Raw genomic sequence first — 51,166 nt, 5'->3', positions numbered from 1 at the left:
TCGTATCAACTTTCAAGCCTGTACAAGCCTGTTATAGTAGCGATAGATATTCCTAAATAGTTAATGAAGTTCCCCCCAAGAAATATCGGGTGAGCCGTCGTATTTGATAAGAAAAGGTTTACTTGTAAGAAAAATAGAGCCTCATCCTTTCAGTCTATACTGGTCGGATGAGGCTCTTCATTTAACATTCAGAAAATATTGTTTAGGCGAATAAGCGGGAGAGGAAAAGATACAATAAAAGCGTGGGAACTGTCATCTATCCAAGCAAGAGGTATCGCCAAACACCTATCCAGCAGATAGACAACAGCCCACGCTTAATGTTTATATATTTGTATATATACAAAAAACGTGAGGCAATTGTTGTCTACTGTCCTTGCTGGATGAAAAATTGGCGATTTTCTTGCTTAAGGACAATATGATAACGCTTTTGTTTTTATTAATATGTTATTGCAACGCCTTGCAATAATGTTCGTGACAAAGATAATGTATAAATGATATGATTTATATACTTTGTATCTCTTTTTATTAGTTGTAATGGTATCTAATGCCGGATTTGTTAGCCAGACTCTGTCTGTACAATTGTAAACCGCCGGGATGAAGCCATGAGCGTCATTGATATGCTCTTCATCCGTTGAGATAAGCAAGGCTTTATGTCTTAAGCAGTTTGCTTTTATGGGCATTCATAATTGAGTCCCGCGATATGTCTCTTGAAAAATGATTCAAAAAAGGTTATACTTTTACAACCTTTTTGTGTACTTTTCGCTATCTTTGTATTGTTTGTTGATAAAATAAATCCGTATGAAGTATCTTAATATAAAGAAGGCGCTGGCTGCATGGCAGAATTTGCAGCCGCTGTCAGAGAAAGATAGGGAAAGGCTTAGCCGCCGCTTTACTGTGGACTTCAACTACAACAGTAACCATATTGAGGGTAATACATTAACTTATGGACAGACGGAGATCTTGCTACTTTTCGGCAAGGTGATTGGAGAGGCGGATGTGCGTGATGTACAAGAAATGGCGGCAAGTAACGTAGGTCTACGGATGATGACAGAAGAAGCTACAGTGAAAGGAATACCGTTGACGCAGAATTTTATCCGGACATTGCATAAGACCATACTGCGAGAGGATTACACTGTATACCGTAATTTACCTGGTGGTATACAGACAAGTTATGTGATTCATGCCGGACAGTATAAGACACGTCCTAATAGTGTTATTACACGATATGGGGACAGATTCGAATATGCCTCACCAGAGGAAACTCCTGGACTGATGGGTGACTTGATAGACTGGTATAATGCTGCAGAACAAGGGGGGAAACTCTCACCGGTAGAATTGGCTGCACTGTTTCACTACCGTTATATACGCATTCATCCTTTCGAGGACGGCAACGGTCGTATTGCCCGGCTAATGGTGAACTACATCCTAACTCGCCACGACTATCCGATGATTGTGGTCCGTAGTCGCAAAAAGAGTGAATATTTGGAAGCTTTGCATCAGGCTGATCTCGAAGTAGGTCCTATACCTTGTGATGGTGCCCATGCAGATATCAAGGATATCCGTCCTTTTTTGAAATATTTCAATGACTTAGTGGCAACAGAAGTATATAATGATGTGTTGTTTGTGAGCGAGAGGAATGATAATGTGTGGTGGTATGATGGGGAACGGATTGCATTCCGAACGCCTAATTATACGAAGATACTGAACGCTATGCGAACACAGCCAACTTTGACGCTCGCGGACATGAAAGAGGAAACGGGCATCAGTGTGACGGCTATTCAGAAATTATTGGATCAGCTGGTTTCCAAGAAGTATGTAGAACGCGGAGAGAAGGATGGAAGCTGGAGAGTGTTTGTGACACAATAAAACGGATGCGTATTACATGTAAAACATCATTACTGTCCCATTAAAATCTAAATTCGTTATCAGAGCAAAGAAGATTCTTCAATGCAAATTTATTTTCGTATCGAATCCTTAAATTTAAGGAGCATTAAAACCGGATTATCTTCTTCTTTCATTGTGGAAGCAATTTTCTTCAGTTTTTCATCTGTGATTTCATTATTCTGATAAGCTTCGACTAAATCCATCGCGTTTAATGTAACCATGCCGTAGCCATAAGCAACGGAAGTCAGATTTATATATATGGGATTCGTGTTGCGGGTGGTTATAGCTCGGTTATGGTAGACTGGTGTGAACCATTCCTGGGTTTCCCGGTCATACATATAAAGCTTTTCTCTTTTCTCTCTTCCGGCACTCATATCGCTCATTTTAACTGTTACATGCCGGGGCATACGGCTTATCCAAGCATATCTGTCGTTTATTCCGAGGAAATATAGAAGGGGAGCCTCTGGATCTTTTGTCGGAGCGGCGAGTGGGATCATTACAGGAGTGAGCGTCAAATCCGGATGTAATTGATAAATGGTATCTAATGCCGGATTTGTCAGCCAGACTCTGTCTGTACAATTGTAAACCGCAGGGATGAAGCCGTGAGCGTCATTGGTATGCCCGTCATCCCATAATATCTTCCGATTGCTTGCAATAAAAAAGGGGATTTCTATAGATAGAGTGTCTGCTTTTCCTCCAATTTTGGGTAATATGAAATAAGGATGATAGGAGGATTTTGCATCTTCGCGGTCTTTATTGCATAAAAGATAATCGTCATTCAGATTGAGAATATTCATCTTCATGATATCTTCTTCGATTAACGTACGAAGATAGTTTCCGGAAAAATCATATACTTTCAGACTCGTATAGTCGGCAATAAAGACCTCTTTCCGCTTCCAGTCAACGATATTAAAGATGATCGCATTGTACTCTTCCGGACCTTGTCCTCTTCTACAAATACGGCCTTGAAGTTCTTGTCCCTTGGCATCGAAAAGGAGGATTTCACCAACTTTGCCGCCTCTTGTTACGATTCCTTTATCAGAGACAATAGAAGGGGATGAGTTGACAAGTATGGAATCGGATGTAGCCAAAGGTATATATTCCACATCGGCAATATCTTGTAAGTAGATTTCTTTCTGTGGATAATCTTTGGCTACATCGACTACTATCAGTTTTGTGGTATCATCGTTTGCTTTTTTGCAGGAACAAACGGCAAATAGGATTAAAATGCAGGTTATATATATCATGTGATTATAAGAGTAAGTTTAATGTGCTTCCAGCCAGTTTGTGCCTTCGCCGCAGTCAGCGATCAGGGGAACCTGAAGTTTGATAGCGCCTTCCATTTCTTCGAGTACGATTTGTTTCACTTTTTCCAGTTCGTCTTTATGGACATTGAAGTTTAATTCGTCGTGTACCTGGAGAATCATTTTGCTTTTCAGACCTTCGGCTTCGAAGCGGTTGAAGATACGGATCATAGCCACTTTGATGATATCGGCGGCGCTTCCCTGTATAGGCGCATTGATGGCGTTTCGTTCTGCATAACCTCTCACAATGGCATTATGGGAGTTGATATCCGGCAGGAAACGCTTCCGCTTGTAGATTGTCTCCACGTACCCTTTTTCTTTTGCTATCAGAATGCTGTCGTCCATATAGGCACGGACGTCCGGGTATGTCTTGAAATAGCCTTCGATCAACTCTTTGGCTTCTGCACGGGGGATGTTCAGGCGCTCGGCAAGTCCGAATACGGAGATACCATAGATAATGCCGAAATTGGCCGTTTTGGCTTTCCTGCGCATATCGGAGGTGACTTCTTCAACCGGGATACCGTATATTTTTGCTGCTGTAGCTGCGTGGATATCGGCTCCGCTGCGGAAAGCTTCGATCATATGTGTATCGTTGCTCAAGTGGGCCATGATGCGGAGTTCGATCTGCGAATAGTCCGCAGAGAAGAATATACAGTTGTCATTCTCGGCTGTAAAGGCTTTGCGGATCTCGCGTCCCAGTTCGTCACGCACCGGAATGTTCTGCAGGTTCGGATTGGTGGAGCTGAGGCGTCCGGTCGAGGTGACGGCCTGGTTATAGGAAGTGTGTATCTTGCCGGTCTTCGGGTTGATCAGTTCGGGCAAGGCATCTATATAAGTGCTGAGTAACTTTTTCAGTCCGCGATATTCCAGCAGTTTTCCTACGACAGGATGTTTGGAGCGCATTTTCTCTAATATATCTTCACTTGTGCTGTAGCTGCCTGTCCGGGTCTTTTTTGCTTTCTCTTCTAACTTGAGATGGACAAAAAGGATCTCGCCAACTTGTCGGGCGGAGTTGATGTTGAATTTCTTGCCTGCCAGTTCATATATTTCTTTTTCCAGCTTTTTCAGCGTGGCAGTCAGTTCTTCGGATGATTGTTTCAGGGCAACCGTATCTACGGTAACACCTGTATATTCCATTTCTGCCAATACATATATTAATGGCATTTCAATATCGTAGAACAGCGATTCCAGTCCTTCTTTTTCTAAGTAGGGGGCAAAATAGTTTTTCAGTTTGAGTGTCACATCGGCATCCTCGGCTGCGTATTCGGCAACCTGGGCGACAGGAACGTCGCGCATGGAAAGTTGTTTCTTTCCTCTCGGACCGATCAGTTCCTCGATGTGCACTGTTTTATATTTGAGGTACGTTTCGGCAAGGTAGTCCATGCCGTGACGCAATTCCGGATTCAGCAGGTAGTGGGCGATCATCGTATCGAATAACGGGCCGGCTATCCGGATTCCGTATTTGCGGACAACCAGAATGTCGAATTTTATATTTTGTCCGATCTTGAGCGATTTCGGATTTTGGAGGGCAGGAGCGAAGTGGGCGAGTATTTTGTCCGCCTCTTCGCGTTCAGCCGGAACAGGGACGTACCAAGCTTCATTTTCCTTTACGGCGAACGACATTCCGACTAATCCGGCCTTCAATGGGTCGATGCTGTCTGTTTCCGTGTCAAAAGCAAAAAAATCCTGTTCGTTCAAAAAACGGCCTAAATCGGCTCTTTTTTCCTCTGTATCAACGAGATGATAGGTGTGGAGTGTCGTTCTTAAGCTCGCGAGAGTCGAATATTTTGGAGCAGCCGTAGGTTCGGTCGCAAATTCTTCAAAGAGCGAGCCTTGAATCGGGCCGTTTTCGGCCACTTTTTTCTTTTTGCTACTTTTGGCAGGGGTAGCGGTTGTTGTTGAGGTGGACTTGAACTCTGTTTTGACTTTTTCCGGTTCTCCGGATAGCTTGTTAATAAATGTTCTAAATTCTAATTCTGTGTAAATCTCAATCAGACGCTCTTCGTTCATCTTCTCGCGGATGCATTTGGCGGCATCGAACTGGATGGGAACATCCGTCTTGATCGTTGCTAAGAATTTGGAGAAACGAATCTGCTCCATATTCTCGATGACCTTTTTTTGGAGGGAACCTTTCAGCTTGTCGGTGTTCTCTAAGAGGTTCTCGATAGTTCCGAATTCTGTCAGTAGTTTTTGAGCGGTCTTTTCACCGACACCCGGGCAGCCGGGGATGTTGTCCGAACTGTCGCCCATCAGTCCCAAGAGGTCGATCACCTGGTCGACGGAAGTAAGTCCGTATTTGGCCAAGACCTGGGGGACACCCATAATCTCGTAATCTCCGCCGAAACGGGGACGGTACATAAATATATGCTCGGACACCAATTGACCGTAATCTTTGTCGGGCGTCATCATGTAAACCTCGAATCCTTCTTTTTCGGCTTGCTTGGCTACCGTGCCGATTACGTCGTCAGCCTCATAGCGCGGTACTTCCAAAATCGGGATATTATAGGCTTCTATGATGTCCTTAATGTAAGGGACCGATTTGCGGATATCTTCCGGAGTTTCTTCCCGTTGCGCCTTGTACTGTTCGTAGGCTTCGTGGCGGAAGGTCGGGCCTTTCGGATCGAAGCCAACAGCTATATGAGTTGGGTTTTCACGTCTCAGGACTTCTTCCAGACTATTGATGAAACCAAAGATGGCCGAAGTGTTCATGCCTTTGGAGTTGATACGCGGATTCTTGATAAAGGCGTAATAGGACCGATAAATCAATGCATAAGCATCTATGAGGAATAACTTCATCGCTTTTAACACGTTTTAGTGTGACAATTGTCGGTAAATGTACGAAAAAACTCGCTTACTCGATACTTTTTGTTACTTTTGCGCATCTTAGGATCGATTATGAAGGATAGAAGTAAAATAGAGAAACCGGTTGCCGCAGAATTTAAACGTTTCAATGATGAGTTTGCCGCTTCGCTGCGAAGCGAGACGAATCGTCTGCAATCGGCTATTGATCAGATACTGAATGCGAGTGGAAAACATGTCCGCCCTTTATTGGTGCTGCTGGCTGCGAAAACATGCGGGCAGGTGACGGATCATACGATTAATTCGGCTGTTTTACTCGAATTGCTTCATACTGCCACGCTTATCCATGATGATGTTGTTGACGAGACTAAGCAGCGTCGCGGCGTTCCTTCCCTGAATGCTATATTTGATAACCGCATTTCTGTCCTGGTAGGGGATTATGTCCTTTCCACCGCTTTGATCCGTTCCATTCAGACGGGTAATCTGCAAATAATAGGAATTGTTTCGAACTTGGGGCGTGATCTGTCGGAAGGGGAGATCAAACAACTCGAGACTGCCGAAGAAAGCATTATTGATGAATCCTGCTATATGCAGGTGATACGGAAAAAGACGGCGATGTTACTTTCCGCTTGTGCTGAAATAGGGGCTATTTCTGCCAATGCTTCCGATGAAATGGTGAAAAAATGCCGTGAGTTCGGGGAATATTTGGGCTATTGCTTCCAGATTAAAGACGATATATTCGACTATTTTAAAGAAACTAATATCGGGAAACCGACCGGTAATGATATCCGGGAAGGAAAGGTAACGCTTCCTTTGCTGCATGCTTTGCAAACAGGCCCGAAAGAGGAGGTGGACAATTGTCTGCGTATTATTAATGAAAAGGATTTCTCTGCAAAGAATATCGACCTGCTGATCGATTTTGCTAAAGCAAACGGAGGAATCGAATATGCCGGACAGCGGATGCAGGCGTATCATGATAAAGCAGTCGAAGTTCTCCTGACTTTACCCGAGTCGGAGGCCCGTGACGGATTATTGCTACTTGCCGATTATATTGTAGAGCGTCAGAAATAGAATAAAAGAAAGGGGATGCAGACTATTCTGCATCCCCTTTCTTATTATTTCGCTACTTCATATACTTTATATGAGTGGGGCATCAAAGTAATGAGATACCTGTTTGCATGATCCCGCTGGTTTTCGGGTAGCTTTTCAACCAGAGTGCCTTTCAGCATATCTTTCACCGCTTCTATCTTTTTATTGGTTACAAGACGGATTGTAACAGGTTCGTCGCGGAACGATTCTACGATGAAAGTGCCGTTGTCATAAAGGAAAAGGCTTACTTTCGCAGGACCTTCTATATACATGTCCAAATCCTGGCTCAACACACGGCGGTAAGCATTCAACACGCCTTCGGGCAGGTCATACAGGTTTCCGTAATCATCCGGAATAGTCATCACATACAGATTTCCTTTGGAGTAGGGGGCCCGCAGCAGCATCGGGTAACCGCTTACACCTTTCTGCAAGGGGCGTCCGGCGCTCAATATATCCCATGCGTCATTGGTCTGGTAGCGCACTTGCGTGATCAGGATGTCTTTGTCGGCAGTGCCGGCACGTCCGAAGTCATTGACCAGGGCTTTAAGGTCTGAGGCACGCAGTTCGGCTATATCTGCTATTTTCTCGGGAATGGCTGCCAGTAATCCGCTGGTGATGACAACATCGCCGCCTTTTTGCAACTGTTTTTTCATCTTTGAGATAATATCGGCATCGTATTTAGCCTGTTCCGTCAGAAGGATCACCTTCTGGTCTGTCGGGAATTGGGAATACATATCCATCGGAAGGCCGATCATTCCGAGATAGTTCTGCAAAAAGTCATCTCCCAATGAATGGAAAGGCTTGTAGTTCTTGATGCCGATCGGTTTCCCTAATTTGTAGACAAAAGCGTCGATTTGTTCGAGCGATACGCCGGCTACGCGTGCGATCGTCGTCGGAAGAGTCGTGCTGCCGTTCGGCAAACGGATAGGCTTCATCATTTCGTCGTAGTTGAAGCTGGTTCCCATTCCCTGCCAGGGCGTACGGTGGATTTCAGGACGCAGCTTGGTCCCTAACAGTTCGTGATAGGCAAAAAGTGCAATTTCAGGTGCTTTGGCAAACATACTGAGCCAGAGTTGTTCCGCATAGCGGTCCATACCCATATTGGAACCGCCCGAATCCACCCAGCCACCGAAGTTATGTCCCGGGCGCAGGTTGTCGAAATAACGGATGATATTGTAGCTTAGGTAGTTTTGCAGATGCTGGGCGGAGGAGGGATCGCGTGTCTCCGTGCCGCTCCAGATTCCGTCGAATATCTGCGGACCGGTGGCGAGGTTGAATCCCAATCCCTGGAAATGGTCGTACCAGTTCGGATATTTGATGATGATCTTCACATTCGGATTCACCTTCTTTGCCGGATTGATGACCAGGTTCTGTCCGGCTTCCGTCATCAGCTCGGTGCGATATTGGGTCCAGCTCTTGTCACCTTTTGCCTTGATGTCGATATCGGACTTGCTGCTGGTGAAGAAGAAGTCGTCGAGGATGAAATTGTCAAAGTGCTTGGCTGTGTGTTCGGCTATTTCCTGTACCTTCTTCCGATGTTCGGGGTTGGAATAGGAGAAGGTCTCGAAGCTGTTCGACTCGTCGATCGTGTAGGTGATACCGCCTCCGACTTCTACGCCTCTGTCCTGGAAGAACTTCTTTGCCTGTTCCAGTGTTTTGTCCGGAACAATCAGCAGGTCGCGGTGTGTTTCCAGATAAATCTTGTCTACTTTTACCTGGCTGGAGATAATGGTCCAGGTAGAATCCAACCAATGCAGGTCTTTCATTTTTTCTACTTCGTAAGCCCGCGTATAGACGGATACTTTAAAGCTCTTGTAATTGCCGGCATGCCCCACTAAGGAGATGCCCATGCTCATAATAAGCGCAAGAATTAAGAATCGTTTCATGGTGGTAATTATTTAATTTTCTGTTTTTATTTATCCGATAGGAGCTGCTGTGCCGCTAATACCAGGAACATATAATGCGATGAGCCTCCGCCTAACACATATTCGACCTGCTGCCAAAGGTAAGGGAAGACCAGCAGTTCGGGGAAATCCGGACGAATCAGAGCTGTTCCCGAAACCACACCGCCCGGGATATACGACCAATCGGCGCGGTTAAGGCCATAACCGACTGTTGCCGACACTGCACCCACTCCGGATGCAAATGATGCCGTATTTGTGCCCGGATGGCATCCTAAGACGAAATTCAGCGCATTGTACACATATTCCGGTCCGAAGATATCCGGATAAGCCGTGTGCAGGAAGTAATGGCGGTAGCCGAACGACTGTATGTCCCAACCGGCTCCCCAAATATGCGGACGATAGGGGATGCCATAAGGTGTTTCAGCCCCTTGCTTATCCAACTCTGTCCGGAAACCGGCTAACGCGTTCCGGACAGCCTTACTGAAGTCGGCATCGTTCATTTTCTTTTCAGCCCGGCCGATGAACCAACCTACACGGCCGATGTTCTGGGCAATAAAGTCTTTCTCTTTCAGCAGATAGTTCTTGTATTGCTGGTCGCCGGTAGTCAGATAGAGTTCGGTTGCGGCGTGTACCTTTGAGGCCTTTGTCTGTGCGGATTCTTTCGTCACGTCGAAGAGGGTACGGGCGCAATCTAATGCTTGTACGCTCAGGGTATCGTTGAATCCTTTCAAGACGCGTGAAGCGGCAGCCATTTGGGCGGCAGTCGTCAGTTCGCGGTTCGGATTGTCCTCGGTGAAGACCCAGCGATCGTCTTCGTTTCCGGCTACATTGTCGGTCATCGCGGAAGCATCTCCGAGCAGCACATACTGGCGGAGGCCGTTACAGATAATACCTCTGTACAGGCGTCCCAAGGCACGGTAACCGCCGATAACGGTCAGGGCGCCGTTTTCCACCTGTTGCAGCATATCCGGTTTCCCGTCGGGTTGATGAATCTCTGTGATCCGGCTGTGCTGGTCGATGGCGGTAGCGTCGTAGTCCACATGGAAGGCTTCATAGGCGAGGGCCAGGATATAGGCTTCTCCGGCCTGCGATTCCACCCGGAGGTCGAAGTCGCCTGCATCATGCCAGCCGCCGATGTTCAGGCCGGGGACTACATCGCCCGGATTGTACTTCGTCAGTGTGGAAGGCCCTTGCGCATAGCCGTCGATATGGTTGAAGTTGACAGGCGCCATACGGGCATCGTCCATATGGCAGAAATCATGCCATACGCGGTATTTCTCGTTTACCCGCATGTGGCACATTTGTACCGGGAGGAAGTATTCCAGGACCGGTTGCCAGGTGCCACGATCATACACATCTTTCGCAATCCGGAAGATGGAAGAGACGGCATCTCCGTAATGTACCTGGTATAAGCCTTCCTCTTTGATAGACGAGAAGTCGAATTTCAGGTAGTTGTAACGGAGGAATTGTCCCCATTTCTGTCCGGCGGCGGCAAGCACTTCTTTTTCTCCGTCGGGGGTAATCTTGTAGAGTTTCGGTTGCTGAAGTCTTGTATCTCTTTTATCCAGCTCGATAACAGCGACTTTGGGCTGGTTGGGATGATAGCCTAATTGGGACGTTTGGACAACCGGCGTATAGATCCAATCCTTTACAACGTTGGGTGTGATGACCCACCGGATCGCTTCTTTGGTCTTTCCGGCCGGCACTTCGCTCCGCACGACAAACCAGCCGTTGTTGTGGTTCATCCGGCCGTCATACAGTTTTAGGTCGGAGCCTTTTGTCTCGATCGTGTACCGGCTGTAAGGATCGTCCGGGCGGACGGTGAAACGTTTTCCGACAGCATAAGGTTCCGACACGATGTCGTCAGCCACAATCGGGCTGTAGCCTTTGCCGGCCAACATCTCCGCAGAGGCTTTCCCTTCCGGATTGAAGTTACCGGTATGCGAGTGGTTGGCCGGTTCGTAGCGCGTAGGTCCGTTCGCCTGCTGTGGGAAAATACCCGTCTGCGTGTCCATAATCCAAGGCTTTCCGAAGAGAGCGCCGGGGAAAAGTTCGAGGTTGAATCCGACCTTTCCGATAAATTCCTGTGGTATGGGACGATCCAGGTCGACTGTGACGACAACCGAACCGCCTTCTCCCTTAATCGTTACGGTGTAGTCGAATGCTAAATCTGGGTAAATCATTGGGTTGAATCCCGTCAAATGCCGCGAAGAATCAGGGAAACTCAAACGGGCCGTGATGGTGTTGGCTACGGGATCAAGATCCCGTTTTCTCTGTTTCGGGACCGGTTGCCATTGGCCGGGTGTCGGTTCGAGGCGAATATCTCCATTAGTGGCTACACGGTGTCCATGCATGATCAGGGAAACACCACCCTGATGGCCCTCCGGATAAATGTCGTCGAAGCCCATTACATTCACACCCTGGTTTTGGAAATAACCTTCCGGTCCTAATTTAAACTCTTGTGCCGTTGCAGGGAGTATACTCATCATTCCTCCCAGGCATAAAATACTCATTAGTCTTTTCATGTGTAAATCATATTATTATTAGTGATAACCGGTCATCCGGTCGCTGTTCCTTCTGATCGGTCTTGTGATTTTTCAAAGGATTTCCTGGCTTTTTACTTACAGTTAACGCATGAGCATAAAGCTCCCGACTGAATTGAGAAATATTAAAAGGTCCAAAGAAACACTGTCACTTATCTATCTAAGTGGCTATAAAGATATGATTTATATTGTAATAAAATCTTTTCTTCCTGATTTTTATTGTGGTGATAATCAATGATTGTTCCTAACGGGTGAAATATGTGTTGAGAAGTTCGGTTTGCTATTATATAATGGGTACATTTGTAGAATATTATTATAAAAACAGTGACTATGACAAAAAAAGAAGCAATCAAGCTCTTTGAAGAGCGTAAAGTTCGTACCGTTTGGGACGATGAACAGGAAAAATGGTACTTTTCTATCGTAGATGTGATGGGCGTGTTAACTGAAAGCCCTGATCCTACGGCTTATTGGCGTAAATTAAAACAACGATTGAAGCAGGAAGGGAATGAAACCGTGACAAGTTGTCACGGTTTGAAAATGCGAGCAGTTGATGGTAAGATGCGGCTTACCGATGTGGCCGATACCGAACAGCTTTTCCGTCTGATCCAGTCTGTCCCTTCTCCTAAAGCTGAACCCTTTAAATTGTGGATGGCACAGATTGCAAGTGAAAGAATCGATGAATTGCAAGATCCGGAACTGACGATTGACCGCGCTATGTGGGAATATAAGCGTTTGGGATATTCCGACAGTTGGATTAACCAACGCCTGAAAAGTATTGAAATCCGTAAGAACTTAACGGATGAATGGAAACGTTGTGGCATGGAGGAAGGTGTGCAGTTTGCTTCTCTGACCGACATCATCACAAAAACATGGTCTGATAAGACAACGAAGGAATATAAGGCCTTTAAAGGATTGAAAAAAGAAAATCTGAGGGATAATATGACCAATACCGAATTGGTTTTGAATATGCTTGCAGAAGCTTCTACAACTGAACTTTCGCAAGCTAAAGATCCGCAGACATTCGATGAAAACGCTTCTGTTGCGATGGAAGGAGGGAAGGTTGCCAAGGTTGCACGGCAGCAATTGGAAAGTCAGTTAGGGCGTTCTGTTGTCTCTCCTTTAAATGCGCATAACTCTTTAGGGAAACTTCCTGAGGATACGGGTAAATGAATTGAATATGATATATTAAGTTAAAAGAGTCTCCCAGGCGTAAGAATTTTGCTTGGGAGACTCTTTTTGTTTCATCACGATGAAACTTTTGTTCCCTTGTGGTGAAACTTTAGTTTCATGCCGGAGAAACTAAAGTTTCAGACTTGGGGAACAGGTGAAACTTTTTAAGAAATTTTTACTGTTGCGCTTACTTTCCTAAACGTTGCTCAATGTCTTCCACCAAGCTGCTTGCACCGATACGGAACAGGTCTTTATTCAGCCAGTCGTTGCCTAAGACCTCTTTCACGAGCGTGTAGTAGCGGACAGCATCTTCTGCTGTGCGGACACCGCCTGATACTTTAATGCCGACACGTTTTCCTGTGATGGAATGGTACTTTTTCAACACTTGGCACATCGTATAAACGGCTTCCGGGGTTGCGCCGGGATAACCTTTACCTGTTGATGTTTTGATGAAATCGGCACCGGAATAGAGGGCGAGGATTGATGCCTTCCGAATGCTTTCCGGAGCTACGAGGGCACCGGTTTCGAGGATTACTTTCAGCTTGGCGTCGCGGCAGCTTTCTTTTATTTCCTGGATTTCTTCCGCAATCTCCTCGTAGTTCTCTTCCATGAAATAGCCTAAATTCATCACTACGTCAATTTCATCGGCTCCCTGCATGACTGCCATGGCGGTCTCGGCAATCTTTATTTCCATAAATGTCTGGGAGGAGGGGAAGCCTCCGGCAACGGATGCAATCTTCACGTCCTGGGCAGCAAGTGCCTGCTTGACTGTTTCCACAAATAGGGGATAAGTACAGATGGCAGCTACGTTGGGAACGTCCGGGCGAGTGCCTTCAAAGTCGTTTACCTTGTCCACCAGTTTCCAGATGCTTTCTTTCGTGTCGATGCTGGTGAGGGAAGTCAGGTCGATGAAACTGTGAATTTGTTTCAGTACGTCCGGTGTGAAGTTCTCTTTTCCGTGCTTTTCAAGCAGTGTTTTTACCCGTTCGGCAACCTCTTCGGGCGAGCCGGCTGGTTCAAACTTGGCAAAGGCCTGCTGATATTTGTCGGTGTGGAGATGTTCGGTATCTTCATCGTGGTGATGATGTCCGCATCCACATTCATGATCGTGTTCGTGTGCCATATCTTATAGTTTTTTATTGTTTATATGTCGTTCTTTATCGCGGTCGGTCTTCTTCTGCAGGTTCTTTTCGAAAGCGGCAGTCAGATCGACACCTGTCTGGTTGGCAAGGCAGAGCAATACCCATAAAACATCCGCCATTTCATCGCCTAAATCGCGGTGTTTGTCGCTTTCCTTAAAGGACTGTTCGCCGTAAGTGCGGGCCATGATGCGCGCCAGTTCTCCGACCTCTTCCGTCAGGATAGTCATATTCGTCAGTTCGTTGAAGTAGCGGACGCCATACGTTTTGATCCAGCTGTCCACCTGCTCCTGTGCCTGTTTAAGCGTAACTTCTGCCATATTATTCTTTATTTTGTGAGTCGATCCAAATCGTAACAGGGCCGTCGTTGAGCAGCTCCACTTTCATATCGGCGCCGAATGTGCCCGTTTGTACCTCTTTGCCGATTTGCAGGCCCATTTCCGCGCAGAAGGCTTCGTACATCGGAATCGCTATGTCCGGCTTGGAAGCGTGGATGTAAGAAGGACGGTTTCCCTTCTTGGTGGAGGCATGCAGCGTGAATTGGCTGACCACCATTACTTCGCCTTCCGTTTCGATTACGGAACGGTTCATAACGCCGTTTTCATCGTCAAAAATACGCAGGTTGGCAACCTTCTTGCACAACCATTCGATGTCTTCCCGGGTGTCGCGGTCTTCAACGCCGACCAGCACGAGCAGCCCTTTTCCTATTTTAGACTTCAATTGCCCGTCAATGGTGACCGAGGCGTGCTGTACCCGTTGTATCAATGTTCTCATATCTTTATTTTAAACCATTTATTAAAGCATTTGTTTTGGCTTCTCCGATTACTGCCTTCAGTTCGTCGAAGCTGGCTTCGCGTATTCGCTTTACGCTCTTAAAGTGGCGTAAAAGTAATACTTTTGTCTTTTCTCCGATCCCTTTTATGGCGTCTAATTCCGATTTTGTCTGGTTCTTGCTTCGCTTGTCCTTGTGGAAAGTGATGGCGAAACGGTGTACTTCGTCCTGCATCTGGGTGAAGAACTTGAACATGAAACTTTGTATCGGCATACCGATTGTTTCGGGAGGGAAGCCGAAAAGCAGTTCCGACGTCCGGTGCTTGCCGTCTTTTGCAAGGCCGGCAATCGGAATGTCGAGGTGGAGTTCATCTTGGAGAACTTCGCGTACTACTTCCATTTGCCCCTTTCCACCGTCCGTAATGATCAGGTCGGGCAGGGGAGATTTCTCGTCTATGGCGCGCTGGTAGCGGCGGCGTACGACCTCTTTCATGGAGGCATAATCGTCCGGACCGACAACTGTCTTGATATTGTATTTCCGGTAATCTTTCTTCGATGGTTTCGCCATTTTGAAGACAACACACGCAGCCACCGCATCGCTTCCCTGTATGTTCGAATTGTCGAAACACTCAATATGTGCGGGTAGTTTAGGCAGATGCAAGGTGTCTTGAATTTCTTTCAGAAGGCGCGTGCTGCGTTGTTCCGGATTCAGCTTTTCCGCCTGTTTCAGTTTGTCTACTTTGTATTGCTTTACGTTCATCTCGGAAAGCTCGACCAGTTTTTTCTTGTCTCCGCGTTGGGGCACTGTGATCGTCACGTTTTCCAGCTCTATATCCAGCGGAAAAGGAATAATGATTTCGCGTGCCGTACTTTTAAAGCGGTTGCGCATTTCGATAATGCCCAGACTAAGGAGGTCTTCTTTCGATTCATCCAAACGCTTTTTATATTCAAAGGTATAGGCCTGGACGATGGCCCCATTTCCTATATGCATGTAGTTGATATAAGCGGAGTTCTCGTTTTCGGCCAGCGAGAAGACGTCTATATTGTGAAGCATCGGTGTGACGACCGTCGATTTGGCGCGGTAATTCTCGATGACTTCGTACTTTTCTTTAATCTTTTGCGCTTCCTCGAACCGTAATTCTCCGGCAAGGGTTTGCATCTGTTCGTAGAGATGCTTGCTTATCTGTGAAATGTTTCCGCGCAGGATCTCTTTTATTTCAGAGATGTTTTGCTGGTATTCTTCCAGTGTCTGCAATCCTTCGCATGGCCCTTTACACCGTTTGATGTGATATTCCAAGCAAACTTTATAGCGTCCTTCGGCGATGGATTCGGGGGTAAGAGGATATTTGCAGGTTCGTAACGGATATAAATCTTTCAGCATTTGCAGCATGACTTTTGCTGTGTACACGGAAGGATAGGGACCGTAATAGCGCGAGCCGTCCCGTACAATATTCCTTGTTTGGAATACGCGCGGGAAATATTCGTTCTTGACAACAATGGACGGATATGTCTTGTCGTCTTTCAACAGCACGTTATACCGGGGACGATATTGTTTGATCAGATTGTTCTCTAAAAGGAGAGCGTCTTCTTCGGAATCGACAACGATGTATTTAATGTCCCGTATCTGCTTGACAAGAACGCGCGTCTTGTTGCTGTCGTGTTCCTTGTTGAAATAGGAGGAGACACGGCGCTTCAGGTTCTTTGCCTTGCCTACATAAATGATCGTCCCTTTATCGTCGAAATACTGGTAGCACCCCGGCGATTCAGGTATGATGGAAAGTATTGTTTTTATATGTTCCTCGGTTACGCTCATTCTATTTTATGTATGTTTCTGTCCTATTCTTAGTGTTTTACGCTGTTCTTGTTAAAGTAAATGTTTCACGTGGAACATTCTGCCTTTAGCGGCCAAGCATTACCAATAGGATGTTTATGTCGCTTGGCGAGATGCCCGGAATACGGCTTGCCTGGGCAATGGTGTCCGGGTCTATCCGCGTCAGCTTCTGGCGGGCTTCCGTCGATAAAGACTGGATAGAATTATAATCGAATTTACCTTTGATATGGATATTCTCCAGGCGGCTGATCTTGTCAGCGATGATCTGCTCGCGACGGATATAGCCGCTATACTTGATCAGTATTTCTGCCGCTTCGATAATCTCTTCTTTGCGTGAAACCGGAACTTTGTCCAAAACCTCGCGGAAGGCAGGAACAAGTTCTGCCATATTTTCCAGCGTGACTTGCGGACGCGGAATTAATTCGATCAGCTTGCAGCCGTGTGAAAGGGGAGTTGTGCCTAATGCCTCCAATCCGCTGTTTATGTATTGCGGTTTGATGGAATAGTTTTCGGCAAAAGAGATGATCGCATCCCGGCTTGCTCTTTTCTCTGTGAGCAGGTCGTAACGGTCTTGTTTTGCCAAACCGATCTTGTATGCTTTTTCCGTCAGGCGCATATCCGCATCGTCCTGGCGGAGCAAGATGCGGTATTCGGCGCGGGAGGTAAACATACGGTAAGGCTCGTCTACGCCTTTTGTGACGAGGTCGTCTATCAATACGCCGATGTAGGCTTCGTCGCGGCCTAATATGAACGGTTCGCCACCATGGCAATTGATGTGCGCGTTGATGCCGGCGATCAGGCCTTGTCCGCCTGCTTCCTCATATCCCGTCGTTCCGTTGATCTGTCCGGCGAAGAACAGGTTATGGATTTGTTTTGTTTCCAGGTTATGCTGTAGCTGTGTCGGATCGAAGAAATCATATTCGATGGCATATCCCGGACGGTAAATCTGTATGTCGCGGAATGCCGGTATTTGTTGCAGGGCACGCAACTGGATATCGAGGGGCAGGGAAGAGGAGAAGCCGTTCAGATAATATTCCTGCGTCGTTTCGCCTTCCGGCTCCAGGAAAAGCTGATGCTGGGGTTTGTCTGCAAACGTAACGATCTTTGTCTCGATGCTGGGGCAATAGCGCGGGCCGATGCTTTGGATCTGTCCGTTGTAGAGCGGAGAGTCGGGGAGACCCTGGCGCAAAACCTCATGACAGGCCTCATTTGTGAATGTCGTCCAGCAACTGAGCTGTTTCAAAACACGGTGCGAAGTGTCCATATAGGAGAACTTGTGGAAGTCGTTTTCCCCCGGCTGTTCCGCCATTTCATCGAAGTGGACGCTCCGTGCATCGATGCGCACAGGTGTCCCGGTCTTCATCCGTTCAGATTTGATGCCTAACGAAACCAATTGCTCGGTCAGCCCGGTTGCTGCCGGTTCGGCTATACGGCCGCCGCGCAACTGTGTACGTCCGATATGAAGCAGGCCGTTCAGGAAAGTCCCGTTTGTAAGCACTACGCTTTTGGCACGGAACTCGACGTCCATATAGGTTTTTACACCGCATACCGTGTCTCCATCGAGCAAAAGCTCGCGCACGGTATCCTGCCAGATATAAAGGTTCGGAAGGTTCTCGAGTATTCCCCGCCAGCATTCGATAAAGCGGGCGCGGTCGCTTTGCGAGCGCGGGCTCCACATAGCCGGCCCTTTGCTCTTATTCAGCATACGGAACTGGATGGCTGTATGATCCGTCACAATTCCCATATAACCGCCTAAAGCGTCGATTTCACGGACGATCTGCCCCTTGGCTATACCACCAACCGCCGGATTGCAGCTCATCTGCGCAATCTTGTTCATATCCATTGTTATGAGAAGTGTCTTCGAACCTAAGTTGGCTGCAGCCGCTGCGGCTTCACAGCCTGCGTGTCCGGCGCCTACCACGATCACATCGTAATTGAAAGTCATTGTCCTAATTATCTTTGTTTTTGCAAAGATAGTGCAAATCGAATGCATTTTGTATGGGTTTTTGGTTATATTTGTAAATCTTGGAATATCTAAGTAATACCTAAAGAATGACATTATGGAAGCCCGGATCTCTTCTTCAACGATGGATAGTACCAATAAGATAAAAACATCTGTCACGCTTTTTATCTTGTATGGCGTTTGCTTATTCCCGGCCTACTATGGAGAACTGTATGCATTGCTTGGCATGTTTGCTTTTAGCACCCTCCTTTCTGTTACAACTCGGGGCTTTATGCCGAAACGCTTTATCGTGGATGGGGAAAAGCTGACAATCGACACACCCTTCCGGAAATATTATATCCGCATTGAAGAGATCATTTCGGCACGAGAAGTAGATCAAACGGATTTAGGAGTTGGGATCCGTTCGTTCGGTTCCAGCTGGTTGTTTGGTTATCTTGGATATTTCTCTTTTACCACTATCGGACATGTGAAGATCTTTGCCCGTCGTTCCAATAACTGCATTCTGATTACGACAGCCGGTCGTGGAAACTTTATCATCGCCCCCGACGATCCGGAATTTATCAATTACCTGAATCGGGCAATACTATGGAGATAAGGATAGGGTCGGAGAATTAAGGCTTCGGGTGCAGCGTTTGATCTGTCTTAAGCATCATAATAATATAACTTTAAGTAGATTGTTATGAAAAAGTATGTGCTTTTATTAGGGCTGTTGATCCAAACGCTGTCGTTGTTTGCACAGGAGGCATCCATTGGAAAGTCGATATTCTCTGTCCATGCAGGTCCTTCCTGGTATTTGGGAGAAATGATCGGGATCACTAACAACTCAGAAACCTATCGCAATGATTTGAGAAATGGGGTTGCCTGGGATGTTAACTACTACTATTTGGAAGATAAATATATCTTCAATTCATTTAAGCTGGCTCCAGGTATCGTCTATCAGGGCGAACGATATAAAAACACGCATGACGAAGGCTCCGATAAAATCTTAATGCACTATATCGCACCGCAGATCGCCCTTTTCTACGTAAAGCAGAAATACAATCTGTCTTTGTCAACAGGCGTGGGGTATCAATCATACAAAGATAAAAGCTTCGTGTACGATAAACCCCGTAATGTCTCGATGAACAAGTTGGCATATAACCTGTCGGCAGGTGGCGAATATCTTTTCTTTCCGCATGTGGGATTATCGGCAAAGCTCAATTGGATCGTGACTTCTTCGGAAAACTATTCAGTCAGATATCATGGTCAGAAATGGCAGGTCGAATCTCCTGAATTAAGTGGCGGTGGCGGATGCTTTTCCCAATTATCGTTGTTGTTCGGTATGAATTTTCACTTTTAATCAGATGCAGTTATGAGACATATATTATTCCTTTGCTTGATGTTTTTCTGTATAGCATGTGAAGAAAATGAATCGGTCGACCCGACTATTATGCCGGAAGCTACTACAGTTGGTGCGAATACATTCGGTTGCCTGGTAGATGGCTGGGTGTACGTAAGTGGACGCTGGGGATTACCGGCAGCAGAATATACACAGTTGGAAGATAGCACCGGCATGACGGTTTCGGCACAAGTCGGTTTCGGTTCATATCTCCGTTTTACTATTGCTAACCCTAAACAGGGCGAAACGCTCCCTTATACAGATGTATCTTTTGATAATCAAAATATGGGAGATGGAAAGGTCCATATAACCCGTATGTCCGACGGGATATTCAGCGGTACTTTTGAAGGTGACCGTATTACGAAAGGACGTTTTGACCTGAAGTATAAAGAGTAAACGGGAATCCGGGCAGTTAATGGTTTATAACTGCTTTAGAACTTCCAGCACATAGTTGCGCCGTTGCCGGGAGATACTGACGGTCGAACCGTCTTTCATCCGGATATAGCCGCCGTCCGTTTTGATGAAACTTCTGATTTCATCCAGATTGATCAGATGTGACTGGTGGACGCGGAGGAAATTGTAGGGCGTTAGTAATTCGTCAAACTCCTTGAGTGTTTTGGAAACGATCAGCTTTTCTCCGGACTTCAGGTAGAAGGTCGTATAATTACTTTCTGATTCGCAGCGGATGATAGAACCGATCTCCACAAACTCTATTTTGTCGGCTACGGACAAAGCTATTTTCTTCTGCTTGTCCAGTGCCCGGACGTTCTGTAGCAGGTTTTGCATTCGCTTATTTTCCTGTTTCCTGAGAATAACCTGTACCGCTTTATCGACCGCATGTACCAGCTCTTCCGGGTCGATCGGTTTCAGCAGGTAATCGAGCGCGCTGAAACGGATGGCCTGGATTGCATAGCTGTCGTAGGCTGTGGTGAAGATCACTTCAAACGAAATATCCGGGAGACTTTCCAACAGGCTAAAACCGGTATCATCCCCCAGCCGGATATCCAGAAAAAGGATATCCGGTTTTGTTTCGGGGAGGATGCTACGGGCTTCGGTCACGGAACTGCAGATCGCCGAAATCCTGATTTGCGGACAATAGGTTTCAACCATACGGAGCAGGTTTTCCCTATTTCCCTGTTCGTCTTCAACGATTGCTGCAGTTATTTTCGTTTCCATATATTCGTTTTGTTATAAAGGAATGGATAATCGGACATGGCAACCGGAAACAGATTCTTTCTCCTGTCTGTTTTCAATTGTAATACTGATTTCCGTATTATATAAAGTCTTTAATATCTCGAATTGGCTGCTGATGGCACGGATGCCGAAGCCTCCGTCTGTGTCTGTCGCTATTCCGGGACCGTCGTCTGTAATATCGATTACCAGCACTTGCTTCTGCAAAGATAATCGAATTATGATTTCTCCTTCTCCCCATGGAGCGATTCCGTGCTTTACGGCGTTTTCAACGAACGGCTGTATCAGCATTCCCGGTATTTCGATCAGTTCCGGTTTGATGTTTTCATCAATAGCGAACGAGTAGGAGAAGGGGAAACGAAGCTGCTCGAGTTTCAAATATAACTGTAATTGTTCGAGCTCATCGGAAAGAGGCACTAACTTCTTTTCGGAAGTCGCCAATACTTTCCGCAGCAAACGCGAGAAGTCGATCAGGTATTTGTTCGCTTCCTGATTGGCCGAACGGTTAATCAGATTCTGGATCGAACTTAATGCATTAAAGATGAAATGCGGATTCATCTGGGAACGGATCGCGCGGAGTTCAAGCTCGGAGATATGCCGCCGGTTGCGTTCCTCTTTCCGCTTACTTCTGGTCCGGAAATAGTAAACGAGACCGATGATTACAATGACTAAGAGCGAACCTAAAACACCTTCTTTGAATCCTTTTTTGAAATCACTCATCGACTCGTCTACTCTGTTCAGGTCCTTTTGTAGTACTTGGAGGAGTGGCTTTTGAGGATCAAATAACCAATTGCCAAATTTGCGATAGAGGATGGTCCCGTCTTCACGCATCAGGATCGTCATGGTGCTGAACCCTTTACGTTTTAATTCCTCGATTTGCTGGTCGGGGATCGCTTTGTAAGGCTTTACCCGATTGGCATTATGATCGGAGAATTTGGCGTATAGTTCGAGCCGTACGGCGGATGATATCCCATCTGATTCAAGGCGTTTCTGAAAATCAAGCGCGTTTTGGAGTCCCGATGCGGGAAGGCCTCCCTGTGTCGATAAAAATAGCAGGATATATTTCCGGTCGCTTCCTTTCTTCAGCTTCAGATTGTCGACTATCATAAGGCCACTCTCCCGGATGTTTCTTCCGGCTTCGAAAGGTAAGAACTTATTGTATGCGGAGGTCAATATATTTGTCAGGCTGGTATCTGGGCAGGAGCTGATAAAATCATTATAGTCTTCTTCTATTTCAGATAACATACTGTCGTACATGATACTCCCTAAAGTCGCCTCGTTTACCACATATTGGGGGAAACCGGAGAAAATCTGTTTGTTCAGAAGATAGTTCTCCTGTGGGGTTAATTCTTTCTCCTTATTCAGGCATAGGTTATCCGATTTGAGCTCCTGTTTCTTATAGAGTGAATATCCGTACAGGAAAGAATAGTAACATGTGGCAAACGGTTTTTTCGTACTGTATGCAAAGTCGATGAGTGGATTGACCGATGCGAAATGAGGCGCTTGCCAGTCGAGCAGGCCGCTTTTATGCCAGGCCTCTTTGTCGGTCGCTTTCATATAGCGCATAAGGACAAGCATTCCTTCAAAGTATTGCTCCGAACGTTCGAATACCTTTTTCCAATAGGGGTCCATATTCTTAAAGTCATCGTTCTCTAACGCAGCTTGAAAAAGGGCGTTGCGGGACTGGAAGTCTTTTTTCATCTGGTCGGGAGAGTCGAAGTCAAGGTTACGTATGTCAGATTCGTATATGTTGGCAAACCGTACGAAACTGTATTGAAAGTTGTTTTGCTCGCTTCCTCGTCCCATATAACGCATATTGTGTGTCTTTTCATATAATTCTTTGTCCTGAATAATGGAATCTCCGGGAGTAAGCAGCAGTGTCATTCGTTCTCCGACTTTATAATCAGTCGGGTAGGCAATAAATATTTTTTTATGGACAGTCGAATCTTTGGATGCCTCGAAACTGAAGTTGCTTACGGTAAATTCCGTATTCGGAGGAAGTTCAAATGATGCATCGACAATCCGTGCATCCGGAGTTAACCGGATCGTGCCGTCTTTTTCCCATTTGGCCGGGAAATTATCAAATAAGAAGGTCGAGAACCTGTCGAATTTTATGTCGTCTGCTCCTATATCTGTGGAGTTGGCAGGCATCCCTGTCCCTCTTACTCCGAAAGGAATATAGGCCATTGTGTACGTATATAGATAATCTTCTTTCTTGAAAGTTTTTGTTTTTCCGCTTTTTCGGTCGTATGTGAAACGCGCAATCAGCTTGCCTGCCTCATTCTCTTCGACAACAAGATCCTGCATATAGCGGCTGTCAAAATAGGAAAAACCGGGCTTCTCTTTATCATTCCGGCAGTCATAAACGTTTTCAAGTGTATAGTCGATCGTGATCGTTTCCGCTTTTACGTCTGTTACGGTTCCCCGGATGGTAATTCTCCGGATGTTTTCCGCCCGCCAGGGTACTTCCTCTTTGAGACCTGGAGCGATGTAAGGATAATAGTTGACAGACTCAATTACCACCCAATCGCCTTTTTTCAAGGAGTCGGGTGTATAGGGCTTGAACGTCTCGGCCGAACCGATTTGTGCCAGAAAGACAAGAAGGAATAGGAGTACTGTTTTCATGACTGTAAAAATAAGATGAATAATTTAATTACAGTCCAAATGTATTCAGCAAAGACCAGTATCCGTCCGGCAAATGAGCAGATGACGGGTTTGGATGAGTAACAGGTGAAATAAAGGATAGTTGCATATTATTGATTTTATTCCTAACTTTGTAAAAACGATAGGTTTATGCAGTCTATAGCTGAATATAAAGAAATCTTATCTAAATTCAAAAAAGAATTTGGTCCTCGATTTGGTATTAAAGAGTTGGGGATTTTTGGCTCTGTGGCCAGAGGAGAACAGACGGAAGAAAGCGATCTGGATGTATTTGTTTCGCTTGAAAAGGTTGAACCGTTCATTCTTTTTGACCTTAAAGAATTGTTAGAGTCATTATGTAAATGTAAAGTTGATTTGATTCGGCTAAGAGATTCATTACGGCCAGCGTTGAAAAATAATATCCTTAAAGATGGCATTTATGTTTGATAGGGGAAGAGCCTACTTCCTTTAAAATTGGCAATTTCGAAAATCAATAATATGCTTTAATCAGTCCCTTAATTATCCCCCGGGCAGAAAAAGGGCAAAAGTACAAATCGCCTTTGCCCCTTCCTCGATTTCTTTAATCTTCCCAATAAGGCAATGCGTACGGATTGCGATACTCATAGTGGTACAGGCGATGTGCATACGCCTCTTTGTCATCGCCGAAACTACGGGTTGCAGGATCCCATTTGACCGGGCGCTGCAATTCATTTGCGATGTTGTTCAAGCAACACATGATGTTGGTGCTGCAGCCTACCTCCACCGGAGCGATCGGGTTGAGTCTTGAACGGACGCAGTCGATAAAGTTCTGCATGTGTGAAGTTCCCGTTTTCTCATGTTTCAGGAGTGAGGGATCCGAACATTCGATATACCCGCGTGCCACTTTGAGCCAGCCTTTCGTTCCGAAGAATTTGAGCCCTTTATCGTCTGGTTTATCCTCGCGAAAAGGCTGTTCCGTGATCACGACCCCGTTGGCATATTTCATTGTGCTGTACTTGGTTCCGTTATATCCTGCCGGAATATATTCGATCGGCCCTGAGCCGTCCATGCCTAAAGCTGCTTGTGCGATGTCGTAATGGTGAGCACCCCAGTCCGATGTGTAGCCGTTTCCTGTTTCCCTATAGTAGCGCCATACGGCCCAAGGACCTTTCTCTTTCCTTTCCGGATTGTCGATAGGAGGACACATATCCGGGTGGTAGTGTATCTTCGGATCGGTAAGCGGCCCCATCCAGAGGTTGAAATTGAGATAAGGCGGCACGGGAACTTCGGGTAAATCGAACGGTACGGGTGGTTCACCAATGCGGACATATACTTTTTCTATATGCCCGATAGCCCCCGATCTGACCAACGCCATCGCTTCTTTAAATTCTCCGTCCGAACGTTGCTGGCTACCCACCTGAAGGATACGTTTGTTGGAGCGGACAGCCCTTTCTAAGGCAATACTTTCTGCTATGGTATATGTCAACGGCTTTTGTAGATAGACATCTTTGGATACCTGACAGGCATGGATCGCCGCCAAAGCATGCCAGTGGTCAGGGGTGGCAATCGAGACAAGGTCGATATCTTTCCTGTCCAGCAATTCTTCATAAAACTCATAACAGTCGCAACGCGGATTCCAGCCGGCTTTCTTTTGCCATTCTGTGACGCGTTTCACGAAACGGTCTCTTTTCAGGGAGTCGGCATCCGAACCTGCAACAACCTGTATTCCGGGACAGGCGGATGCTGCATAGAAATCACTTGATCCTTGCCTGCCAAGACCGATAAACCCCATTACGATCCGGTCACTGGGAGCATATTTCTTTCCATTAATAGACCAACTAGGAAGAATAGTCAAACCGGCCAGGCCTAATGCCGATAATCCCAAAAACTCACGTCTGTTCAATTTGTTCATCATAATATTATTTTAAGGTGAAACATCTGTTTAGTTGTTATATTCGCAATATATATAAAGTTTATGAAAACAAAGTTCTTGTAATTTATACATTAACATATCACTACATATTATAAGAGAGTTTTAAAGGACAGGTGTCATGTGTGAGATCATTACTATACCCCTCTTCTCGGTCATTTTTCTATTCTGTTCCCGCTTCGGAACACGGGAACGAGATAGTTCAAAATTGGTAAATAATGAATCAATAGCGGATAAACATCGGTCCTCTATTGCATGTTACGGCTGTATTCCTTTCATGTCACAACTGTCTTCCTTCTATGTTACAGTTGGATTTCTTTTGTTTCACGGCTGTAACATGAATAGCGAGTAGGTATGGAAGGAGCACACATCCCGCATCGTTCATTCTATCTGCCGGATGGTTCCTTCCTCTACGGCACAATAACCCCATGAAATACTGCTAAACTATTTTACAGGCAATCTTGACAAGTAAGGATCTTCCTGCTTACTTATACAGATACAGTTGTAAGAAATGATGAACCTGTAAAAGATGATTTATGTGTGTGATAACGATGATATCTCAGGGCTATAAGCCCACCACAGAGGGAAGATACAAATAGTCCCCTTCAGCTTTATATAACCAAAACATAAGTTTTCTTTTAACAAAGATATGTTTAGATAATAATAGATACCTATATTGAATAAATGGTAGAGAAGCGATTTTAATTATCCTAAAGGTTACTTTTTATATTTTATCAGCATAATAACCGGATTGGAATCTTCGTTCAGTTTAGATGCGATTTCTTTAAGTATCCCTTTGAGTTCTCCTTTGTTGTAAGATTCAACAAGTTGGTAGGCTTCTAAAGAGTACCATGATGCAATTTCGTGATTAATGGGTTTAATCATACTCATATAGATTTCCTTTTTTGTTGTAAAATCCCCATTGTATACAGTATATCCGGAAAAAGACTGTTCTTTTGTATCGTACATGAAATATTTACTTGGAAATCCTTCTTGTGTGTCCCAGTCATATATATTTTTGATTGATTCCATAAAATAGTAGCGATCCGAAAATAACCGGATAATCAAACCCTCTTCCGGATTCATGGATTGAATTGACGGTGTTCTTGCAATAAAAGGATGCAAGCTGTAGTCCGGCATACAGGTGTATACCGTATCAGACGAAAGTTCTGAAAGTATCCAATTGTCATTGAAAGGGAAGATGGAATAGTAACGACCAGGTCCGGCCCCGATCACTGCTTGACCGTTATTTTCCCCTGTCTTTTTTATTTGACTTAAGAACTTCTTTTCTTTAAATGGAATTTTTATCTCTTGGGAAATGTGTCCATTCTGTTTGGATATAAGTACAAACGGAAGCTCTTTATTATATTCGTCGTAGCAAATTAAATGTTGTCTGTCATAATTGAATATGTCGCTATAAAATTGGGAATCCGTACCGTTTTTATGTTTAAAACTTCTTTTAAAGTTTCCGTACAAATCATATACAACAATCTTTTTTCCTAAGATATCATTTACGAACATCTCTTTGTTCTCTTCATCCAAATTAATGCTGTAAAGACTTATATATTCTTCACCACTTTGTCCTTTACGATTTATCTTCCGTATGGCCTTCCCGGTTCTGTCATATACAAAAATATTCCCGTCATTAATCCGGTTCCTGTTTTTTACTAATATAAATTCCTTGCCTATATCCAATACGATACCTTGATTAATAAACTCATCGTTCATTTCCAACGCAATATATTCAACATCCATAAAGTCCTGAAGTATCAATTCCTTTTTTGGGGAATAATTCTTAACAATATTAACCGTAATGAAATCATTACTGCCTGTCTGTTTTTGCCCTTTACTTTCCGGCACTGTTACCAGAAAAAGAATGATTACTAAAGTTATATTTATTCTTTTCATATTCTATACCTGTATTTGATAAGCGATAATATAACCTGGAGGTTACTTTTTGTGTTTGACCAACATGATTACCCGATTATCATCCTCCCCCAATGTCGCGGCAACTTCTTTCAGTTTGCCTTTCAACTTCCCTTTTTCATAATCTCTGCAAAGTTCGAAAGCATTTAGAGTAGCCCATAATTCGCCTTTGGAATTGATAGGGGTCAGCATAGACATATAAAATTCTTTTTTATAAGAATAATCGCCATTGTATATGATATACCTAAAGAAATCCTTTTCCTGTGTATCATACACAAGGTACGTTCTCGGAAACCCCTCTTCTTTGCTGAAATCATATACATTCTTTATGCTTTCCATGAAATAATAACGATTGGAAACCAACTTTAAAACCAGGTAGAATCCCGGATCCATGGTATGGATGGGTGGGGTTCGTGCGATAAATGGACGCAAACTGCAATCGGGCATTAAGGTGTAGATCGTATCTGATGAAGGTTCTAACAGAATCCAATTGCTATTAAAGGGAGTTATTCTACTATACATACCAGGCCCGGCCATTTTTGTTCCCTTTTCATGTCTTAAAAGTTGAAAGAAGAGCTTTTTCTCTTTAAATGGAGTTTTGATCTCTTTGGTTATGCTTCCGTCTTGTTTTGAGACGAGCAGAAATGGAATATCGTCATTACATTCATCGTAACAAATCAGATTCTCTTTATCATAATTGAATATTTGCCCGTAAAACTGGGTATTACCTTCCTGCTTCTGTTTAAAACTTCGCTTAAAATTTCCCTCTAAGTCATAAACCTTTATTTTTCTTGCCCAATGATCATTTAGAAACATTTCATTGTTTTCCTCATCCAATGTAATGCTTGTAAAAGATATGTATTCTTCTCCTCCTTGCCCTTGGCGGTTTATCTTACGGATGGCTCTTCCCGTCCGGTCATACACAAAAATATCTCCGTCTTTCCGATAGTTTGCCACTATTATGAATTTTTCACCTACAGCCTGTACAAAGCCTTGATTAACAAAATCATCGTTTGTTTCCAGCGGAATATACTCCACATCCATGAAATCTTGAAGAATCAATTCCTTTTTGGGAAAAGAATTTTTTGTGACATCTACCGTGATCAAGTTGTCTGCCGTTTGATTCTGTCTTTTGCAACCTGCCGTTATTAACAGAATAAATAGAAAGAAAATAGTTGTGCCTTTCATGCCGGATAATTTATTATTGTTACCAATCCCTTATTTGCCTGTTTCCAGGATTAGATTCAAATCTATGTGATAATATCGGGAGGGTATCCGGCAAATGAGCAAATGGCGGTTTTGGATGAGTAACAGGCGTTTTATTCATTCCTGAAAAGCACCGGAAGCGTATATTTCATATTCACCTTCTTTCCGTTTTGTGAAATGCCTGTCAGAATTTACGAAAGCCGTATTTGTGCAATTCGTTTTTAGCAAGCATACATATTATGTATCCCTTTCAATAACATTTTCCCGCCCATGAGGAATGAAAAGCCGATTAGCGGAATGCCGACAGCCAGCAAGGTAATTGCGCCCGGTTCCGTACCTAATGGAAACTCGGAATATTCGGACAGCAAAGCAAGGAACATAAATAGTGAACCAAATGTAAAAATGGTACCGAGCAGGAAACGGCTCCAAGTATTATTCCGGAAAAGTTGCATCAGCAATAAAATAACGATCGCCAGGGAAACCAGAGTGGTAACCGTATTTCGGGAATGCCAGCCGGAGGTAAACAGGCAAGCGATATCACTAATCACCAGCAGGGAGAAGAGAGTGATGTACCAGATTTCAGGGAATGAGTTGATAAATCTCTTGATCCGGTTTGTTGCGATTGATGTGTTCATAATAATATGTTTGATGTTTATATCCATAGAACGTGGGGTAGAAGGCTTTAGTATAGTTAGCTTTTGTTTTTTATATAATTGCAGGATATTCGAAGGGTGGGGTATTCTGTTAAATTTTACAATAACCCCCCTTTTCGGCTGTTTTTCTATTTCGTCTGAAATTCTGACTCATTTTGGATTGACTTTTTTTACGATTTTAGCTTTTTTGTCTGACAACAGATGAAATGAGATGCCGAGGTCGTCCAGGAAAGTATGCAATTTGATTACCGAAAAGCGAAAACACCGACAAAGTGATAAAGCTTAACTCCCGGAGAATCGAATATTTGAAAATAAAACGGACGGCGTTCCAAATATCCCAAGGAAATTCAGGTGCTTTTTTGCCCTAAAGACGGTCCTCTTTCCGATTACGCCCGTCCAAATCGCCATTACGACCGTGCTAATCTTCGCGAGGTGCCGAGTGCACTACACATTAGCACGGTCATGGTGGCAAAGAGGACGGTCGTAATTGCTGGAAACACTCAAAAAAGGCGAAAAAGTCCCTTTTTGAGGTCAAAAAAGCGGATTAACATTTGTTTTGTTTCGACTGTCTTTTGAGCCTGAAAAAAGCGTTTTATACAATAAGTCCCTTTCATTCCTCCGGTAGCATTGCCAGCGCCTTGTCTTCGTTTGCCTCCATGATTTCGCGTTCTCCCGGACCTTTGTCGTTGATGCCGCAGAGGTGGAGGATACCGTGGATGATGGTGCGGTGGAGCTCTTCGTTGTAGTCGGTATGGAATGTTTCGGAGTTGGTCCGGACAGTGTCCAGGCTAATGAACAGATCGCCGGAGATTTTATCCCCGCTGGTGTAGTCGAAGGTGATGATATCCGTGTAATAATCGTGCTGGAGGTATTGGCGGTTTACTTCCAGGATTTTCTCGTCGGAACAGAAGATATAGCTGATGTCGCCCGTTTTCTTCCCGTATGTGGCGGCTACTGCCTTGATCCAGTTGCTGACCGTTCTCTTTTTGATTGCCGGAAGCTTCGTGTCTTCCGCGTAAAATGCTATTGCCATATTGTTATTCTTTTCTTTATTCTTTTCAATTATTCTCAGCCAAAAAACAGATACGTCATCGCAACCGCCGCAATCGCCCCGGCAAGGTCTGCCAGGAGGGAACATTGTACCGTGTAGCGCGTATTGCGTATGCCGACGCTGCCGTAATAGAGGGCAACGACGTAAAAGGTCGTGTCGCTTGAGCCCTGTACGATGGAGGAGAGGCGGCCAACGAACGAGTCGACCCCGTATGTGTTCATGGCGTCGAGCATCATTCCCCGTGCTCCGCTGCCGCTAAGCGGTTTCATCAGCATTGTGGGAAGGCCTTCTACGAATTTCGTGTCTAATCCAGCGGCCGAAACTCCCATGCGGATGCCGTCTATCAGAAAATCCATCGCGCCCGAAGCCCTGAATATTCCGATGGCAACCAATACGGCGATGAGGTAGGGAATGATGGTGACAGCTGTCTTGAAACCTTCTTTGGCTCCTTCGATAAACGTGTCGTACACATTGATTTTCTTCCGGATTCCACTGATGATAAAGCCACAGATGATCGTGAAAAGCAATGTATTGGCAAATAGGGTGGAGTAGAGGGACACCTGTTTCTGTTCCAGCGAGTTGAACAGCCAGACCAGTCCGCCGATAAACAACGCAAGCCCTCCGAAAAACAGTAGCAGGTTCCGTTGCAGGATATTGATCCGCTGCTTGATGCAGACGGCCAGTATGGCGACGAGAGTGGAGGTGAAGGTCGCCAGCATGATCGGAAGGAATATATCCGAAGGGTTGGCAGCTCCCATCTGTGCCCTGTACATCATGATGGTGATCGGGATTAGTGTCAGGCCCGAAGCGTTGATACAAAGAAACATGATCATCGGGTTGCTGGCGGAATCCTTTTCCGCATTCAGCTCTTGGAGCTGCTGCATCGCCTTCAGCCCCATCGGTGTGGCGGCGTTATCCAACCCTAAAAGGTTTGCCGAAAGGTTCATGAAGATGGAACCTGTCACGGGATGATCTTTGGGGATTCCCGGGAAGAGCTTGCTGAATACGGGAGCTGCCAGGCGGGCAAAGGACTGGATCACACCTCCTTTTTCCCCGATTTTCATAATGCCGAGCCAGAGGGATAGGATTCCTGTCAGGCCGAGGGATATCTCGAATCCCGTCTTTGCCGAGGCAAAAGAGGCATTGATGATTTGGGTGAACACTTCCGTGTCTCCGCCGATGACCAGTTTGCAAAGTGCCACCACGAAGGCTATCAGAAAGAAGGCAATCCAGATGTAATTTAGAACCATAGCTGTTGTTGACAGGTAATAAGATACTTGTTAATGGTTACAAAAATAGGAAATAATCGGCTTTATCGGAAAAAGATGCCGGGAAATGGGCAATTGTTTGTTTAGTTGTAAAAAGCTGACTACATTTGAAAGATGAATACTTGTGTTTTATCAATTCAAATTTAGAGTGAAGTATGAGGAATAGAATTGGGTTAGCCTTTCTGCTTATATGGTTTTCTGCAATAGCTTTTGCAGCCGATTATACCTATGAGCGTAATGTCTCTTATCGTGGAAATACGGAGGATGAATATGCCTCTAAAATGTGCCGTCTGGATATTGCTTACCAGCCGGGAGTGAAGAATGTGCCGGTTGTCGTCTGGTTTCATGGCGGCGGACTGACGGGCGGAAGCCGGGAAGTGCCGACGCAACTGCTGACGGATGATATGGTGGTCGTCGGCGTTGAATACCGCTTGTCGCCGCATGTGAAAACAACGGATATCGTGGATGATGCCACGGCGGCTATCGCCTGGGTGTTCGATCATATCGGCAAATACGGCGGCAGCACCTCCTCTATCTATATCGCCGGCCACTCTGCCGGAGGTTATCTGGTCGATATGGTCGGTCTGGACAAGAAACTGCTCGCCCGTTATGGAAAAGATGCCGACAAGCTGGCCGGAATCATCCCTTTCAGCGGTCAGGTGATCACGCATTTCGAAACCCGCAACCAACAAGGCCTGAAACCTTTGCAGCCTACGATCGACGAGACGGCTCCCTTGTATCATGTGCGGAAAGACTGCGCCCCTATCCTGATCCTCTCCGGTGATCGCGAAAAAGAACTCTATGGCCGCTACGAAGAAGCCGCCTACTTCTACCGTCTCTTCAAACTCTTAGGCCATCCTGATGTGACTCTCTATGAATTAGGCGGTTTCGACCACGGCTCCATGTGTGCGGCCGGTTTCCCGCTCGCCATCCGGTTTATCAGAGAGCATGAGAAGAAGAAATGAAGTAACAGATAATTTTGTACTTTTGCGAAGTACTAAGATGTATAATAAAAGAACTGCTTATGACAAAGATATTAGTTACCTACGACATGTTCCGCGAGGGTTTTACCGAGCTGGAAAGCAAGTATGAGGTTACTTTTCCGGAAGGAAGAGACTTCACGTATGAAGAAGTTTTTGAGATGATACCGGAGTACGATGTGTTGTGCTCGATGTTCGATTTCCCTGTGAACAAGGAACTGGTGGATCATGCATCCAATTTGAAATTAGTGGCCAACTATGCCGTCGGCTATAACAATATCGACGTTGCCTATTGCCTCGAAAAAGGCATTACGGTTGCGAATACTCCCGACCCGGTAACAGCCCCTACTGCCAACCTCGCACTCGGACTTATGCTCGATGTGGCCCGTCGCATCACGGAATGCGACCGTAAGTTGCGCACGCTGGGCCACGACATGAAGGTCGGCGTACTGGAAAACTTAGGTATCAACGTGACCGGAAAGACATTGGGTATTATCGGTATGGGACGTATCGGGAAAGCGCTTGCCAAACGGGCGAATGCCTGCGGAATGGAAGTCCTCTATCATAACCGCCGCCAGCTCTATGTCGAGGAGGAAACGAAGCTGAACGTGACGTATGCCTCTATGGAGGAACTGCTTGCCCAGTCCGATTATGTCTCGTTGAATGCCCCTTACACTCCGGAAACCTATCATATTATTGGTGAAGCCGAGCTGAAACAGATGAAACCGACCGCTGTCCTGATCAATACGGCACGTGGTCCGCTGGTCGATGAAAAGGCCCTGGTAGAGGCTTTGAAAGACGGAACGATTCATGGAGCCGGTCTGGATGTATTCGAGTTCGGCGACTATCCTTCGCCTGAGCTACTGGAAATGGACAATGTGGTCCTCACTCCTCATATCGGTACGCAGACATTAGAAACGCGTATCATCATGGCACGTACGGTCTGCAATAACGTAATCGGATTCCTGGAAGGCGACCGTCCTGTGTCACGGGTCCTGCGTCCATGACGGCGGATTTCGTACTGAGCGAACTGCAATCGGTCGGCTCGCCGGAGAAAGCTGTCCACCTGAGCCGCTTCTTTAAGACTGGACCGGGACAATACGGCGAAGGTGACCGCTTCTTAGGCGTTGTCGTGCCGCAAACCCGCAGTGTGGCGAAAGCCAATAAAGCGATGCCTTTCGACGAATTGCAGCGTTTGCTGGACAGCCCTTGGCATGAGGCGCGTCTTTGTGCCTTGCTGATTCTGGTCTATCGTACCCAGGATCGGAAGACGACTGCTGAAGAGCGGGAAAAGATTTATCATTTCTATCTGAAGAATACGCGCCGGTGCAATAACTGGGATCTTGTGGATCTCTCCTGCCGGGATGTTGTCGGCGAGTATCTCGTGGATAAGGATCGTTCCATCCTGTATGAACTGGCTGAAAGCGATAACCTCTGGGAGCAGCGGATCTCTATCGTCTGCACCTGGGCTTTTATCCGTCGCTCGGATTTTACCGATACACTTGCGCTTGCAGAGAAACTGATGACGCATAAACACGACTTGATGCATAAAGCTGTGGGCTGGATGCTTCGTGAGGTCGGAAAGAAAGATCGCGATACACTTACCGACTTTTTAGAACGCAATGCGACACTACTTCCCCGGACAGCCCTTCGCTATGCCATCGAGCATTACCCCGAAGACCAGCGGCAGTATTTCCTGAAAAAGAAATGACCGGATGGATAAACAGACTGAAAAGCGCCTGAAAGAATGGGCAGGAACGTATAATGTGAAGTCTTTTATTCCGGATGATCCGGTTCAGTTTCCCCACCGCTATACGGAGAAACGGGACATCGAGATATCTGCTTTTATCACCTCCTGGATCTCCTACGGACGGCGTGAACTGATTCTCCGGAAAGCCGGTTGGCTGCATGACCGGATGGGCGGAAGTCCTTATGAATGGATTGTGTCCGGACGTTACAAAGAATTGGTTTCGGATGTCCCTGCAGGCAAGCGGGATACGTTCTATCGCTTTTATACACATTCAGATTTGCGTGATTTGTGTGACCGCTTGAATGCTATCTATGGGGAATACGATTCCCTGGAATACGCTTTGGCGGCGAGTCCCCACCCGAATCCGGTCATGAAGCTACAGGATTTGTTTTCCGGTATCAACGGCATTCCGGTGATGAACGGAAGTTCCGCCTGTAAACGCCTGGCTATGTTCCTGCGTTGGATGATCCGCACCGATGGAATCGTCGATTTCGGTATCTGGAAGACGGCTTTCCATCCCCGCCAATTGATTATTCCGCTGGATACGCACGTACATCAGATTTCCTTGGAATTGGGGCTGACCGTACAACGTACGGCTACTTTGAAAACGGCGCTTGAAATAACGGAAGCTCTGGCCTGTATCTTTCCCGACGATCCTTGCTTAGGAGATTTCGCCTTGTTTGGCTACGATATCAATAAGAAGAAAGAATAATGGAAAAAGAGAGAAATAAGATTACTTCGGTTTGTGTGTATTGCGCTTCCAGCACGCAAGTGGCCCCTGCCTATCAGGAGGCGGCTACCGAGTTGGGACGTCTGTTGGGTGAACGCCGGTTACGTGTCGTGAATGGTGCGGGAAATACCGGTTTGATGTGTGCCGTTTCGGATGGCACACTATCTGCCGGAGGAACCGTTACAGGGGTAATTCCCCATTTTATGGTCGAACAGAACTGGTACCATAAGGGACTAACCGAATTGGTCGAAGTCGACAATATGCACGAACGCAAACAACGGATGGCCGATCTGTCGGATGCCGTGATTGCCCTTCCCGGCGGTTGCGGTACGCTGGAAGAACTGTTGGAAGTGATCACCTGGAAGCAGTTAGGCTTGTATCTCAACCCAATTGTGATCCTGAATATAAACGGCTATTTCGATCCCCTGCTGGAAATGTTCCGTAAAGCCGTAGACGAACATTTCATGCGCCCTCAACACGCCGGCCTCTGGGCGGTGGCCTCTACCCCGGCTGAAGCGGTGGAACTGATCTATACGGAGCCGGTCTGGGATGCGGATATACGTAAGATGGCGCTGGTATAGGTGTTACCTGTGCATTGTATGGTGAATTTACTTTATACAATATGCTTCTGTAAATTCGACTTTCGTATTATCCGGAGTTAAAAGGTTCAGTAACCAGCGTTTTGTCCTTCCTATGGAAGGTTGGTTTATGGTTTGCCCATTTCTCCTTTCCTTTAAGGTGTAGATCGTTTCCTGCATATCTTCAACGAGGAAACATGGATGACCAAAGTTTTCGTCACAAGGCGAATAATGTTCGATGTTTTCGGTACAATTAACTAAGCCCAGATATTGGATAATACCGGGCTGGGTTTTATCCAGCGGATATCTGACGATTTCTTTACATTTCAGAATCTTAACCCAGAAAGGATCTTGTTCATCAATACTTTTGGCGTATAAGCCGGCATGATGAATACGTTTGGAAATTCTGTTTTCAGACAGAAATTTCCCTTTGGATTTCCGGTGCAGTCCATTTGCTTTGAGATCGATGAACTCGATTTTGTTTCCTGCAGCATCTTGTGTAACAATAACCTCATTCCCTGCTCCGTCTGTGATGCATTGGGAGACGTCCATACCCTGTGATTGTAAATAACGTTGCATATCTGGTACGGATTCTGTTTCCAGCGAGAGAGAGACAAAACGTTTCTTTTGCTTGGCTTGCTTATCGACAATAAATTCCAGAAATTGACGATCATTTATTTTAAACGACACAACTGTTCCTAATGGGGACGGGTAAGAAAAGGCTTCGTCAAATCCGAGGAAACGTCCGTAATATTCCCGTGCCATCTCCATGTCGCTCACAAGAAATGTCATTTTGGCGATCCCCCATATTGCCGGGCGTTTTGTTTCCTGTGCTATAAGCGAACAGATTGATATTAATCCGGTAAGAAGGATTATGAATATTTTTCTACACATCATATCAGTTAATGATTTTAATTGGATACTGTTTCCCTTCAAAAGTGATAATTAACCCGTCGAATGTTTTTGTAACGTTAACATTAACGTCTGCCGGAACCCGGTCTTTTGTTCCGTTTACGTAGACTACTATCGGTGTATGGGGAGGTACTCCTGCCTTGCTTTGCCAGAAGCAATAAGCTCCTAATCCACCGAATAGGTGCGTATGCTCCCATCCTTTACGAGGTTTTAATAAAGTGGAGTTAACATCTCCATCTGGCGCCAGGATTGTCTGTAATGTTGAATAATAGTTTCCACCATGAATACATAATCTTTGTGGAGACCGGTCTTTTTCTAATTCACTGTTGTGAGGAACACTGATTCCATATCCCCCGATTGACAGGAATAATGAATCCGGATAATTATGCCAGAATATATGGATTTCTCCGTCATTGCCGATTAATGTATGAGTAATCAATTCATCTTTTTGAAATTCCGGCGTGTGGTCTTCTTTGTTCATGGATCGCAGATGATATACACTCGCGATATGATCCGGTGTCATGAATAAAGAACGACTTCGCGATCTATACATCCATTTTTTTCCGTCGTATGAATATCCGGTTCGTCCTGCTCCGATATCTTCTCCTCCTTCACCGGTCAGACAAAAGCCGATAGTCGCCGAATAAGTATGTTGATTATATTTGATCGGAGTTTGCCAGACTACTCTGTCGAAAGGTTGTCCTACCGGATTTAAACGTGCATCCCCGTCTACAGGTGTTACATTGAGAGTGAATTGAGCTCCGTCAACAACGACCTTCCCTCCGGCGATGTCAGCGGGCATAGGTTCTTCCTTTTCCGTCCAGAACGTGTGATCAGCAGGGAGTAAAAGGCAGCATAAGCCATGCATGGCGAAATAGGGATCACCGGGAACAATATAGGTTTCGGCAAGACTTTGGTTCTTGCCCCAATAGCCGATATTCAGTAATCCGTTTTCTCCCATACAGCCGTTTTCCCAGAAATATTTTAAATCTCCGGACAGGATGCGCCTGGCCATTCCCGGTGATAATGTGTTGTTATTATTGATAACGGCCCATCCGATTGCTGCATTACTGGCAAACCGGTAGGTCAGTGATCTGCCCCATGGGATGTGTCCTCCGCTACGAGCGTATTGATAAGGCACAACTTTCAGGAAGCGAGAGGCTATATCTTGTATTTTATTCCCAAATTGTTCTTTCCAGGCAGGATCGTATTTATAAATCATTTGGTTGAAGAGCTGGAATCCCCAGAGATTGTAATAATCGAATCCCCGGTTATTCCCATCTATAAACCAGCCATCTCCCCTATACCAGCCTAAAAGTCTGTTGATCATATGGGTATGGTGTTCCCGGTTTGACTCGATACCATTTCCATACTTTTCAATAAGTGAAGTTGCAAACAGATGGAAGAAGTAGTGATTGTTATGATAAGTTGTGTTGAATGATTGTTTCCGGAAAAAGTTGACCAGATTTTTCTTTTGTTTGTCTGTCAACGGATCCCAAAAACGTTTCGGGCAGGCGTATATACCCAATGCAAACGATACGCCTATTTGATCGTTCGGATCGGGATCTCCCCAATAATCCTCGTTTTCGGGATCTGTACCTCTGGTTATTGCTTTGATAAAAGGCTTTGTAATGGAGCCCTTATATCCGGGTACTTCGTCTTTTCCTGTAGCAGTCGTGTAAATAATAACACCAACCATGATCCGTTCCATTATCCTTGCCTGGTTTTCATTCCTGAAATCCTCCAAATCCAAATAAGCTCCGGTCGACTTTGGTAAATCGAATATGCCTGTTTCCGGATTTACATAGTTTAAAGCTCCGGCTATTAGCTGTTCGGTTATTTCCAGCCAATGTGCTCTTGTATATCCGGTATAGGGACTGATTTGCTTATTTTCTTTCACCTTTAGCGGATTCGCCGATAGTACATTGGAGGAAAGTAAACCGGTAGCAATAATGAAATATAATAAAATCTTTCTCATGGTATTAACTTAATTGATTATACAGACATAGTTTCCCACATACCGTCAATATAGTTATCTTGCATCCAAGGAAGATTCTCGTGACGATAGAATGGTTCAAGCTGTACGGCCAGTTCTTTCATCCGTTCCGGAGATAGCTTTTTGAAGTAGCGGAGTATTTCCAGATTGGAATCTACCACTGCTTTACTATCCATACCGATAACAACGGCATCCGGTCCTTTTAGTGAGAGGGCATATCTGACAAGGTCAGGAGCATGTAAGCCTGGTATTGTCTCTTTAGGGCGGACGGCTTTCATAATGAGTACACCCATTTTGTTTTTCTTTCCTGCCGGAACAGCGACCTCTTGACGCGGAGACGGTTGTTGAGGATTCCAGTGGTTCATCGCAACCAGCATGCTGTCGAAATTTCCCCGATTGGCTAATTCTTTTAACGCTTGTGCATCTCCATGCCCGGAAAAGCCTATGAAGCGGGTAACCCCTTCTTCTTTTAACCGATGGAGAATATCGATTAAATGGCCTTTTTTACTCATTTGGTCGACATCTTCTATGGACTGCACATCGTGTATTTTTAGCATATCCAGCTTGTCGGTATTGAGCCGCTTTAGGCTGAGTTCGATTTCTTTCATCGATTCCGCCGGTTCGCGGGCTGTTACTTTTGTAGAAAGGAAAATTTCTTTGCGCCTGTATTTGACAACCTCGCCCACGCGTACTTCGCTGATGATATGCCGGGGGGATTTTTTCTTTCCCGGGGGAAGTGCAATGGTATTATCGTAAGCATGCGCCGTGTCCCAGTAATAGAAACCGTTATCGAGGGCATAATTAAGCATTTCATACGCTTCCTCATCTTCATCTATGTGGCAGAATCGACTTCCCAGGCCCAAGACCATTCTCGGGATGATAACTCCTGTTTTTCCCAGTTCTGTGGTCGGTAGTCCTTTGGCATCATAAGGATTCTTTATTGTTGCCATATCCATCGATACCGAAGCCAGACTGTCTGCTGCAATCAGTGAGATCCCTGCACCGACCACCCCTTTTATAAAATCTCTTCTGGTGAAATCTTCCATATCTTTTTCTTTTCTTATTTCCATAACGGATGTTGTTCCAGATTTGGATTTCTACTCAATTCGTTGACTGGAATTGGATAGACATAATATTTTTTGTTTGTTCCGATATCGACACCTTTACGGGCAACACGTTCTTCCATACAATTCATGCGCTTATAGTCATACCAGAGATGACCTTCATAGCATAATTCTACAACCCGTTCCCAAATAAGTGCTTTATTAAATGTTTCTTTATCCAGATTGGCGAGCGCATCCAAACCTGCACGTTCCCTAACCCGGTTGATGCCATAGTATTTGTCGTATGAACCATTGAATCCGTTGGCATTATTAACAGCCTCCGAATGCATTAATAATACGTCTGCATAGCGGGTGAAGTGATAGTTCAGATTTGAGTTCTGGTCACCTACGCCAGTCTCTTCCGGATCAATGTATTTCCAGGTATGTACCAATCCTTTGTTTACATCAAAATCTTTTCCCCAGACTTTCTCTTCTCCTGTTTTTGTATCGATGAACGATAAAATGATGTTTGTAGCCAAACGTTTGTCACCCGGGTTGTTTTTCAACATGTCTTCATAAAAGTTCATGGTCCCTCCGAATGAAGACCAGCCAGCCATTCCACAAACATTTTGGTCACGTATGCTGGACATGTTTACCCAGTTGGAACCATTCAGATTTTGTTGAAATTCGGCATCAAAGATGTATTCTTTGTTATGTTCTCCAGCCTCTTTAAAGTTCATAGCATAATTAGAGTCCAGTTCGTAATTGCCGGATTTGATAATATCTTCACATTTTGTTGCGGCTAAAGCATAGTTTTCTGTTTTATTCCATGGATATCCGGCCATCGTAAGATAGGTTTTTGCTAAAAATGCCTGAGCTGCTCCTTTGGTTGCACGTCCGACATTATTTCCGCTGTAGGAATCCGGTAAAGCTGATTCCGCGAATGTGAGGTCCTCAATGATTTGTTTGAAGACGGCATCACTGGTTCCCATGTTTGGGAGATTCTGGTCATTTTGTTCGGATGCAGTCGTGAGAGGTACATTGTCGAACAAACGTATCAGATAGAGATATGCAAGTCCTCTCAGGAATCGGGCCTCCCCTTCCAGCCGTTTGATTTTGACCGGATCTCCACTTATATTCGGAATGTTTTCAATCGCTACATTCGTCCGGAAAACGACTTGATAGAAGAATTTCCAGACTAATTCAATGCCGTCTGTATTGGGAGTCCATGTATAAAATTCAAATGCAAGGCGATACGGGACAGTTGAAGTTTGTGCAGAAGAACATTCTGCCGGATATTCTCCGATCATCAATGCCGCCCGGTGGAATGATATGTCGTTATCTTCACTGGATACTAACCGGCTGTATATCGCATTTACAGCAGCTTCGGCATCGGCCTCTGTTTTGTAAAAGTTGTTAGGAGAAAGAAAATCATATACATCTTCTTCCAGGAATTTGTCAAAACAAGAGGTCATTAGCCCCATAAAAATAAGGCTGACAAATATAATTTTATAGATCGATTTCATAACAATTCTGATTTATGAGTTAATTAAAAAGCGATATTAACACCCATTGTAAATACTTTGCTTGTCGGATAGGCATTGTAATCTACTCCCAACTGCCGGTTGTTTTGCCCTTTACTGTTTACTTCTGGATCAAAACCGGTATAGCTGGTTATGGTAAATAAGTTTTGAGCACTGACATAAAGTCTTAATGACTCAATATATTTTTTAATGGGGAAACGATATCCCAGTACGATATTTTTCAAGCGAACATAGGAGCCATCTTCGATCATGTATGATGATAAAGGTAAATAGGCATGTGGTGCAAGACGAGGTGCAGGGATGTCTGTGTGCGTATTATTCGGAGTCCAGTAGTTCAGCATATCTTTCCGTTGTGAAGCGAATGGAGATACCATTGCATATTCTCCACGTCCAAGGTTCATAATATCGTTTCCTATACTTCCGTTAATAAAGATACTTAAATCGAAGTTCTTGTATGTAAAGTTGTTTGTCCAACTAAAAATGAAATCGGGATTCGGATCTCCGATCACAGCCCAGTCTTCACGATCGATTTTGCCATCCTGGTTCAGATCTTTAAATTTAGCAGAACCTAATCCATCGGTTGTCAATGATTTCGGATGTTTTGCTACAGTCTCGCCATTGGCATTCACAATGGTAGCATCCATCATCTCTTGATTTTCGAATACACCGTCGTACACATAGTATTTCCATATACCAACCGGATAACCTTCTTCCAGCCAGCTTCCTTCCACTCTTAAATGCCCGGAAAGATATCCGTCCGGTCTGCCCGGTGTCACATCCGGCATACTCAAAACCTTGTTTCTATTCATCGAATACATAAGCGTGGTGCTCCATGTAAAGGCTCCGGGCTTATTACTTGTAATCAGGTCGTAGCTTACACTTGCCTCAATACCCCAGTTTCGAAGTGTCCCGTGATTACTGAAAATGGAACCGAAACCGGAAGAGAGAGGAATTGAAACATTCCAGAGAAGATCTTTTGTCTTTTTATAATAATAGTCGACGTTAAACTTCAGGCGATTGTCGATAAAGCCAAAGTCCAATCCCAGGTCTAAGTTCGAAGTTGTTTCCCATTTTAAGTTCGAATTAGGAATCTTATTGGGGGCGAATCCGGTTGCTTTGTCTCCTCCTAAATTGTAGGAGTATTGTGATAGACTCGCTACAGAAGAATAGCTTCCGAATCCTTGGTTACCAGCCAAACCATAGCTTGCGCGTAATTTCATATTGCTGAGCCAGTCTGCGTCTTCCATAAAGGCTTCTTCGGTTACACGCCAAGCTAAGGCTGCTGACGGGAAAAATCCCCATTTGTTATTGACACCGAATTTAGAAGAGCCGTCGGCACGTCCTGTCAAAGTCAATAGATATCTGTCTGCATAATTATAGTTGATACGTCCCAGCCAGGATGCCATCTGGGAAGACCATCTTGATGAGGTCGGAGTTCCTTTGGTGGTACTTGCCGATCCCATGCTGTTATCTTCCAATACGTCGTTTACAAATCCGGAGACGATCGTTCTTCCTTTTATTTCGTCGTCATATTGTATTGTCAGACCGGCTACAGCATTGATAGCGTGTTTTCCGAATGTTTTCTGATAAGTCAATAAATTTTCATTCAGGTAGACTGAACGCCTGTTCCATCCTTTTGTTGCGATACCATTATCACTCTCTCCCTGAAAAACAGTTGAAGGGAGATATGAGTCGCGAAAAGCATTTGAATAGTCTGTTCCTCCGCGTATTTCAAGGGCAAGCCCATCGGTGATCTTGTTAAGATTAAACTTTAGGTTGACATTTGCAATTACCCGATCGATGGTGGATTTATCTTTTGCCAATTCAGCCAATGCGTAAGGATTGCCTGTTGTTACTCCATAGGGAGTCTGGTTCATAGTCGAATATGTTCCATCCTCATTGTATACGTACATGGTTGAAGGGATTGCGAGAGCTCCGTTGATTACACCGCCGCCTTGGGCACCGTCACCTTCGGAAAAAGCAACATTTGAAAATGTACGGCTGGCGGTAAGAGAAGTCTGTACACTAATCCAATTGGAAATCTTTGAATCGATGTTTGCCCTGAGGGAGGCGCGTTTCAGATCCGAATTGATGACGATGCCGTCCTGGCTAAAGAAATTTCCGGTAATGGCATATTGATTGGATTCAGATCCCCCGCTCAGGTTTATTTGGTGGTTATGCATAAGAGCAGTACGGAAGATCAGGTCTTGCCAGTCTGTACTGTTGTTACGGTAATAGGAAGGTTCTTTCCATTTCTCGTTTGCTCCTCCGTAAATGGGAGCCACTCCTCCATTTTCGGCTGCGATATTAGACATGGTGGCAAATTCCTCACCGTTCATCATTTCCATTTTGTTGGCAATATTTTGAATGCCAAAGTAGCCGTCATAAGTTACTTTGGTTTTTCCTGTTTTACCTCGTTTGGTCGTGATCAGAACAACTCCGTTTGCACCACGAGAACCATATATAGCGGCAGATGATGCATCTTTTAGTATCTCTATGGATTCGATATCATTTGGATTGATAGTTACCATTCCGTTATTTGCGATTGCCCCGTTCTGGTTACCGTCTGCCATGGCTCCGGCCCCAACGGGAAAACCATCGATTACATATAAGGGTTCGTTGCTACTGGAAAGAGAGTTCCCTCCACGTACACGTATCGAAACCTGGCCTCCGGGAGCACCGGAAGTATTGGTCACCTGAACACCTGCTGCTCTTCCTTGAATACCCTGGTCCAAAGAGGTCATGGGAAGCTTTTGCAGTTCTTCTGATTTGATAGACGAAACGGCTCCTGTCAGATCGCTCTTTTTAACTGTTCCGTATCCTACAACGACAACTTCTTCAAGAGCTTTAGAATCTTCAACTAAAGTAATGTCGATTGTTGATTTGTTACCAACAGTTATTTGTTGAGATACAAATCCGATGTAAGTAAATTCTAATACAGATTTATTATTGGGCACTTCGATTGAATAGCGGCCATTAAAATCTGTAACGGTACCTTGGGTACTTCCTTTGACGACGACATTGACACCTATTAATGGCTCATCGTACGCACTTTTTACGACTCCTGTTACTTTTTGTTGAGCAAACAGAATTGTCGTACTCAACAAAAAAGCAAGTATAATTCCTACCTGCCGGAATGAATCAATGATCTTTTTCATATAATGTTAATTTAAAGTTTTACGAAGCTCGGTTATCTCCTTGAGACTAAAATTATGGATAAGATATTGATGAGGATAGAACAAAATGGCCATTAACTAACATTTTTTCGCAAATTGTTTTATTTCCGCATAAAATGCCAATTAATACAAATGAAGTGCACCTGAGAACAAAGACTGTTTCTTTTTACTTGGGTTCTTTATGATGTCTGGAAACAAAATCGGAGGGAGATTCTCCAAATTCTGTTTTAAATATTCGGGAGAAATAGGAGGCGTTATCGATTCCTACCCGTTCCATTACAGCACTGATCGAGATATTTTCTTGTGCTAATATCTGGGCTGCTTTTCTTAACCGGTAGTTCCGGATGAATTCGACGATTGATTGCCCGGTCAGAGCTTTTACTTTGCCATAGAGTGTACGTCTACTCATTGCCAAATTAGAGGCAATTTGTAATACATCGATTTCTGTATTGGACAGATTTCTTTCTATGACTTCCGTAAATTGTTTCATGAATTCAGCATCTCTTTTATTTATAGATGTTTCATTATTGTCTGTCTGCGCGAAATAGTGCTTGGCATAATATTCTTTTATTCTCGCCTGTTGCTTGAAAAGATTTGAGATACTCAATAATAAAATATCTTTATTGACTGGCTTTTTCAAATAAATGTCTGCACCGGAATATAAACCCTCTATCTGGTTCTCATCTCCGGTTTTGGCTGTTAATATAACAACGGGTATATGGGAACTGTCGATATTTTCTTTAATATGTTTACTCAGTTCAATGCCATTCATTCCCGGCATCATGATGTCAGTCAGGACCAGATCTATATTATCATCCTCTATTTGTTTTAATGCATCTTGGCCGTTTGTAACTTCTTTTACGTTATAATATTCCCGAAGCATTTCCGCTAATAACTCTCTTAGATCGTCATTGTCTTCGACAAAAAGAATGTTTTTTGTCTTTAAGTCCGGAAGAGGTGCAGGAGTTATATGCTGGCTTGTGAGAGCAGAGTGGCTCGTTAATTTATTTCCGGATAGTAGGGGTTGACTTGCAATCTCGTTATTAAAATTGTCTTTTTCGTAGGCGGATATATCGATTGGGAAACCGATTACTATATCGGAGCCTTTATCTCTTTCGCTATAGACTGCGATATAACCTTTATGAAGCTCTACCAGGCTTTTTACCAATGCAAGTCCTATGCCTGAGCCTAAATGTTGGATCCCGCTCGATTCGCTTACCCGGTAATAGCGTTCAAATATATGTCCGATAGAAGCTTCCGAAATACCGACTCCACTATCGCTTATAACCAATCCGTACAGGTTTTGTGTATTATCTCCTGTTCGGATAATGATCTTGTTTGTATATGAACTTTTGAAGTTGTTTATATTAGAGAGTGTCGAAATTTTTATTTTTCCGCCGTTTGGGGTATATTTGAGTGCATTATTGAGCAGATTCAGAAGTATTTTTTCCATTACTTTTTTATCAAAGTAAAGCTCTGTTGTAATGGATAAATCCAGTTCTGTGGTATAACTTATCTCTTTTTGTTCTGCGGCTTCGGAGAAGTCGGAACAATTTTCTGACACAAACTGATTCCAGTTACCGGTTTGCAGGTTTAGTCTGATCTTGTTATTTTGTAAAGAGCGGAAATCCATTACTTCATTGACTAATGCTATTAACCGTTTGGCATTGTTTTCGAGGATAGAGATGTATTTTTCCGCGAGATTTCCGGACTTGATAGGTTCTAATGCCGCAAGAATTAAAGAGAGAGGGGTACGGAAATCGTGTGATACGTTTGTGAAAAATATCAATTGTGCCTGGTGATATTCTTCTTTCTGTTCTTGTTCACGTTCTTCAAGGTAATATCGCATTTTCAATTTGCGTTGATAATTATAATAACGAATACATGTATAGAGGATAATAGAAAATAAGATGATATATCCCGTGATTGCCCAGTTTGTCAGCCATGGAGCAGGCTTGACTGTGATTTTAAGAGAGGTGAGTTCGCCCCATATGCCGTCATTATTGGCCGTCATAATTTCAAAATAGTAGATGCCTTTGGGTACTTTTGAATATGAGACGGATCGGTGGCTTGCATCCGTTTCGATCCATCTGTCATCGTATCTTTTAAGACGATAGCGAAAACGGTTTTTATCGGAGTTCAGGTAATTGGTCGAGGTGAACTCGAAAGAAAAATTATTCTGGTAATGATTGAGTGTTAATTCCTTTGTTTGGAAAATGGAGGATTTTAGCGGAGAATATTTATTATTGGGGATAACCGATGTGTTATCAAGTAAAAAGTCAGAAATAATGACTTTAGGTTTAAAGTCGTTGTAGGAGATTTTAGCCGGATCAATTATTGTAAATCCTTCATTTCCTCCAAAATAGAGTTCTCCATTACTTGATTTAAATGTTGAAAAAGGATAATAGGTTTGTCCTTGTGCTCCGTCTGCCTTATTAAATTGCTGAAGTCTGCCGGTTTCGATATTCATACGGAACAAGCTGTTATCGGTCCCCATCCAGATATTACCTTTACTGTCTTTATTTATACTGTAAATGGAATGGACTTTATATTTTGATAAATCGGCTTTTTGCAATAAGCTTTGTTTGGATATATCATAAACCAGCAAGCCGTTACCTTGGGTTCCTATCCATATGAGTTGTTGCTTATTGTCGACATGGATGGTCTGGATATTAATGTTATGGATATCTTTTATATCCGAATGCTTATATCCGGCTACTTGTACATCATGTGTTCGGACATTCATTGTTAGTAGTTGCTGGGAGGATGCGATCCACAAGGTATCTCCATTCCCTCTTTTTATGTCACTTATATCCCCATTTGGCTGAATAGGAAGTGATTGGAAATTAAAATGTTTGGTTGTGTTCTCTTTTATTGATAAGTAGGTCAGATAATTTCTATTCATCAGATATTTGATCCAGATTCCCGAGTCTGCTTCGGCAACGATTCTTTCAACATGATCATTTATTAGCATATTGTTATTGATCGTATAATGAGTGAAATGTTCTGTTTTTGTATTCAGACAGTCTAAGCCGCCTCGTGACATACCTATCCAAAGCAGATTGTTTGAGTATAGTAAACATTGGATGTTGTCGTATGAGAGGCTGTTTTGGTTAGGTCTGTATTTGAAATAGGAAAACTTGTTTGTCTGTTTATCATATCTGTTAAGTCCTCCTCCCTCTGTCCCTATCCATAAATATTTATCATCTTCGGCAAAACTACTGACGACTGAATAGCTTAACTCATCAGTTCGCCCATTGAATGACTTTAAACTCTTTTGTTCATCGAGATTGATGAAACAAAGTCCACCTGAATATGTGCCGAACCACAGACATCCTTGTACATCTTCGGCAATTCTCCAAATAGAATTGCTTGGCAATCCGTAGGGATCTGTCTTTTCGTATGAATGATGGATGAATTCATCGGTTTCGGGATTTAATATGTATATTCCACGTTGTCCGGTAATCCATATATGATTAAATTTATCAATGAATAAAGCTCTGGCGGAAACTCGTGTATCTCCTTGTGGATAAAAAAAATCATACTGCTTGATCTTTTGATGATTTTCGGTGGAGATTACAATCAATCCTTTACTTTCTGTCAGAACGTAGAGTAGAGAACCTTCGGATGTGATATCGACAATATTGTATTCCGGATTGTAAAGTACTTGTCGGAAGACTCTTTTGTTTTCATCATATAAATAAATTTTACCTGTTGCTGTTCCAATGTAGATGTTTCCTCCTTGCGTACAAATACACGAAACATCCGGGATATCACCATTTTCCGATTTTATTTGAGTAAATAGAAGGTTCTTTCGATTAAATAAACCTATTGAAGAAGGATTAGATATCCATAATCTTTCTTTAGCGTCTTCTTTGATAGAGGAACATCTACCTTCTAATAAGCAGTCGAAATTGTCAGTGAGGGAGTTGTATCTGAGTAAACCAACACTGGATGTTACATAAAGATCTCCGGCTTTGTCAATTTCCAGTCTTTCAAAAGGCCATGAGATGGATGGAGCGGTATTATTTAGTTTGTCTGTATATGGTTTAAAGGTATAGCCATCGAACCGATATAAATTATTAACGGTGATAACCCAAATGAATCCCCATTTATCTTGCCGTACGTCACGCTGTCCGTTTGTGCTTAATCCTCCTTCCGGAGACACGCGTCTGATTTTATAATTTGATTCAACGCTAAAACGACTGTCTGCATACAGATTCGTGAATGCTATTATTATGAATAGAAGGGAAAATAAGATTTTCTTAGGCATAACAAAATAGTATTACTTTGATTCAAATAGATGAGGAGACAAAGTTATAGAAAGATGTGACAAATAGGTTATCCTTTGTCATTATTTTATTTATCGGGATCGTATATGAACATATTGATTTCCGGCGTGCGTATCCCCGGCTTTAGCTCTCCGTTAATAAGTATGATCTCGTCCCCATTAATGGCAATCCCGGCTCCTGCGCGTGCCAGTTTTTCGTTTTCTTCAAGGACATTCCATTGCCGGGTGAAGGTGTTGTATTGCAACAGGGTGGTGTTGAATTTATACCATTCCACCGGATGAAACAGATAATTACGGGCTTCGTTTTGTAAGGAATCTTGTAATAAAGTATTACCGGCAGCTGTTGCCTGTTCTATTTCTAACGGACGGTTAAGCGCATCGCGAAAGCGGGTGTAGTTGACACCTCCCATTAATAAGATGGAACTGTTGCCGGATGAGACAGCGCAGCCGCCTGTCAGGGTATTGGGAGAACCTTCTGCTGAAAAAGGCAGAATGCTTTCCTGTCTCCACTCTTTTTTCTCCGGATGATAAGAGAGCATATCTGTCGACACAATGGCTCTCTGACGGCCTGAAACCGGCTGGAAACCACCTGTTAGATAAAGACGTGTGCCGTCTTGGGATTGCTGGGCTGCTAATACAGGCTGGATGCGGGCCGGACCGGGAAAATCCGGTAACCGGGTCCATTCTCCATTTCCCGATTCTGTTAATCTGAGGGAATAGAGTGTGTTTGAAGGGCTCTGCTGTTGGTTGCCTCCCGTCACGAATATCTGTCCGTCAGCATAAGCGGCTGCGAAATTATCCATTGTTACCGGCAGTTCAGGGAGTTTGGAGATACTTGGCTTTCCTTCCGCTGTCAGCCAGTTTACCAGGAAAACCTCTTTGGAAGCCCCTTTGTCGTTATTTCCTCCGATCCAGACAATACCTTGGGGTGTTGCGACAGAAGCGCCATACGCCAGCGGTTTGGATAGCTGTCCGGTCACTCGCCATTCAGGCGATGTTTGGCCGGTGATATCTAAGGCATAGATTTCACTGTAATATTGTTTGGTCCCTCCTTCGGCTGCCGGTTTGCCGGGAAAGTTACAGCCTCCGGCGACTAATAGCTGTCCGTGGCTGATGCCGGCGAATGGAGCGGATACGCCCAATGCTGACGTTTTACCGACATTGGGCAGGTCGGGCAATCCGGACCAGTCGACCTTCGAAGCCTCCGAACAGAATGTCGAAGCCGGAAGTCCTTCCCTGTTTACCAGATTGGCGCGGGTAAAAGGCTGCCAGCCGTAACGGACGAATTTCGGATGCTTGATTTGTCTGCTCCATGCTTTTATCGTCTTTCCATCGGTTATTAGAGCCTCGGCAGGTACGAATAATCCATCATGTTCCGCGATTTCAAAAGTCCGCAATTCTCCGCCGTCGGAACTATGCATCCCTTCTCCGTAATCAAAAGTGATGTAAGCCGTATCGGCTTTGAAAGAGACGGAACGGTATAACGGGCCGGACGGCAGGCAATCGTGGCCGTATGTTTTGTTTAATGCCCAATGGGCAAGACGTTCTCCTATTTCACGTTTGTGACGCGGATGGACATCTAAGGAATCTCCCTTGTCGCTGCTGACAGCCATGCCGCTGTTCGGTATGGATTGCATCAATTTGCGCTGGCTGTCGCGGAACCGGGGCCAGCTGGGGCGATCGATGCTGGATAGCTGCACGTAATAGAAAGGAAGTTCTTCCCGCCAGTTTTCCCGCCAGCTTGTCGTCAACAGGCGGAATAGTTTCTCGTGAGCTTCTATGTTGTGCGCATTCGATTCCCCCTGATACCAGATGATACCCCGTATCGGGAACTTTTCAAGTGGGTGTATGCCCGATTCGTATAAGTAGCACGGCTCATACGGATGGTGTTGCTGTTTGTTTGTTGACTTTTTGATATTGAGGCTTGCGCGTTCCCGGGCCCACTCCTGGATGAGATCATTCTGTCTCCAGTCGTATAGAATATCCGGAAATTCTGCCTCCAGCGTTTGACGGTCGACCCAGGCTTCCGTTGGCGAGCCGCCTATGGCATTCAGGATAAGCCCGACAGGAACCTGCAGGCTATCCGAAAGCATCTGCCCGAAAGCGAAGGCGACAGCCGAGAAACGATTCGCCGTTTCTTCGTTGCATTCTTTCCATTCGGTATCCTGGTAATATTGGAGCCTGTTGAGTGAATCCAATACCGAAACATCCCATTCCACCGCATTTGTCGCCCAACGGGGCTTCATATCGAAAAGACGGATTTGCGGTTTCCCGGCGGCAAATTCCAGAAAAGCTTTCCGCTGGCTGTCGATGGCACTGTTTACCTGGAACGCCATGTTCGACTGGCCGGAACAAAGCCATACTTCGCCGATCAAAACATTTGTATAATCCAGTCTTTCGGAATCGGCAGATATACTTAACGTGTACGGTCCTCCTGCTTTCATGGGCGGCAGCGTAACAGACCATTTGCCGTTTGCACCCGTCACGGCCTGCCCTTGTTGCCCGGCAATCCGGACTGTTACTTCCTCCCCGGCATTGGCAATACCG

Annotated in this window: 36 protein-coding genes (1 of these 36 cut by a window edge); 12 read left to right on the top strand and 24 right to left on the bottom strand. The window is 44.7% G+C overall.

The window, feature by feature from the left end:
- Window positions 1-798 precede the first annotated feature (798 nt).
- Complete coding sequence (locus DWW90_RS02495) at window positions 799-1,866, top strand: Fic family protein (RefSeq protein ID WP_122343869.1); 1,068 nt, start codon at window positions 799-801, stop codon at window positions 1,864-1,866.
- Window positions 1,867-1,955: 89 nt separating this feature from the next.
- On the opposite strand, the gene DWW90_RS02490 is transcribed toward DWW90_RS02495, so the two are convergent.
- Both DWW90_RS02490 and polA read right to left on the bottom strand, forming a co-directional pair.
- A complete protein-coding gene (locus DWW90_RS02490; RefSeq protein WP_122343868.1) occupies window positions 1,956-3,131 on the bottom strand; it encodes a 6-bladed beta-propeller in 1,176 nt (391 codons plus the stop codon).
- 18 nt (window positions 3,132-3,149) lie between these two features.
- Window positions 3,150-5,984 (bottom strand): DNA polymerase I, encoded by a 2,835-nt coding sequence (gene polA / locus DWW90_RS02485; RefSeq protein WP_122343867.1) that lies wholly within the window; start codon window positions 5,982-5,984, stop codon window positions 3,150-3,152.
- Window positions 5,985-6,083: 99 nt separating this feature from the next.
- Between polA and DWW90_RS02480 the strand changes: the two genes are divergently transcribed.
- Window positions 6,084-7,058 carry a polyprenyl synthetase family protein gene (locus DWW90_RS02480; protein ID WP_122332212.1) on the top strand — a complete coding sequence of 325 codons (975 nt, stop codon included), beginning with the start codon at window positions 6,084-6,086 and terminating at the stop codon, window positions 7,056-7,058.
- A 44-nt stretch (window positions 7,059-7,102) separates the two neighbouring features.
- Here the strand turns inward: DWW90_RS02480 and DWW90_RS02475 are convergent, their stop codons facing one another.
- Together DWW90_RS02475 and DWW90_RS02470 are read right to left on the bottom strand one after the other, a co-directional pair.
- The gene (locus DWW90_RS02475; protein ID WP_233547632.1) at window positions 7,103-8,962 is read right to left on the bottom strand and encodes a hypothetical protein; all 1,860 of its coding nucleotides are present in this window, start codon (window positions 8,960-8,962) and stop codon (window positions 7,103-7,105) included.
- A 26-nt stretch (window positions 8,963-8,988) separates the two neighbouring features.
- Complete coding sequence (locus DWW90_RS02470) at window positions 8,989-11,505, bottom strand: glycoside hydrolase family 9 protein (protein ID WP_122343866.1); 2,517 nt, start codon at window positions 11,503-11,505, stop codon at window positions 8,989-8,991.
- Between the two features lie 348 nt (window positions 11,506-11,853).
- Here DWW90_RS02470 and DWW90_RS02465 point away from each other — a divergent pair, with 348 nt between their 5' ends.
- A complete protein-coding gene (locus DWW90_RS02465) occupies window positions 11,854-12,693 on the top strand; it encodes a Bro-N domain-containing protein (RefSeq protein ID WP_122343865.1) in 840 nt (279 codons plus the stop codon).
- 187 nt (window positions 12,694-12,880) lie between these two features.
- Here the strand turns inward: DWW90_RS02465 and deoC are convergent, their stop codons facing one another.
- From deoC to mnmG, 5 genes are all read right to left on the bottom strand, one after another.
- Complete coding sequence (deoC, locus tag DWW90_RS02460) at window positions 12,881-13,816, bottom strand: deoxyribose-phosphate aldolase (RefSeq protein ID WP_122343864.1); 936 nt, start codon at window positions 13,814-13,816, stop codon at window positions 12,881-12,883.
- Window positions 13,817-13,819: 3 nt separating this feature from the next.
- Window positions 13,820-14,152: a nucleotide pyrophosphohydrolase gene (locus DWW90_RS02455; protein ID WP_122343863.1), complete on the bottom strand. Its 333-nt coding sequence runs from the start codon at window positions 14,150-14,152 to the stop codon at window positions 13,820-13,822.
- A 1-nt stretch (window position 14,153) separates the two neighbouring features.
- Window positions 14,154-14,606, bottom strand: coding sequence for a D-aminoacyl-tRNA deacylase (dtd, locus tag DWW90_RS02450; RefSeq protein WP_122343862.1), 453 nt, complete (start codon window positions 14,604-14,606; stop codon window positions 14,154-14,156).
- Between the two features lie 4 nt (window positions 14,607-14,610).
- Window positions 14,611-16,416: an excinuclease ABC subunit UvrC gene (gene uvrC, locus DWW90_RS02445; RefSeq protein WP_122343861.1), complete on the bottom strand. Its 1,806-nt coding sequence runs from the start codon at window positions 16,414-16,416 to the stop codon at window positions 14,611-14,613.
- An 85-nt stretch (window positions 16,417-16,501) separates the two neighbouring features.
- Window positions 16,502-18,379, bottom strand: a complete 1,878-nt coding sequence (gene mnmG / locus DWW90_RS02440) for a tRNA uridine-5-carboxymethylaminomethyl(34) synthesis enzyme MnmG (protein ID WP_122343860.1) — start codon at window positions 18,377-18,379, stop codon at window positions 16,502-16,504.
- Window positions 18,380-18,494: 115 nt separating this feature from the next.
- On the opposite strand from mnmG, the gene DWW90_RS02435 reads away from it, so the two are divergent.
- The 3 genes from DWW90_RS02435 (at window position 18,495) to DWW90_RS02425 (ending at window position 20,171) form a co-directional block, all read left to right on the top strand.
- Entirely contained in the window at window positions 18,495-18,992 is a 498-nt protein-coding gene (locus DWW90_RS02435) for a PH domain-containing protein (protein WP_122343859.1), read from the top strand.
- An 84-nt stretch (window positions 18,993-19,076) separates the two neighbouring features.
- Window positions 19,077-19,736: a hypothetical protein gene (locus tag DWW90_RS02430; RefSeq protein ID WP_122343858.1), complete on the top strand. Its 660-nt coding sequence runs from the start codon at window positions 19,077-19,079 to the stop codon at window positions 19,734-19,736.
- 12 nt (window positions 19,737-19,748) lie between these two features.
- Window positions 19,749-20,171 carry a hypothetical protein gene (locus DWW90_RS02425; protein ID WP_122343857.1) on the top strand — a complete coding sequence of 141 codons (423 nt, stop codon included), beginning with the start codon at window positions 19,749-19,751 and terminating at the stop codon, window positions 20,169-20,171.
- A 24-nt stretch (window positions 20,172-20,195) separates the two neighbouring features.
- Here DWW90_RS02425 and DWW90_RS02420 read toward each other — a convergent pair whose 3' ends face one another.
- Window positions 20,196-20,951 (bottom strand): LytTR family DNA-binding domain-containing protein, encoded by a 756-nt coding sequence (locus DWW90_RS02420; RefSeq protein ID WP_122332175.1) that lies wholly within the window; start codon window positions 20,949-20,951, stop codon window positions 20,196-20,198.
- A 12-nt stretch (window positions 20,952-20,963) separates the two neighbouring features.
- A complete protein-coding gene (locus DWW90_RS02415; protein ID WP_122343856.1) occupies window positions 20,964-23,591 on the bottom strand; it encodes a sensor histidine kinase in 2,628 nt (875 codons plus the stop codon).
- Between the two features lie 168 nt (window positions 23,592-23,759).
- Between DWW90_RS02415 and DWW90_RS02410 the strand changes: the two genes are divergently transcribed.
- The gene (locus DWW90_RS02410; protein ID WP_115498459.1) at window positions 23,760-24,053 is read left to right on the top strand and encodes a nucleotidyltransferase family protein; all 294 of its coding nucleotides are present in this window, start codon (window positions 23,760-23,762) and stop codon (window positions 24,051-24,053) included.
- 133 nt (window positions 24,054-24,186) lie between these two features.
- Here DWW90_RS02410 and DWW90_RS02405 read toward each other — a convergent pair whose 3' ends face one another.
- The 6 genes from DWW90_RS02405 to DWW90_RS02380 form a co-directional block, all read right to left on the bottom strand.
- Complete coding sequence (locus DWW90_RS02405) at window positions 24,187-25,500, bottom strand: Gfo/Idh/MocA family protein (RefSeq protein ID WP_122343855.1); 1,314 nt, start codon at window positions 25,498-25,500, stop codon at window positions 24,187-24,189.
- 732 nt (window positions 25,501-26,232) lie between these two features.
- Window positions 26,233-27,423: a 6-bladed beta-propeller gene (locus tag DWW90_RS02400; protein WP_122343854.1), complete on the bottom strand. Its 1,191-nt coding sequence runs from the start codon at window positions 27,421-27,423 to the stop codon at window positions 26,233-26,235.
- A 42-nt stretch (window positions 27,424-27,465) separates the two neighbouring features.
- On the bottom strand, window positions 27,466-28,629 hold the full coding sequence (locus tag DWW90_RS02395; protein ID WP_122343853.1) for a 6-bladed beta-propeller: 1,164 nt from the start codon (window positions 28,627-28,629) through the stop codon (window positions 27,466-27,468).
- A 239-nt stretch (window positions 28,630-28,868) separates the two neighbouring features.
- On the bottom strand, window positions 28,869-29,282 hold the full coding sequence (locus DWW90_RS02390) for a hypothetical protein (protein WP_147382119.1): 414 nt from the start codon (window positions 29,280-29,282) through the stop codon (window positions 28,869-28,871).
- 628 nt (window positions 29,283-29,910) lie between these two features.
- Entirely contained in the window at window positions 29,911-30,333 is a 423-nt protein-coding gene (ybeY, locus tag DWW90_RS02385; RefSeq protein WP_115498452.1) for an rRNA maturation RNase YbeY, read from the bottom strand.
- A 35-nt stretch (window positions 30,334-30,368) separates the two neighbouring features.
- Window positions 30,369-31,601 carry a nucleoside recognition domain-containing protein gene (locus DWW90_RS02380; protein WP_122343852.1) on the bottom strand — a complete coding sequence of 411 codons (1,233 nt, stop codon included), beginning with the start codon at window positions 31,599-31,601 and terminating at the stop codon, window positions 30,369-30,371.
- Window positions 31,602-31,774: 173 nt separating this feature from the next.
- Here DWW90_RS02380 and DWW90_RS02375 point away from each other — a divergent pair, with 173 nt between their 5' ends.
- Genes DWW90_RS02375 through DWW90_RS02355 form a run of 5 tightly spaced genes read left to right on the top strand, consistent with a single transcriptional unit; the run spans window position 31,775 to window position 35,660 of the window.
- On the top strand, window positions 31,775-32,584 hold the full coding sequence (locus DWW90_RS02375; protein ID WP_122343851.1) for an alpha/beta hydrolase: 810 nt from the start codon (window positions 31,775-31,777) through the stop codon (window positions 32,582-32,584).
- Window positions 32,585-32,643: 59 nt separating this feature from the next.
- The gene (locus tag DWW90_RS02370; protein ID WP_122343850.1) at window positions 32,644-33,606 is read left to right on the top strand and encodes a 2-hydroxyacid dehydrogenase family protein; all 963 of its coding nucleotides are present in this window, start codon (window positions 32,644-32,646) and stop codon (window positions 33,604-33,606) included.
- Window positions 33,603-34,310, top strand: a complete 708-nt coding sequence (locus tag DWW90_RS02365; RefSeq protein ID WP_122332170.1) for a DNA alkylation repair protein — start codon at window positions 33,603-33,605, stop codon at window positions 34,308-34,310. Before DWW90_RS02370 ends, DWW90_RS02365 begins: the two co-directional genes overlap by 4 nt.
- A gap of 4 nt (window positions 34,311-34,314) precedes the next feature.
- A complete protein-coding gene (locus tag DWW90_RS02360; protein ID WP_122343849.1) occupies window positions 34,315-35,061 on the top strand; it encodes a TIGR02757 family protein in 747 nt (248 codons plus the stop codon).
- On the top strand, window positions 35,061-35,660 hold the full coding sequence (locus tag DWW90_RS02355; RefSeq protein WP_122343848.1) for a TIGR00730 family Rossman fold protein: 600 nt from the start codon (window positions 35,061-35,063) through the stop codon (window positions 35,658-35,660). Before DWW90_RS02360 ends, DWW90_RS02355 begins: the two co-directional genes overlap by 1 nt.
- Before the next feature lie 27 nt (window positions 35,661-35,687).
- Here the strand turns inward: DWW90_RS02355 and DWW90_RS02350 are convergent, their stop codons facing one another.
- The 7 genes from DWW90_RS02350 to DWW90_RS20710 form a co-directional block, all read right to left on the bottom strand.
- Window positions 35,688-36,554, bottom strand: a complete 867-nt coding sequence (locus DWW90_RS02350; protein ID WP_122343847.1) for a VOC family protein — start codon at window positions 36,552-36,554, stop codon at window positions 35,688-35,690.
- A 1-nt stretch (window position 36,555) separates the two neighbouring features.
- A complete protein-coding gene (locus DWW90_RS02345) occupies window positions 36,556-38,547 on the bottom strand; it encodes a DUF2264 domain-containing protein (RefSeq protein ID WP_122343846.1) in 1,992 nt (663 codons plus the stop codon).
- Window positions 38,548-38,564: 17 nt separating this feature from the next.
- Entirely contained in the window at window positions 38,565-39,635 is a 1,071-nt protein-coding gene (locus DWW90_RS02340; protein ID WP_233547631.1) for an aldo/keto reductase, read from the bottom strand.
- The gene (locus DWW90_RS02335) at window positions 39,626-41,134 is read right to left on the bottom strand and encodes a RagB/SusD family nutrient uptake outer membrane protein (protein ID WP_122343845.1); all 1,509 of its coding nucleotides are present in this window, start codon (window positions 41,132-41,134) and stop codon (window positions 39,626-39,628) included. The genes DWW90_RS02340 and DWW90_RS02335 overlap by 10 nt, the downstream gene beginning before the upstream one ends.
- A gap of 23 nt (window positions 41,135-41,157) precedes the next feature.
- Window positions 41,158-44,310: a TonB-dependent receptor gene (locus DWW90_RS02330; RefSeq protein ID WP_122343844.1), complete on the bottom strand. Its 3,153-nt coding sequence runs from the start codon at window positions 44,308-44,310 to the stop codon at window positions 41,158-41,160.
- A gap of 184 nt (window positions 44,311-44,494) precedes the next feature.
- Complete coding sequence (locus DWW90_RS02325; RefSeq protein ID WP_122343843.1) at window positions 44,495-48,601, bottom strand: hybrid sensor histidine kinase/response regulator transcription factor; 4,107 nt, start codon at window positions 48,599-48,601, stop codon at window positions 44,495-44,497.
- Between the two features lie 86 nt (window positions 48,602-48,687).
- On the bottom strand, window positions 48,688-51,166 hold the 3' portion of the coding sequence (locus DWW90_RS20710) for a cyclically-permuted mutarotase family protein (protein ID WP_122343842.1). The gene runs 2,135 nt beyond the window's last position; only the last 2,479 of its 4,614 coding nucleotides appear in the window; its start codon lies beyond the right edge, outside the window — the gene reads right to left on this strand; its stop codon occupies window positions 48,688-48,690.

Origin of the sequence: Parabacteroides sp. AF17-28, assembly GCF_003479205.1 — a bacterium.
GTDB classification, from domain to species: domain Bacteria; phylum Bacteroidota; class Bacteroidia; order Bacteroidales; family Tannerellaceae; genus Parabacteroides; species Parabacteroides acidifaciens.
The sequence above is the reverse complement of the archived record's forward strand: the minus strand, read 5'-3'. Positions and strand labels throughout refer to the sequence as shown.

Excerpts from the sequence above, each read along its gene's own strand:
- DWW90_RS02355 (WP_122343848.1), top strand. The coding sequence starts at position 35,061 with ATGGAAAAAGAGAGAAATAAGATTACTTCGGTTTGTGTGTATTGCGCT.
- ybeY (WP_115498452.1), bottom strand. The coding sequence starts at position 30,333 with ATGGCAATAGCATTTTACGCGGAAGACACGAAGCTTCCGGCAATCAAA.
- DWW90_RS02420 (WP_122332175.1), bottom strand. The coding sequence starts at position 20,951 with ATGGAAACGAAAATAACTGCAGCAATCGTTGAAGACGAACAGGGAAAT.
- DWW90_RS02470 (WP_122343866.1), bottom strand. The coding sequence starts at position 11,505 with ATGAAAAGACTAATGAGTATTTTATGCCTGGGAGGAATGATGAGTATA.
- DWW90_RS02480 (WP_122332212.1), top strand. The coding sequence starts at position 6,084 with ATGAAGGATAGAAGTAAAATAGAGAAACCGGTTGCCGCAGAATTTAAA.
- DWW90_RS02345 (WP_122343846.1), bottom strand. The coding sequence starts at position 38,547 with ATGAGAAAGATTTTATTATATTTCATTATTGCTACCGGTTTACTTTCC.
- DWW90_RS02395 (WP_122343853.1), bottom strand. The coding sequence starts at position 28,629 with ATGAAAGGCACAACTATTTTCTTTCTATTTATTCTGTTAATAACGGCA.
- DWW90_RS02455 (WP_122343863.1), bottom strand. The coding sequence starts at position 14,152 with ATGGCAGAAGTTACGCTTAAACAGGCACAGGAGCAGGTGGACAGCTGG.
- DWW90_RS02370 (WP_122343850.1), top strand. The coding sequence starts at position 32,644 with ATGACAAAGATATTAGTTACCTACGACATGTTCCGCGAGGGTTTTACC.
- DWW90_RS02390 (WP_147382119.1), bottom strand. The coding sequence starts at position 29,282 with ATGAACACATCAATCGCAACAAACCGGATCAAGAGATTTATCAACTCA.
- DWW90_RS02335 (WP_122343845.1), bottom strand. The coding sequence starts at position 41,134 with ATGAAATCGATCTATAAAATTATATTTGTCAGCCTTATTTTTATGGGG.
- polA (WP_122343867.1), bottom strand. The coding sequence starts at position 5,984 with ATGAAGTTATTCCTCATAGATGCTTATGCATTGATTTATCGGTCCTAT.
- dtd (WP_122343862.1), bottom strand. The coding sequence starts at position 14,606 with ATGAGAACATTGATACAACGGGTACAGCACGCCTCGGTCACCATTGAC.
- uvrC (WP_122343861.1), bottom strand. The coding sequence starts at position 16,416 with ATGAGCGTAACCGAGGAACATATAAAAACAATACTTTCCATCATACCT.
- DWW90_RS02400 (WP_122343854.1), bottom strand. The coding sequence starts at position 27,423 with ATGAAAAGAATAAATATAACTTTAGTAATCATTCTTTTTCTGGTAACA.
- DWW90_RS02360 (WP_122343849.1), top strand. The coding sequence starts at position 34,315 with ATGGATAAACAGACTGAAAAGCGCCTGAAAGAATGGGCAGGAACGTAT.
- DWW90_RS02430 (WP_122343858.1), top strand. The coding sequence starts at position 19,077 with ATGAAAAAGTATGTGCTTTTATTAGGGCTGTTGATCCAAACGCTGTCG.
- DWW90_RS02380 (WP_122343852.1), bottom strand. The coding sequence starts at position 31,601 with ATGGTTCTAAATTACATCTGGATTGCCTTCTTTCTGATAGCCTTCGTG.
- DWW90_RS02340 (WP_233547631.1), bottom strand. The coding sequence starts at position 39,635 with ATGGAAATAAGAAAAGAAAAAGATATGGAAGATTTCACCAGAAGAGAT.
- DWW90_RS02365 (WP_122332170.1), top strand. The coding sequence starts at position 33,603 with ATGACGGCGGATTTCGTACTGAGCGAACTGCAATCGGTCGGCTCGCCG.
- deoC (WP_122343864.1), bottom strand. The coding sequence starts at position 13,816 with ATGGCACACGAACACGATCATGAATGTGGATGCGGACATCATCACCAC.
- DWW90_RS02490 (WP_122343868.1), bottom strand. The coding sequence starts at position 3,131 with ATGATATATATAACCTGCATTTTAATCCTATTTGCCGTTTGTTCCTGC.
- DWW90_RS02330 (WP_122343844.1), bottom strand. The coding sequence starts at position 44,310 with ATGAAAAAGATCATTGATTCATTCCGGCAGGTAGGAATTATACTTGCT.
- DWW90_RS02475 (WP_233547632.1), bottom strand. The coding sequence starts at position 8,962 with ATGAAACGATTCTTAATTCTTGCGCTTATTATGAGCATGGGCATCTCC.
- DWW90_RS02375 (WP_122343851.1), top strand. The coding sequence starts at position 31,775 with ATGAGGAATAGAATTGGGTTAGCCTTTCTGCTTATATGGTTTTCTGCA.
- DWW90_RS02465 (WP_122343865.1), top strand. The coding sequence starts at position 11,854 with ATGACAAAAAAAGAAGCAATCAAGCTCTTTGAAGAGCGTAAAGTTCGT.
- DWW90_RS02350 (WP_122343847.1), bottom strand. The coding sequence starts at position 36,554 with ATGATGTGTAGAAAAATATTCATAATCCTTCTTACCGGATTAATATCA.
- DWW90_RS02325 (WP_122343843.1), bottom strand. The coding sequence starts at position 48,601 with ATGCCTAAGAAAATCTTATTTTCCCTTCTATTCATAATAATAGCATTC.
- DWW90_RS02495 (WP_122343869.1), top strand. The coding sequence starts at position 799 with ATGAAGTATCTTAATATAAAGAAGGCGCTGGCTGCATGGCAGAATTTG.
- DWW90_RS02405 (WP_122343855.1), bottom strand. The coding sequence starts at position 25,500 with ATGATGAACAAATTGAACAGACGTGAGTTTTTGGGATTATCGGCATTA.
- DWW90_RS02410 (WP_115498459.1), top strand. The coding sequence starts at position 23,760 with ATGCAGTCTATAGCTGAATATAAAGAAATCTTATCTAAATTCAAAAAA.
- mnmG (WP_122343860.1), bottom strand. The coding sequence starts at position 18,379 with ATGACTTTCAATTACGATGTGATCGTGGTAGGCGCCGGACACGCAGGC.
- DWW90_RS02425 (WP_122343857.1), top strand. The coding sequence starts at position 19,749 with ATGAGACATATATTATTCCTTTGCTTGATGTTTTTCTGTATAGCATGT.
- DWW90_RS02435 (WP_122343859.1), top strand. The coding sequence starts at position 18,495 with ATGGAAGCCCGGATCTCTTCTTCAACGATGGATAGTACCAATAAGATA.
- DWW90_RS02415 (WP_122343856.1), bottom strand. The coding sequence starts at position 23,591 with ATGAAAACAGTACTCCTATTCCTTCTTGTCTTTCTGGCACAAATCGGT.